This is a genomic window from Paenalicyclobacillus macrosporangiidus (assembly GCF_900116805.1).
Taxonomy (GTDB): Bacteria; Bacillota; Bacilli; order Alicyclobacillales; family Alicyclobacillaceae; genus Alicyclobacillus_H; species Alicyclobacillus_H macrosporangiidus.
On record NZ_FPBV01000006.1, the window covers coordinates 1 to 55342 of the forward strand.

Here is a 55342-nt window from a genome sequence, read left to right on the forward strand (position 1 = left end):
AACACGCGTACCCATCCCGAACACGACCGTTAAGCCCTCCAGCGCCGATGATACTAGGGGCGGGAGCCCCTGGGAAAGCAGGACGCCGCCAGGCGAGAGAGAAGGCCCGGAATGCACGGTAAGGTGCAGACCGGGCCTTCTGCTGTGTGTGGGGGATGGGCAGTCGAGACGGGGTGGCTACGGAGCGGATAACGCACTGAAACCGTCTTATGGCACCTGACTCCCTCACACCGCCGCCTCACGGCACGGCCTCACGGCGTCAGGCGTTGTCCACCGGCGTCCCCGCCAGGAGTCCGCGCAGGAACACGTCCGAGAACACCTGCGCAATTTGTTCCGCAGTCATCTCTCCGGATGTCTTGTACCAACGGTACACCCAGTTACAGGCCCCCAGCAGCGCCAGCGCTGCCAGTTTCGGATGCTGTGTCCGGAATTCGCCCGTCTCCTGTCCTTCACGGATGATATTGGTCCACAGTTCCAGGTAGCGGTCCGTGAGCGACTGAATCACCTTGTGCTGGTCTTCGCCGAGCGAAAAAGCTTCGCGCAGCAGGACCGTCGTCGTCTGCAGGTTGGACACCGACACCGTGATGTGGTTTTCGATAGCACGCACCAGCTTCTCCCGGGCGGACAGGTCGGACGCAATGACCTGTTCCAACTGATGATTAAAATCACTGATGGCCTGATGGGCAATCTGGAGCAAGAGGTCTTCCTTGGAATGAATGTAGTGATACAGGCTCCCTTTCTGGAGTCCCACTTCATCCGCGATGTCCTGCACAGAGGTCGCATGATACCCCTTCTGCTCAAACAGCTTCACAGCCGCACGGGCGATCTCTGCCTGTTTATTGGAAGCCATACCCTTCGACAACCTTTCTCCCTGAAATCTCTCCGAACCTGCCGAGAAGCAGATGTGTATCGTGCGTTCAGGCATCCCGCTGCATGAGAGTTCCGGTATTTCTGTCGGACGAGATCGCTGGCCGTCCGTGCCAAACCGTCCATCGTCTGCAAATGTGGCGACGTCAAGCACTACGGCATACCGTCCGGCACTCATCCGTAACCGGCCACGCCAACCGGAGACTGACGACAGTATACCAGAATCCTCTGCCGACCGGTGAAGGCCCGGAGCCCGGGTGGGGTGAATGTGCACCGCCTGCGCGGGAAAGGCTGAAAGACAGGTGCTTGCACTTTTTCGCCCGTGCGCTATAATTAAGGTCAGAAATGGTCAAAGTCAACATCAGTCAAGGTCAGGTATCCGGTGCGGGATACTGCAGACCGTATGGAGACGGGTGGTGAAGCGGTGCATTGGGGAACAATATTTCTGACATCATCGAACGTTACCTCAAGAGGATTCTGCAGCAAAGCCAATCCGGTGTCATCGAAGTGCAACGGAGTGAATTGGCCGAACTGTTCCAGTGCGTCCCTTCGCAGATCAACTATGTGATCAGCACCCGTTTTTCGGTCGATCACGGTTATGTCGTCGAGTCCAAGCGAGGGGGCGGCGGGTACATTCGGATCCGCCGGATCGATCTCGACGAACACGCGCCGTTGGTCTCACTCGTCCGATCCATGGGCAGCACCATCAGCCAACGGGAAGCGGAGAGCGTGATTGACCGGTTGCGGCGGGAGCAGGTCGTCAGCGAGCGGGAGGCGGCCATGCTGCGTGCGGCCGTCCGGCGCGAGGTCCTGAATGTCGACCTGCCCTATCGCGATGAACTGCGCGCCCGGTTGCTGACCCAAATGCTGCTGGCTCTGTCCGCCGCAGTGCAACGCGCCGAGGACGACGCCAGGCCACAGCGGTGAGGCGCCGAGGGCGACGAGGAGGGTGAAACCTGTGCTGTGTCAACGGTGTCAACAGCGTCCGGCCACCGTCCACTTCACGCAGGTGATTGGCGGTGACAAGACCGAATACCATTTGTGTGACCAGTGCGCCCAGGAGAAAGGCGATCTCTTGAGCAAGGCGGCCCAGGCGTTTTCCTTTAACAGCTGGAATCCGTTTCAATTCAACCAGTTGCTGAGCGGCCTGTTGAACATGGAATCCTCGCCGGGATTCTCGAGTCCGCCGTTGACGCAACTGCGCTGCGACCACTGCGGATTGCCGTACAGCCAATTCACCAAGACCGGACGCTTCGGCTGTCCGCACTGCTACGACAGTTTTGAAGCGAGGCTTGAGCCGATGCTCCGGCGGATCCAGAGCAACACGACGCACACCGGAAAGGTGCCGTTGCGTGCGGGCGGACAAGTCAAGGTGAAGAAAGAGCTGCAGCGGCTGCGGCGGGAATTGCAGCAGGCGGTCAGCCTCGAGCAGTTTGAGCACGCCGCCCGGCTGCGGGATGAGATCCGCAGGTTGGAACAGCAGTTGGAGGAATAAAGGGGGGCTGGGCATGTCACTGGGTGAATTTCTGCAGCGCGCCACGAGTCCCTGGATGCGAGAGGGCGGCCCGCAGGACGACATCGTGCTGACCAGCCGGGTTCGCATTGCCCGCAACCTCGAGGGCGTCCCGTTTCCGCAATTGGAAACGGACAGCCACGCAAACCAGGTGATTGAACGTGTCGCCACGGCGTTGAACAGTCCTGCGATGCGGAAACTGGGAGATTTTGAATTGGTCCGCTGCTCCAATCTGACCCCCCTCGACCGGGCGGTGTTGGTGGAAAAGCACCTCATCAGCCGTGACCTCGCCGAAGAGGCGCGGCACGGTGCGGTGGCGCTGCGGCAGGATGAGGTCATCAGCATCATGGTGAACGAGGAAGACCATCTGCGCATCCAATGCATTCTCCCGGGGATGCGGGTCGACGAGGCGTGGCGTCTGGCCAACACGGTCGACGACGCGCTCGAGTCCGAGTTGACGTGGGCCTTTCACGAGCGGTTGGGGTACTTGACCGCATGCCCGACCAACGTGGGGACTGGAATCCGCGCTTCGGTGATGATGCACCTGCCTGGGTTGGTCATCTCCGGCCAGATCAACCGCTTGTTGTCCGCCGTGTCACAGGTGGGCTTGACCGTCCGCGGTCTGTACGGAGAGGGCAGTGAGGCAGCCGGGAATCTGTTTCAGGTGTCGAACCAGGTGACGCTGGGGGAATCGGAGCAGGAGATCATCCAGAATCTGACCGGGGTGGTGTTGCAGCTTATCGATCACGAACGCGCCGCGCGCAAGGCGCTGCTGCAGGCGAACAGAGAGGCGCTTGAGGATCGCGTATGCAGATCCTTCGGCATCCTGGCCTACGCGCGCCGGATGGATTCCAAGGAGACCCTGCAACGGTTGAGCGATGTCCGGTTGGGCATCGATCTCGGCATCATCAAAGGCGTCTCCTCCCGCATCCTGCAGGAGCTTTTGGTCATGACGCAACCGGCTTTTCTGCAAAAGTATTTCGGACAAGAGCTGTCCCCGGAGGAACGGGACGTCCGTCGGGCGGCCCTCATCCGCGAAAGGCTCAGACTGGACGATATGGAGGTGCGTGGTTGATGTACACTCGGTTCACGGAGCGTGCGCAGAAGGTGTTGGCGCTCGCGCAGGAGGAAGCGACTCGGCTCCATCACCCCGGTGTCGGCACGGAGCACATCCTGCTCGGATTGGTCCGCGAGGGGGAGGGGATTGCCGCCAAGGCCCTGCAGGCTCTGGGTGTCAGCGCCGAAAAGGTGCAGGCCGAGGTGGAGAAGATCATCGGCCCCGGCCAGAGCCCCGTCAGTGCCATGACGTACACGCCGCGCGCGAAGCGCGTGATTGAGCTGTCCATCGACGAAGCCCGCAAGCTCAACCACTCGTATGTCGGCACGGAGCACATCCTGCTCGGCCTCATCCGGGAGGGCGAGGGCGTCGCGGCCAGGGTGCTGGCGAATTTGAATGTGAGCCTCAACAAGGCGCGCCAACAGGTGTTGCAACTGCTCGGCGGGGACGCGGCGGATGCGGCCGCCGACAAGGACACCGGCGCCGGGACTCCGACGCTGGACGCGCTGGCGCGGGATCTCACGCAGATGGCCCGGGACGGCAAGCTCGATCCGGTGATCGGCCGCAGCACCGAGATCGAACGCGTGATCCAGGTGCTCTCCCGCCGGACGAAGAACAACCCAGTGCTGATTGGCGAACCGGGTGTCGGCAAGACGGCGATCGCCGAGGGCTTGGCGCAGCGCATCGTCAACGGCGACATCCCGGAGACGCTGCGTAACAAGCGGGTGATGGTGCTCGACATGGGGACCGTGGTCGCCGGGACGAAGTACCGCGGCGAATTCGAGGACCGGTTGAAGAAGATCACGGAGGAGATCCGGCACGCAGGCAACGTGATTCTCTTCATCGACGAGTTGCACACGTTGATTGGCGCCGGCGGCGCAGAGGGGGCCATCGACGCGTCGAACATCCTGAAGCCGGCGCTCGCACGGGGCGAGCTGCAGTGCATCGGCGCGACGACGCTTGACGAGTACCGCAAGCACATCGAGAAAGATGCGGCACTGGAACGCCGGTTCCAACCCATCATGGTGGACCAGCCGACACCGGAGGAGGCCATCCAGATCCTGCGCGGTCTGCGCGACCGGTACGAGGCACACCACCGGGTGAAGATCACCGACGAGGCGCTGGAAGCCGCCGTGCGGCTGTCCGACCGGTACATCACCGACCGCTTCTTGCCGGACAAGGCGATTGACCTGATTGACGAGGCCGCCTCCCGCGTGCGCCTTCGCACCCACACCGCGCCGCCGAATCTGAAGGAGTTGGAAGCGCGGCTGGAGCGGGTGCGGAACGAGAAGGACGCCGCCGTGCAGAGCCAGGAATTCGAAAAGGCCGCGGCGCTGCGGGACGAGGAGCAGAAACTGAAGAAGGAGCTGGAGGACCGCAAGGCCGAGTGGAAGCGCCGCCAGAGCGATCACGACGTGCAGGTGACGGCCGAGGACATCGCCCACATCGTGTCGGCGTGGACGGGCATCCCGGTCAAGCAGCTCGCCCAGGAGGAGTCCGAGCGGCTGATGAACCTGGAGAAGATCCTGCACGACCGCGTGATTGGCCAGGACGAGGCGGTGACGGCGGTGGCGCGCGCCATCCGGCGGGCGCGGGCGGGGCTCAAGGATCCGAAGCGCCCCATCGGATCGTTCATCTTCCTCGGACCGACGGGCGTCGGCAAGACGGAACTGGCCCGGGCGCTGGCGGAAGCGATGTTCGGCGACGAGGACGCGATGATCCGGATCGACATGTCCGAATTCATGGAGCGCCACTCGACAGCCCGTTTGGTCGGCGCGCCTCCCGGATACGTCGGCTACGAGGAGGGCGGTCAACTGACGGAGAAGGTGCGGCGTAAGCCGTACTCGGTGGTGCTGCTCGATGAGGTGGAGAAGGCGCACCCGGAGGTGTTTAACATCCTCCTGCAGGTGTTGGACGACGGCCGCCTCACCGACGGCAAGGGGCGCACGGTCGACTTCCGCAACACGGTCATCATCATGACGTCCAACGTCGGCGCGGAGACCATCCGCCGCGGCGGATCGCTCGGGTTCAAGCCGGACACCAGCAGCGAGTACACCGACATGAAGACGAAGGTGTTGGATGAACTGAAGCGGACGTTCCGGCCGGAGTTCTTGAACCGCATCGACGAAATCATCGTGTTCCATCCGCTCAGCGAGGAACACATCGCGCAGATTGTCGACCTGATGGTGCGCGACCTGCAGAAGCGGCTGGCGGAGCAGAACATCTCGTTCACCCTGACCGAGGAGGCGAAGAAGTTCCTCGCCAAGGAAGGGTTCGATCCGCAGTACGGCGCCCGTCCGCTCAAGCGCGCCATCCAGCGGCATATCGAGGACCGGCTGTCGGAGGCGCTGCTTACGCAGCAGGTCAAACCAGGGGATTGGGTGGAGTTCGGCACGGATGGGAAGACGTTGGTGATCCAGCAGGTCCGCCCGGCGGAGTCCCCCGTCCCCCAGGCCTGACCGGGGCCAGGAGGCACAGCGCAGGAGACCCGCGGTTTGACCGGACATCGGGCCGCGGGTCTTCCTGTATTTCGGCCGCTTCCGCGCGTCGTGCAGATCTGCCCGGCGCGGGGATCGTGTGCGATGGCGAATGCCAGGACCGCCGGCTTCCGGTATGATGGAGAACAGGCGAGAGCGGAGGTGGCGGGGTGGCCAAGACGAGCACCAAGTATGTCTGTCAATCGTGCGGGTATGAAGCCGTGAAATGGCACGGGCGGTGCCCGGGGTGCGGGGAATGGAACACCATGGAGGAGACGCTGGTGGAAGCGCCGCGCGGCCGGGGCCACCTGCGCGACTTGGTCCCGGGCGCGCCCGAGTCCCGGGCGCAGCGCATGAGCCAGATTCCACCGGCGTCGGAGCAGCGGTTCAGCACCGGCATGAGCGAGTGCGATCGCGTGTTGGGCGGCGGGGTCGTGGCCGGGTCCCTCGTCTTGATCGGCGGGGATCCGGGAATCGGGAAGTCCACGCTGCTCTTGCAGATCGCGCACCATCTGGCGGTCGCGGGCCGGCGCGTGCTGTATGTCTCCGGCGAGGAGTCGGCGGGGCAACTGCGGCTGCGCGCGGAACGGTTGGAGACGATGCACGAGAACGTGTATGTGCTGGCGGAGACGGACCTGGAGGCCGCACTGCGGGCGGCGGACGAATTGCGCCCGGACCTGCTGATTGTGGACTCCATCCAGACGGTGTACCGTCCGGGGATGACGTCCGCGCCCGGGAGTGTGTCCCAGGTGAAGGAATGTACCGGGCTCCTCCTGCGCGTGGCCAAATCTTTCAATCTGGCGACCTTTATCGTCGGGCACGTCACGAAAGAAGGGAATCTGGCAGGACCCCGCATGCTTGAACACATGGTTGACGCGGTACTATACTTTGAAGGAGAACGTCACCATGCGTACCGTGTGCTGCGCGCGGTGAAGAACCGGTTTGGATCGACCAACGAACTGGCCATCTTCGAAATGAGACAGGAAGGTCTGCGGGAAGTCACCAACCCGTCCGAGATGTTTCTGTCGGAGCGTTCGGAGCGGACTCCGGGGTCGGCGGTCGTCGCCGCATTGGAGGGCTCTCGGCCGCTCCTGCTTGAGGTTCAGGCCCTGGTGACGCCGAGCAGTTTCGCCGCTCCGAGGCGCATGGCCACCGGCGCGGACCCCAACCGCACCCACCTGATCATCGCGGTCTTGGAAAAGCGGCTGGGCATCCGCCTGCAGACGTCGGACGCCTATGTGAACCTGGCGGGCGGTGTGCGCGTCGATGAACCCGCTATCGACCTGGGCGTGGCCATGGCGCTGGTCTCCAGCAGCAAGGACGTTCCGCTGCCGTCCGGTGACGTCTTCGTCGGCGAAGTCGGCCTGACCGGAGAAGTCCGATCCGTCACGCGGTTGGAACAGCGGGTGCGCGAGGCTGACAAGCTCGGATTCTCCCGCTGCATCGTCCCCGCCCACAGCCTGCGCGGGTGGCGGCAGAAGGGGAACATTCAAGTGGTCGGTGTTCACACGCTCTGGGACGCGATGCATCTCGCACTGCAGGGGTGAACTATGCGCGAGGATTCCAAGCGGGAAGCTGCAATTAATAAAATTCTGCGGATGGTGGCACCCGGCACCGTGTTGCGCGAGGGCATCGAGAACATCCTGCGAGCCAAGACCGGAGGCCTGATTGTGGTCGGCGCCTCGGACACGGTGCTGAGCTTCATCGACGGCGGATTTCCCATCCAATGCGACCTGACGGCCTCCAACCTGTATGAGTTGGCCAAGATGGATGGCGCCATCATCGTCAGCGACGATCTCAAGAAGATCCTGTACGCGAACACCAACCTCAATCCGGATCACACCATCCACACCACGGAGACGGGCACGCGCCACCGCACCGCGGAGCGGGTGGCGAAACAGACGGGCCAGCTGGTGATCTGCATCTCCCAACGCCGCAACGTGATCACGCTGTACCAGGGAAACTTCAAATATTCCCTGAAGGACATCGGGGTCATCTTGAACAAGGCGAACCAGGCCATCCAGACGCTGGAGAAGTACAAGGCGGTGCTGGACCAGGCGTTGACCAACCTCAGCGCGCTGGAGTTCGAAGAGTTGGTGACACTTCAGGAAGTAACCCTGGTCCTGCAGCGATTTGAGATGGTGTTGCGCATAAAATCGGAGATCAAACGGTACATTACGGAGTTGGGCAGCGAGGGCCGGTTGATCAGCATGCAGCTCGACGAACTGGTGTCGCGGGTCGACGAGGAGGCGTATCTTCTGGTGAAAGACTACGCCTTGTTGGAACCGGACGAGACCCCGCATCAGGTGTTGTCCGCCATCCACGACCTGACGTCGGAGGAGTTGTTGGACGGGCACACGCTGGCGAAGCTGCTGGGCTATCCGAACACCAACAACATCGGGGATGAGCCGGTGTCTTCGCGCGGGTACCGCATCCTGAACAAAATTGCCCGCCTGCCGCAACCGGTGATTGAGAACCTGGTTGAACATTTCAAAGACCTGTCGCACATCTTGGCCGCATCCATCGAAGAACTCGACCAGGTCGAAGGCATCGGTGCGGTACGCGCGCGGGCCATCCGGGACGGACTGAAGCGGATTCAGGAACAGGTGTTCATCGATCGCCACATTTGAGCGGCCGCCGCTGCCGGGCGTACGGCGTCGCAATCCCAAGGAGGATGAGCATGCTTATCAAAATGGTGCCCAGTCTGTTGACCGTCGGCAACCTGGTGCTCGGGATGGTGGCGCTGGTGCTGGCCCTGCAAGGGTTCACCGCGGACGCGGCGCTCCTTGTGGTCATCGGCATGGTGTTGGACGGCATGGACGGCCGTGTCGCCCGCTGGCTGCGGGCGGAGAGCGCCTTTGGCAAGGAACTCGATTCGCTGTCGGACATCGTGACCTTCGGCGTCGCCCCTGCGCTGATCATGTACGAGGTGGTGCTTCAGAACGAGGGCTGGCCGGGGCTCGTGCTGGCGACGCTGTTCCCGGTGTGCGGGGCGTTGCGGCTGGCCCGCTTCAACGTGCAGACGAAGTCCACCCATTACTTCGTCGGGCTGCCCATCACCGCTGCCGGCGGCATCCTGTCCACGATGGCCCTGTACAAAAACGTGCTCTACCCGTCCGACGTGATCCTTCCCTTGGGGATGTTGATCCTGGCCCTGCTGATGATCAGCCAGGTTCGGTACCCCAATTTCAAGAAGGTCGCCTTTCCGCGTTCCGCCATCGTCATGGTCCCTCTGCTCGCCATCTTGGTCTGCGCCGTGTTTCGCTATCAACACAGCGCTGTCAATCGCCTCATCTTCATCCCCTTGGCCGTGTATGCGCTCTATGGCGTCGGGCGCATGATCCGGCGCCGCGGCGGAAAGTTCGAGGAAGCTCCGCGCGATGCCAAACTGTTCAAGGAGACCAAGTGACACGGACGGTTGGCATATCTGTCAACCCTTGTTTTTTGACGGGATCGGCGGTGGGTGTTACACTGGGTGTACCACCCCAAATATTTCTATACGCTCGTACGACTATGAGAAGGGAAGTTTGGTTCGAGTGATCTTTGCCCATACTGGTGACAGGGGGTGACGGACGATGGTGAAGAAGATGGTGCAGTTGTTCTTCGCGGTCATCGGGGTGGTGTTGGGATACGCATTTTCTCCGGACTTATTCAGGATCGTCTTTCATCTGACCTATGCTCCATTTAATTCGAAATGGTTTGGGGCTGCGCTGGGCGGCAGTATCTTCGTGCTGTCGACGGTGTGGCTGGTGAATTACGTGACCGCGCTCATCAAGTGGACGGAGGAACGGCTGCAGAAGGCTCCCCTGGCCGATATCGTCGGCGGGACCATCGGGATGGTGTTCGGGCTGCTGGTGGCGTATCTGTTCGCGCCGGAGCTGCGCGTCATCCCGGTGGTGGGCCTGCCGTTGCAGTTCTTTGTCAGCCTGCTGTTAGCGTATCTGGGCCTGCGCATCGGGTTCACGAAGCGCGAGGACCTGGTGTCGCTGTTCGCGGGCCGGCTGACGCTCAAAGAGCGGGATAAGGACAAGAGGGGCGGCGGTTACCGCCCGGGCGAGGCGAAATTGCTGGATACCAGCGTCATCATCGACGGGCGCATCGCGGACCTGGTTCAGACGGGGTTCCTGGACGGCGTGCTGGTTATCCCGTCGTTTGTCCTCGAGGAGCTGCAGCACATCGCGGACTCTTCTGACGTGCTCAAGCGCAACCGCGGCCGGCGCGGTCTCGACGTGCTCAACCGGATCCAGAAGGAGCAAAAGGTGAAAGTCAAGGTGATGGAGGTCGACTTCGAGGACCTGCAGGAGGTCGACTCGAAGCTGGTCCGGCTTGCCAAGCAGCTGCAGGGGAAGGTCGTGACGAACGACTTCAACTTGAACAAGGTCTGCGAGTTGCAAGGCGTCCCCGTCCTCAACATCAATGACCTGGCCAACGCGCTCAAACCCATCGTGCTCCCCGGTGAGGAATTGACGGTGCAGGTCATCAAGGACGGGAAGGAGTACAATCAAGGCGTCGCCTATCTGGACGACGGCACGATGATTGTCATCGAAGGCGGCCGCGAATACATCGGGGCCAAGGTGGACGTCCTGGTGACCAGTGTGTTGCAGACATCGGCCGGCCGGATGATCTTCGCAAAGCCGAAGCTGTTGGAAAAAGCGCTGTGACGTGTGTCTGGGAGTGAAGACGGGGATGGTCTACGGGATCGTGGTGGCCGGCGGACAAGGGACCCGGCTGGGCAGGAAGAAGCAGTTCCTGGACCTGGCCGGGTCTCCTGTCTGGGTACGGGCGGTACGCGCTCTCCTGGACGCGGGGGTCGCCCCGGTCTGGTTGGTGGTGCCCCGGGAGGACGTGGACAGGCTGTCGGCGGAAGCGGACGAGATGGGGTGGCCGCTGCGGGTCACGGCGGGGGGCGAGACGCGGTTTGATTCCGTGTACAACGGCCTCCGGGAAATCCATGCGTCGTGTCACGGCGCGGATGGGTCTGGCGGGACGGATTTCGCCGGTTCGCCCTCGCCGGGGTCGCCGGCTCTGGTGGCCGTGCACGACGCGGCCCGCCCGTTCGTCTCCTCCGAGGACGTGAAGAGCGTGGTGCGGACGGCCGTCCAGACCGGCGCCGCCATCTTGGCTCGGCCGTGTGCGGAGACGGTGAAGCGGGTGGAGGCGGGGTGCGTCGTGTCGACGGTTCCCCGGGACACGCTGTGGTTGGCGGAGACGCCGCAGGTATTCCGGCTCGACTGGATGTGGAACGCCTATGGCCGGGTGAACAGGCCCGGTGCGGCGACCGACGACGCGTGGGTGATGGAGCAGGCCGGCTACCGGGTGCACGTCGTGCCTTCCACGGCGGAGAACCGGAAGATCACCACGCCCGCGGATTGGGAGTACGCGCGGCTCTGGGCGCAGCAGCGCTGGGGGAGGCAGGATGGTTGATGCGCATCGGACTCGGATTTGACGTGCACCGGTTCGCGCCCGGGCGAAGGCTGGTGCTCGGCGGGGTGGAGATCCCTTCGGACACCGGATTGGAAGGCCATTCGGACGCGGATGTGGTGCTGCACGCCGTGATGGACGCCCTGCTCGGGGCGCTGGCCCTCGGAGACATCGGGCAGCACTTTCCGAATTCGGATCCCGCCTGGGCGGGGGCGGACAGCGCCCGGCTGTTGCGCACCGTGTGGGGATGGGTGCGGGATCGCGGGTACCGCCTCGGCAATCTGGATGTGGTGATCCTGGCGGAGCGCCCGAAGATCTTGCCGCACGCCCCGGCCATGCGGGCGCGCATCGCCGAACTGTGCGAGTGCGATGTGGATCGGGTGAGCATCAAGGCCACCACCATGGAGAAGATGGGATTCGTCGGCCGGGAGGAAGGGATGGCCGCCCAGGTGGTCGTCCTGCTCGAGCCATACGAGGGAGGCGTGACTCGGTGACCGTGCGCGTGCGTTATGCTCCAAGCCCCACCGGACACCTGCACATCGGCGGTGTGCGCACCGCCTTGTTCAACTACCTGTTTGCGCGCCATCACGGCGGGGCGTTCATCCTGCGAATTGAAGACACCGATTTGGAGCGCAACGTCGCCGGCGCCGAGGAAGAGATGTTGGAGGGCTTCCGGTGGCTTGGGCTGACCTGGGACGAAGGGCCTGACGTGGGTGGTCCCCGGGGGCCCTACCGTTGCACCGAGCGGCTGCCCCTGTATCGGGAGGCCTTGGCGCGGCTGGAGGCGGAAGGATGGGTGTACCCGTGCTTCTGCACGCCGGAGCAGTTGGAGGCCGAGCGGCAGGAAGCGCTGCGCGAAGGGCGCGTGCCGCGGTACAGCGGCCGCTGTCGGCACCTCAACGAGGCGGAACGCCGGGAGCGGATGGCAGCGGGTCTTCGGCCCAACTGGCGGTTCGCGGTGCCCGCGGGTCGGACGCTGACGTTTGACGACGGTGTCCGCGGCTCCGTTTCATTTGTCAGTGACGACCTTGGGGATTTCGTCGTCGTGAAGTCCAACGGGATGCCGACGTACAATTTCCAGGTCGTCGTCGATGACGCGGCGATGGCGATCACGCACGTGATCCGCGGCGAGGAGCACCTTTCGAACACGCCCCGCCAGCTTCTGATCTACGAGGCGCTCCACCTCTCGCCGCCGGCGTTCGCGCACCTGCCGCAGGTGCTGAACGCCGACCGCAAGAAACTGAGCAAGCGCGATCCGAACGTGCAGCCGCTCCATGTCTACCGGGATCGCGGGTATGTGCCCGAGGCCTTGGTGAACTTCCTGGCTTTGCTCGGATGGTCTCCGGGAGGGGAAGAGGAGCTTCTGCCCATGTCGGAGTTGGTGGCGCGGTTCGATCTCAATCGCGTCGGCCACAGCGGAGCCATCTTCGACGTGGAAAAGCTGCGGTGGATGGCGGGGGTGTACCTGCGGAAACTCCCGGTCTCTGACCTGACCCGGCTGGTGCAGGACCAACTCCGCCGGCACGGTATGGCGTTGCCGGAGGGGACGGACGCGGGGTGGCTGGAGCGGGTGGTCGCGCTGCATCAGGACCACCTGGCCTGTGCCGCCGACTTCATCGAGGAGGCGGCCGGGTTTTTCACGCCGGAGGTGGATTGGTCCGACGAGGCGCGCGCGGTGTTGGGGGAAACGGGGGCCGCGGACGTCGTCGGCATGTATCTGCAACTGGCGAAGGATGATGAGGACTGGAGCGCGGAGGCCAGCCGCGCCCGGTTCCGGCGCGTTCAGCAGGCGCTGGGCGTGAAGGGCCGGCATCTGTTCATGCCCGTGCGCGCGGCGGTCACGGGGGCCATCCATGGCCCGGATCTGCAACAGACCATCGCGTTGCTGCCCAAATTGTGGGTGCTGGCGCGGTTGGAGGCCGCCCTGCGATTGACAAAGCCGAGTGCGTCGATACAATGAGGCTTATCACTTGGTGCACAAGGTGAACTGGTACGGCGATTGGCGGGAAGAGTAAGCGGGACCGCCGGCCACAGAGAGGAGGCGCCGGGCCGCGAGGCCCGGGTGGGAGCGCCTTCGGCCGGCCCCCGTGGAAGTGCGCCCGCCAGCTCCGGAAGGAACGGCGCCGCCCGCCGGGCGCGCTCAGTAAAATCCGGCGCCTGGGCCCCGTTAACGGCCCGCTGAGGGGGCGCATCCAAGCGCCAATCAGAGTGGAACCGCGGCAATACCGTCTCTGGCGCAGGGACGGTTTTTTTCATGGACGGACAGACTATGCCCAGAAAGGGGTACCTCGCATGGCGATCCGGTTGTACAACACGATGACTGGGCAGAAGGAGGAGCTCCGGACCATCGAACCGGGGAAGGTGCGGTTTTACGCCTGCGGACCGACGGTGTACAACTACTTTCACATCGGCAACGCGCGCATGTTTGTCGTGTTCGACACCGTCCGCCGCTACCTGGAATACCAGGGGTATCAGGTCCGCTACGTGCAGAACTTCACGGACGTGGACGACCGCATCATCCAGCGGGCTCTTGAGACGGGGCAGCACGTCCGGGACGTGGCCGACTTCTATATCCAGGCGTACTTCGAAGACGCGGACGCCCTGGGGATACGCCGGGCCGACGTCCATCCCCGCGTGACGGAGTGCATCCCGGATATCATTCGTTTCATCCAGGACCTGATAGACGGCGGCCACGCCTACGTGCGGGACGGGAACGTGTGGTTTGACACCTCCTCATTCCCCGGGTACGGGAAGCTGTCCCACCAGTCATTGGAAGACATGCAGGCGGGGTTTCGCATCGAGGTGAACGAGAACAAGGACGATCCGACCGATTTCGCGCTCTGGAAAGCCGCGAAACCGGGGGAGGAATTCTGGGACAGCCCGTGGGGGCCGGGGCGCCCAGGATGGCACATCGAGTGCTCGGTGATGAACCTGAAGCACCTCGGTGAAGAGATTGACATTCACGCCGGCGGGCGCGACCTGGTGTTTCCGCACCACGAGAACGAGATTGCGCAGAGCGAAGCCCGTTCGGGGCACACCTTCGCGCGTTACTGGATGCACAACGGCACCCTGAACATCAACGGGGAGAAGATGTCGAAGTCCCTGGGGAATTTCATCCTGACGCGCGACTTGCTGCAGCGGCGTCCGGCGCGGGCCATCCGGTTCTTTCTGTTGAGCGCGCACTACCGCCACCCGCTCAATTACACGGAAGAGGCCATGGACCAGGCGGAACAGGCGTTGGAGCGGGTGGACCGCTGCCTGCGCAATCTGGAGCACCGGTTGGAGGCGCTCACCGGGCTCCCGGCGCCATTCGCCGGACTCCACGACGGAGCGGCGCCGAACGACGCCATCCAATCGGTGCGGGATCAGTTTGTGGCGGCGATGGACGACGACTTCAACACGGCGGATGCCATCGCGGCGTTGTTTGAGGGCGTGCGGCAGGCGAACACCTACCTGGCGGGCTCCGACGTCACGGTGGCGGGCGTGCAGGCGTGGAAAGACCTCTTGGAGGAACTGCTCGGGGTGCTGGGCTTGACCGGGATCGCCGCCGAAGTTCCAAACGCTGCGGCGGGGAGCATCGCCGAGGACGAGGTGGAACAGCGGTTGGCGGAGCGGGCGGAAGCGCGGAAACGCCGGGATTTCGCCCGGGCGGACGCCATCCGCGACGAGCTGGAGCGGCAGGGGATTGTCATTGAAGACACGCCGCAGGGGACGAGATGGTACCGGCGATGAACGGCGCGCAGGATGCCAAGCATGCGCATTTGGATCCGCGCGGCATTCCCACGTTGGCGTTGGCGTTTATCGGCGATGCGGTGTGGGAACTGCGGGTGCGGGAACACGTGCTGCGGAAGGGGGTCCGCCGCCCGCACGAACTGCACCAGGCGACGACGCGCTACGTGCGCGCGCGTTCCCAGGCCCATCTGGCCGCCGTGCTGGGGCCGCTGCTCAGTGAGGAGGAGCGCGGCTTCCTTCGCCGGGGCCGCAATGCCAAGCCAGGCCACACCCGCAAGAGCGCCGATGTCCTCGACTATCGGCACAGCACGGGGTTTGAGACGCTGATAGGGTATCTGTACACGTCGGGTCAGCGGGATCGTCTGGATGAACTGTGCCATCGCGCGCTGGCCGCGATCGATGATTGGGAGGAGGATGCACATGCGCGCGAGCAGGCGGACAAGCAACCCGAGGGAGGCGCGGACGGCGCGCCGTGACCAGCCCGGGCGCCGGGAGCAACCGGCCAGGCGGGCGACACCGGCGACACCGGACTGGGCGGATGCGGCCGATGCGTTGGGCGCGGGCGCCATCGTCGGACGGCATCCGGTGCTGGAGGCCCTGAAGTCGGGGCGCCCCATCAACAAGATCCTGGTCGCCGATTCGGCGGAGGGCGGAAGCCTGACCGAGATCCTCGGCAGAGCCCGCTCGGCCGGGATTGTCGTGCAGTCGGTGCCGCGCCAGTCCCTCTCGCGGATGTTCGGAGACGCACACCAAGGGGTGGCGGCGTACGTGGCGCCGAGGGCGTACGTGGAACTGGACGACGTCATCGCCAGGGACACGGGGCAGCCGCCGCTGGTGTTGTTGTTGGACGAGGTGACGGACCCGGCGAACTTCGGCGCCATCCTGCGCACGGCCGAAGCCACCGCAGTGCAGGGGGTGGTGATCCCCAAGCGGCGGGCGGTCCCTTTGACGGAGGCCGTGGCAAAGGCGGCGGCGGGCGCGGTCGAATACGTGCCGGTGGCGCGCGTGGCCAACCTGGTGCAGGCGATGGAGCGGCTGAAGGAGGCGGGCTACTGGTTGGTGGGCGCCGACGTCGCGGGGGCACACCTCTATACGGAGGTGGACTACCGGGGCGCCATGGCGTTGGTCATCGGCGCCGAGGGCAAGGGGCTCAGCCGGCTGGTCAAGGAGCACTGCGACTACCTGGTCCGGTTGCCGATGCTCGGGCACTTGCAGAGTTTGAACGCGTCGGTGGCGGCGGGGGTCATGCTGTATGAAGTCGTCCGCCAGCGCGCGTAGTCCCCGCCGGGGCGGAAAGTGTCTGATGGTGGACGGGTACAACGTGATTGCCCGGATGAACCACATTTCCCTGCGCGACGTGGAGGACGTGGACGAGCAGCGGGAACGCCTCGTCGCATCCCTGGCGGAATACGCGGCGTACGCCGGGGAAGACGTGATTGTGGTGTTCGACGCGCACCACACGGGAGAACCGGAGCGCGCGTATCACGTCGGCCCGGTGATGGTGGTGTACACGGCGTACGGGGAGACGGCGGACCAGTACATCGAGCGCGAGGTGTACCGCCTGCGCGACATCTACCGCCAGGTGACGGTGGCCACGTCGGATGCAGCGGAACAGCAGGTGGCCTTTGGCGGGGGCGCCCTGCGCATCTCGGCGGACGGGCTGTTGCGGCGGGTGGAGGAGATGCGGGCTGCGGTGCGGGCCATTACGGAGGAGCGGACGCAACCGGCGCCGCCGCGGGTGATGGATCACCTGCAGCGCGAGGTGGCCAGCATCCTGGAGTCGTGGCGCAGGCAACAGGACTAGGAATTGACCGTGATAGATTACATAATGTATAATGGCTTCGATCCTGACAGCCGATTCGGGGTGATTTATTTGACGGTGCAACTAGAGACGTCTTCCGTGAACGCCCTGGAGGAGCGCAGCGACGAAGAACTGGTGGAAGCTGTGCGCAACGGCGACGATCAGGCGCTGGAGTATCTGATCCATAAATACCGAAATTTCGTGCGCGCAAAGGCTCGTTCCTATTTCTTGATCGGCGCGGATCGAGAGGACATCGTCCAAGAAGGCATGATTGGCCTATACAAATCCATTCGCGATTATCGCGAGGACAAGTTGACCTCGTTCAAAGCGTTCGCAGAACTGTGCATCACTCGCCAGATCATCACGGCCATCAAGACGGCGACTCGCCAAAAGCATATCCCGCTGAATTCCTACGTTTCTTTGGACAAGCCCATCTACGACGAAGACTCCGATCGAACGCTCCTGGATGTCATTGGGGCCGCCCGGGTGACGGATCCGGAGGAACTGGTGATCCATCAGGAGGAGTTTGATGACATTGAAGTGAAAATGTCCGAATTATTGAGCGACTTGGAGCGGCAGGTGCTGATGCTGTACCTGGACGGCCGTTCGTACCAGGAGATTGCGGTCGATCTCGATCGCCATGTGAAATCCATCGACAACGCCCTCCAACGGGTCAAGCGGAAGTTGGAGAAATACCTGTCCGGACGAAACATCGGTTCCTGACGGTGAGTGGCGGACTTCCCGCCCGGAATTCCCCGTCCGGCGGGGTATACGCCTGCACGCGGATGTCCATACTGGCATGTTGAACCCCGTGCCCGGCGCCTTCCGGAAGGCTGGGGCGTATTGACACCTCGCGGCCCCTGTGTTACCCTATTTTAGGCCTATCAGGGGGCATGGGATGCCCTTTTTATTATGGCGTGCGCCCTGCCGGGGAGGTGTATCGGAATGCGCGTAATCATTACGCTTGCTTGCACCGAGTGCAAACAACGGAACTATACAACGACGAAGAACAAGAAGAACGACCCGGATCGCCTCGAAATCAAGAAGTTCTGCCGGACCTGCAACTCTCATACGGTGCACCGGGAGACCCGCTGACGTCGTCGGGGCGAAGCGGCGCGGGCGAGTGTCCGTCTGCGCCCGTCGAGTCTGGTCTGAGCTTGAAGAGCGGGGGCGTTCACGATGTCGAAGCCGAAAGATGCGGTCGTCCACCCCAAGCCCCGCCGGACCGGTGTGGTTCGGTTCTTCGTGGAGACGGTACACGAGCTGCGGCGGGTGCGCTGGCCAAAGCGAAGAGAAGTGGTCAATTATACAGTGGCCGCGTTGTTGGTGTGCTTCCTCATGGGCTTGTTGGTGTGGGGCTTCGACCTCGGTGTGGCCAGGCTGTTTGCGCTGGTCAATCTGGTCTGAATACGATGAGCCGCGGGTGAGCCGGGAGCCGGTGCGCCTGCGGCGTTTGGTATGGGGGGTGCGGGGCGGCCGCCCTCAACATGGAGAACCTCGAAAAACAGTGGTACGTCATTCACACGTACTCTGGCTACGAGAACAAAGTCAAGCAAAACCTCGAGAGCCGCGTGCAGACCATGGGCATGGAGGACAAGATCTTCCGTGTCATGGTGCCGACCGAAGAAGAGTGGGAAGTGAAGAACGGCAAGAAACGCCTTGTCCAACGTAAGGTCTTCCCGGGTTATGTCCTGGTGGAGATGATCATGACGGACGACTCCTGGTACGTGGTTCGGAATACGCCGGGGGTCACGGGGTTCGTCGGATCGGCGGGCGGCGGTTCGAAGCCGGTTCCCTTGATGCCTTCTGAGGTTCGCGCCATCCTGCGCCAGTCGGGTTCGGAGGAGATCAAGACCAGAGTCGACTTCACCGTCGGCGAAGTCGTGCGCATTGTGGATGGCCCGTTCGCTGATATGATCGGGAGCGTGGAGGAGATTCACGCCGACCAGCAGAAGCTGCGCGTGCTGGTCTCCATGTTCGGGCGCGAGACGCCCCTCGAGGTGGATTTCACCCAGGTGGAGAAACTCACCTGAGCCGGCACGGGGCCGTCTCGAGGTCCGGCGCCCGTTGAGCCCCGCCACTTCCTTCCCGGCGGCGGGAGGTCCGCTCTTGGATGGATTGGCAGAACATGGGTTCGTCCCGCCGGTGGGCGGATCGGGCGAATCCATTTTCTGTGGCGTTCCCAGGAACGCCGGATATATGGTACTGTGTGATCTCGGGCCGTCCGCTTGGAGGCTGCGTGGATCGCCCAGTGTGGGAGGGCGTGTGCCCGAATACCACATCTTGAGGTAAAGGAGGTGGACGCGTTGCCGAAGAAAATCATCAAGGTCGTCAAACTGCAGATTCCTGCAGGCAAGGCAACTCCGGCGCCCCCGGTGGGTCCTGCGCTCGGCCAGGCCCAGGTTGGCAATATCATGGGCTTCTGCAAGGAGTTTAATGCCCGGACGGCCGACCAAGTCGGTTTGGTCATTCCGGTTGTCATCTATGTGTACGAGGACCGTTCGTACACATTCGACCTGAAGACCCCGCCGGCAGCGGTGCTCCTGAAGAAGGCGGCCGGCATTGAGTCGGGTTCGCCGGAACCCAACAAGAAGAAGGTCGCCACGGTCAAGCGGGCGAAGGTTCGAGAGATCGCCGAACAAAAGATGCCGGACCTGAACGCGGCGTCGGTGGAGGCCGCGATGCGCATGGTCGAGGGCACGGCCCGCAGCATGGGCATCGTGATTGAAGACTGACGCGTCACGCGGGAACACGTGGGAGGCTGTACGGCGGTTCGCTGCCGCAGCCGAGCACCACACGGAGGTGAATGGGGTTGGCAAAGACGTCGAAGCGTTTCGCAGAAGCGCTGAAGCAGGTCGACAAGACGAAGCTGTATGAGCCGGTGGAGGCGTTCCAGCTGGTCAAGCAGTTGGCGTCCGCCAAGTTCGACGAGTCGGTCGACGTGGCGTTCCGCCTGGGGGTGGACCCCCGGAAGCAGGATCAGCAGGTGCGCGGTGCCGTGGTGTTGCCGCACGGGACCGGCAAGACGGCGCGTGTCCTGGTGTTCGCGAAGGGCGAGAAGGCCAAGGAAGCGGAAGCGGCCGGCGCCGATTACGTCGGCGATGAGGATTACATCCAGAAGATCACCCAGGGTTGGCTCGACTTCGATGTCGCGGTCGCCACGCCCGACATGATGGGCGCGGTCGGCCGGTTGGGGCGCATCCTCGGTCCGAAGGGCTTGATGCCCAACCCGAAGACCGGCACGGTCACGTTCGACGTGGCCCGCGCCGTGCAGGAGATCAAGGCCGGTAAGATTGAGTACCGGCTGGACAAGGCGGGCATCGTCCACGCGCCCATTGGCAAGGCGTCGTTCACCGTGGAACAGTTGGTGGACAACTTCAACACCCTCTTTGACGCGCTGGCCAAGGCGCGCCCGGCGGCCGCAAAGGGCCAGTACTTCCGCAGCGTCACGGTGTCGTCCACCATGGGCCCGGGCATCCGGGTCAACCCGCTGCGTGTCGCGCGCGCTGCGGAGTGACCTTCGTCCGCCCGGCCGGCGGCATGTTCGCACCGCGGCGTGCGGCCGGAGGGCTTGACGGCCTGGGGCGCGTGGCTTACGATATACCACGTGGAATCGAATACCGGATGGACCGTAGACAGTAGGTCTCCAGCTCTCCTGGAGAGAATGGGCTCGTCCCGCCTACCGAGGTTCGCGGCTGATGGAAGCGGAGTCGCGCCTTCGTGTCTGCGGAGGCGCGTTTTCATATGCCGGAACGGGTTCATCCAGAACCAATCGGCGGGAGGTGTGAGGAATCCGATGGGAGTCCGCGAGGAAAAGGAGCAGCTGGTCGCGGAAATCGCGGATCGGCTGTCGCGCAGCAAGGCGACCATTATCACGGATTACCGCGGCCTGAATGTGGCCGAGGTGACCGAACTGCGCAAGCAATTGCGGGAAGCCGGCGTGGAGTACCGGGTGTTGAAGAACACGTTGACCCGCCGGGCGGCGGCGCAGGCACAGGTCGCCGGCATCGAGGAGTACCTGACCGGACCGTCCGCCATCGCGTTCGGTTTTGAAGATCCGGTGGCTCCGGCGAAGGTGTTGTTCGACTTCGCCAAGAAGCACAAGGCCCTCGAACTGAAGGGCGGCGTCGTGGAAGGCCGGGTGGTCAGCGCGAAGGAAGTCGAGGCGTTGGCGAACCTGCCGTCGCGTGAAGGACTGTTGTCCATGTTGCTCAGCGTGCTGCAGGCACCCGTGCGCAACTTCGCATACGCCGTCAAGCAGGTAGCGGAAAAGCAGGAAGCCCCGGCGGCCGAGTGAGACGGCGCGCATCGGGCCTCCGGTGCAGCGTTTGGTTTAGGAAGGAGATGTACCCCGGCTTGGCCGGGGGAGATGGATAAGCATAAGGAGGAGATCCCGTGGCGAGCGAAACCATCACCAGCATTCTCGAAACCATCAAAGGGATGACGGTCCTTGAACTGAACGAGTTGGTCAAGGCCATCGAAGAAGAGTTCGGCGTGACGGCCGCGGCACCGGTGGCGGTCGTCGGCGGCGCGGCGGCTGGCGGCGGCGAGGAAGCGGCCGAGCAGACGGAGTTCGACGTCATTTTGGCGAACGCCGGCGCCTCGAAGATCAACGTCATCAAGGTCGTGCGCGAAATCACGGGCCTTGGCCTGAAGGAAGCGAAGGACTTGGTGGATGGCGCGCCGAAGCCGGTGAAGGAGAAGGTCTCCAAGGAAGAGGCCGAAGCCATCAAGGCAAAACTGACCGAGGCGGGTGCGACGGTCGAGATCAAGTGAGACCGTCCGCATATCCGGAGGCACCCGCGCTGCCAGACGGGGCAGCGCGAGTGCCTCTCTGTATATGGGGACCGTTGCGGTTCGCGCCAGGCACACGGTGCGTGATGCGAGGAGGGAGCCGGCGTGTCGGGAAACAGTCACTATTTCACCGCGTCCCCGGAGGCGGAGAGCCGTCCCCGTTCTGTACACCTCAAGGTGCGCGGCGTGGAGCTGGAGATCCTGACGGACTCCGGCGTCTTCGCCAAGCGCGGTCTGGACTTCGGCACGCGCGTCTTGCTGGAGACGGTGACGCTGCCACCGCAGGCGGTGGTGGTCGATCTCGGTTGCGGTTACGGTGTGGTGGCGGCGGTTTTGGGGCGGGTGTACCCCGAGTCGCGGTGGACCCTGTTGGACGTGAACGAGAGGGCCGTCGCCTTGGCGCAGCGGAATGTGCGTCTGGGGGACCGGGCCCGCGTGCTGGTCAGCGACGGGTTCGCGGCGGTTCCTGACCTGCGTGCGGACGCCGTGCTGCTCAACCCGCCCATCCGCGCGGGCAAAGCGGTCGTGTACCGGTTGTTCGCCGAGTCGGCCGAACATCTGCGGCCCGACGGGGCATTGTGGGTCGTCATCCACAAGAAGCACGGTGCGCTGAGCGCCCGCGAGCGATTGGCCGCGTGGTTCGGCGACGTGGCGTTGGCCGAACGGGAGAGCGGGTACCACGTGTTCTGCTGCCGCCATCCGAGGGCGGAGAGAACGAATTCGGATGTGTTGACATAGATCTTTGAACGTGGTAAACTCAATCAATGCAAACTGATACGGGGATCCGTATGCCCTGATCAAAGTCGGGAAGGCGGAGATGATTAAAATCTGTTCCGCTTGGAGATAGGTAAATATTGCATGCCCTTGTGAAAAATGTGGTTCCACGCGACCTCATTTCTTTTTTGTCTGATCGCATAGGGCGTGGCTTTGCTGTTGTCATCGCCCGGTGTGATGCGAAAACCGCATGAGGGGTGACGTTCTTGCAGGGACACGTGGTGAAGTACGGATGGCGCGACCGGCGTTCGTACGCCCGCATCCAGGAAGTCTTGGATCTGCCGAATCTGATTGAGATTCAGCAGAAGTCGTACGAGTGGTTCCTGCGCGAGGGGCTGCGCGAGATGTTCGAGGACATCTCCCCGATCACCGACTTTACAGGCAATCTGGTGCTGGAGTTCATCGACTACAGCCTGGGTGAGCCGAAGTACGATGTCGAGGAGTCGAAGGAGCGCGACGTCACCTATGCCGCCCCACTGCGCGTGAAGGTGAGGCTGCTCAACAAGGAGACCGGCGAGGTGAAGGAGCAAGAGGTCTTCATGGGGGATTTTCCGCTCATGACCGAGACCGGCACCTTCATCATCAACGGCGCGGAGCGCGTCATCGTCAGCCAGCTGGTCCGTTCCCCGAGCGTCTATTTCAACAGCAAGATCGACAAAAACGGCAAGCGCACGTATGCGGCCACCGTGATCCCCAACCGGGGCGCCTGGCTCGAATTCGAGACGGACACGAAGGACGTGGTGTACGTCCGGATTGACCGCACCCGCAAACTGCCCATCACGGTCCTTCTGCGCGCGCTGGGGCTCGGGACGGACGCGGAGATCATCAACCTGCTCGGTGAGGACGAGTATCTGCGCAACACCTTGGACAAGGATACCACAGATTCCACTGAGAGGGCACTGGTAGAGATTTACGAACGCCTGCGCCCGGGCGAACCGCCGACAATGGAAAACGCAAGGGCGTTGCTGACCTCCCGTTTCTTCGATCCGAAACGGTATGACCTGGCCAACGTCGGGCGGTACAAGATCAACAAAAAGCTGCACCTGAAAAACCGCCTGTTGAACCAACGCCTGGCGGAGACCCTGGTCGACATGGACACCGGCGAGATCATCGCCGAGGCGGGCCAGGTGATTGACCGCCGGCTGCTCGACAAGATCATCCCTGCACTCGAGGGCAATGTGGGGCGCATCTCCCTGCGCGGCACACCGGAGCTGGCTCCGGACGACACCATCTCCCTGCAGATGGTCAAGATCTTCAGTCCGGTCGAGGACGGTAAGGTCCTGCACGTCATCGGCAACGGGTCCATTCCGCAGCACGTGAAACACATTATGCCGGCCGACATCATCGCGGCCATCAGCTATTTCTTCAATCTGCTGCACGGCGTGGGTTCCACGGACGACATCGACCACCTGGGCAACCGCCGCCTGCGTTCCGTCGGCGAGCTGTTGCAAAACCAATTCCGAATCGGTCTGTCGCGGATGGAGCGGGTCGTCCGGGAACGGATGTCGATTCAGGACGCCAGCGCCATCACGCCGCAGGCGTTGATCAACATCCGGCCGGTGATTGCGGCCATCAAAGAGTTCTTCGGTTCCAGCCAGCTTTCTCAGTTCATGGACCAGACCAATCCGCTGGCGGAGCTGACGCACAAGCGGCGTCTCTCGGCTCTGGGGCCGGGCGGTCTGACCCGGGAGCGGGCCGGATTCGAGGTGCGCGACGTGCACTATTCTCACTACGGTCGTATGTGTCCGATTGAGACGCCGGAAGGTCCGAACATCGGGCTCATCAACTCGTTGTCTTCGTACGCGCGCGTCAACGAGTACGGGTTTATTGAGACGCCCTATCGGAAAGTGGACCCGGACACTGGGGTGGTCACCGACCACGTCGACTACCTCACGGCCGATGAAGAAGAGAACTACATCGTCGCGCAGGCCAACGCGGAACTGACGGAGGACGGCCGTCTGGCGGATACCGAGGTCGTCGCCCGCTACCGGGGCGATATCATCGCGGTGCCGCGCGAGCGGGTCGACTACATGGACGTGTCGCCGAAGCAGGTTGTATCGGTGGCGACGGCCTTGATCCCGTTCTTGGAGAACGACGACGCGAACCGCGCGCTGATGGGATCGAACATGCAGCGTCAGGCGGTGCCGCTGTTGGTGACGGAGGCGCCGTTGGTCGGAACGGGCATGGAGCACAAGGCGGCGAAGGACTCGGGGGTCTGCGTGGTCGCGCGGCGGGACGGCGTCGTGGAACGGGTGACAGCGCGCGAGATCTGGGTGCGGGTCAAGCGGGAGATCGACGGCCGCACCGTGTACGGGGACCTCGACAAGTACCGGCTGCAGAAGTTTGTGCGCTCCAACCAAAACACATGCATCAACCAGCGGCCCATCGTGCGCGAGGGCCAGGAGGTCCGGGCGGGCGACATCATCGCCGACGGACCCGCCACGGACATGGGCGAACTGGCGCTCGGCCGCAACGTCCTCGTCGCCTTCATGACGTGGGAAGGGTACAACTACGAGGACGCCATCCTGCTGTCGGAGAAAGTCGTCAAGGAGGACATCTACACCTCCATTCACATTGAGGAGTATGAGCTGGAGGCGCGCGACACCAAGCTGGGGCCGGAGGAGATCACGCGCGACATCCCGAACGTCGGCGAGGACGCGCTGAAGAACCTCGACGAGCGGGGCATCATCCGCATCGGGGCCGAGATTCGTGCGGGCGACATCCTGGTCGGCAAGGTCACTCCGAAGGGCGTGACGGAGCTGACGGCGGAGGAGCGGTTGCTCCACGCCATCTTCGGCGAAAAGGCGCGGGAGGTGCGCGACACCTCGCTTCGCGTGCCGCACGGCGGCGCCGGGATTGTGGTCGACGTGAAGGTGTTCACGCGGGAGAACGGCGACGAGCTTCCGGCGGGCGTCAACCAGTTGGTCCGGGTCTACATCGCGCAGAAGCGCAAGATCTCGGAAGGCGACAAGATGGCTGGGCGCCACGGGAACAAGGGTGTGGTGGCACGCATCCTTCCGGAGGAAGACATGCCGTTCTTGGAAGACGGAACGCCTGTGGAAATTGTCCTGAATCCGCTGGGCGTGCCGTCCCGCATGAACATCGGCCAGGTGTTGGAGACCCACCTGGGGATGGCGGCGAAAGCCCTCGGCATCCACATCGCGACGCCGGTATTCGACGGCGCGAAGGCCGAGGACGTGTTCGCCACCCTCGAGGAAGCCGGCTTCCCGGCCGACGGCAAGCAGGTGTTGTATGACGGGCGCACCGGCGAGCCGTTCGACAACCGCGTCACGGTCGGGTACGTGTACATGATGAAACTGGCGCACCTGGTGGACGACAAGATCCACGCCCGTTCGACGGGGCCGTATTCTTTGGTCACCCAGCAGCCGCTGGGCGGCAAGGCGCAATTCGGCGGCCAACGCTTCGGCGAGATGGAGGTCTGGGCGCTGGAGGCGTACGGCGCGGCGTACACGCTGCAGGAGATCCTCACGGTCAAATCGGACGATGTGGTCGGACGCGTGAAGACGTACGAGGCCATCGTGAAGGGCGAGAACGTGCCAGAACCGGGTGTGCCCGAGTCGTTCAAGGTGTTGGTGAAAGAGCTCCAGAGCCTCGGGATGGACGTCAAGATCCTGAGCGAGGACGAGCAGGAGATCGTCATGCGGGAGAGCGACGACGACGAGGACGCCGGGGAGAAGTTGAACCTCAGCCTGGAGACGCACAGCATCGGCGAGTGACGGAGCGGGCTTCAGCACGTGCACCACGACAGGGCCTGGTCCCCGGGGAACGGTCCGCTGGACGGTTCCCCTGTACAGGCCCGTGAAGCGAAGGAGGAATACTCCTTGTTGGATGTCAACAACTTCGAGTTCATGAAGATCGGTCTGGCATCGCCCGAAAAGATCCGGTCCTGGTCCCACGGTGAGGTGAAGAAGCCCGAGACCATCAACTACCGGACGCTGCGCCCGGAAAAGGATGGTCTGTTCTGTGAGCGCATCTTCGGACCTCAGCGGGACTGGGAGTGCCACTGCGGCAAGTACAAGCGCGTGCGGTACAAGGGCGTCGTGTGCGACCGCTGCGGCGTCGAGGTGACGCGCTCGAAGGTGCGCCGTGAGCGCATGGGGCACATCGAACTTGCGGCCCCCGTCTCGCACATCTGGTACTTCAAGGGCATCCCGAGCCGGATGGGCCTGGTGCTCGACATGACGCCGCGGGCGCTGGAGGAGGTCATCTACTTCGCGTCCTACGTGGTCACCGACCCGGGCGACACGCCGCTGGAGAAGAAGCAGTTGCTCAGCGAGCGCGAGTACCGTTCGTACCGCGAGAAGTACGGCTACGCCTTCGAGGCCGGGATGGGCGCCGAAGCCATCAAGAAGCTGTTGGTGGAGATCGATCTCGATCGCGAAGTCGAACAACTCAAGGAGGAACTGCGCACCGCCCAGGGCCAGCGGCGCAACCGGGCCATCAAGCGGCTGGAGGTCCTGGAGGCGTTCCGGGCGTCCGGCAACCGGCCGGAGTGGATGATCCTCGAGGCGTTGCCGGTCATCCCGCCGGACCTGCGCCCGATGGTGCAGTTGGACGGCGGACGATTCGCCACCTCCGACCTGAATGATCTGTACCGGCGCGTCATCAACCGGAACAACCGCCTGAAGCGGCTGCTCGACCTCGGCGCACCGGACATCATCGTCCAGAACGAGAAGCGGATGCTGCAGGAAGCGGTCGACGCCCTGATTGACAACGGCCGTCGCGGCCGCCCGGTGACCGGGCCGGGGAACCGCCCGCTCAAGTCGCTGTCGCACATGCTCAAGGGCAAGCAGGGCCGCTTCCGCCAGAACCTGCTTGGGAAGCGCGTCGACTACTCCGGCCGTTCCGTCATCGTGGTCGGTCCGGAGCTGCGGATGTACCAGTGCGGCCTGCCGAAGGAGATGGCGCTGGAGCTGTTCAAGCCGTTCGTCATGAAGGAACTGGTCGCGCGCGGCCTGGCGCACAACATCAAGAGCGCGAAGCGCAAGGTTGAGCGCGTCTCGCCGGAGGTGTGGGACGTCGTCGAGGACGTCATCAAGGAGCACCCGGTGCTGCTCAACCGTGCTCCGACACTGCACCGCCTCGGCATCCAGGCGTTCGAGCCCATCCTGGTGGAAGGTCGGGCCATCAAGCTGCACCCGCTGGTGTGCACGGCGTACAACGCGGACTTCGACGGCGACCAAATGGCGGTCCACGTCCCGCTGTCTGCGGAAGCGCAGGCGGAAGCACGGCTGTTGATGTTGGCGGCGCACAACATCCTCAACCCGAAGGATGGCAAGCCCGTGGTCACGCCGACCCAGGACATGGTGCTCGGGCCGTACTACCTGACCATCGAGCTGGCCGGGGCGCCGGGTGAAGGGCGGCTATTCGCGGATCCCGACGAGGTGATGATGGCGTACCAGGAGCGGCAGATCACGGTGCACACGCGCGTCGCGCTGCCGGCGCGATCGCTCGGGAAGACGTCGTTCACGCCGGAGCAGCAGAACGCCCTGCTGGTGACGACGCCCGGGAAGCTGATCTTCAACGAGATCTTCCCGAAGGATTTCCCGTACCTGCACAGCGGGGCGCGGCAGAACCTGCTGGTCGGTACGCCGGACGAGACGTTCATCTTCGAGAAGGGCGTCGACATCGCGGAACGCGTTCGGAACCGGCCCATCCCGAAGGCCATCATCAAGAAGGACCTGGGGAACATCCTGCACGAGTGCTTCCGCCGGTATGGCACGACGACCACGTCGGAGATCCTGGACAAGGTCAAGAAGCTCGGCTTCCATTATTCGGCGCAGGCCGGCATCACCATCTCGGTGGCCGACATCATCGTGCCGAAGGAGAAGGCGCCCATCATCGCCGAGGCGGAGCAAAAGGACCGCAAGCTTGAACAGCAGTACCGCCGCGGCCTGATCACGGGTGAGGAGAAGTACGTCTCGTTCAGCCAGATCTGGAGCGAGGCGAAGGAAAAGCTGTCCCAGACGCTGATGCAGAGCATGGATGAGCTGAACCCGATCTACATGATGGCCACCTCGGGCGCCCGCGGCAGCCAGTCGCAGATCACCCAGCTGGCCGGCATGCGCGGCCTGATGGCCAACCCGTCGGGGCACATCATCCAGCTGCCCATCAAGTCGAACTTCCGTGAGGGCCTGTCGGTGTTGGAGTACTTCATCTCCACGCACGGCGCCCGCAAGGGCTTGGCCGACACGGCGCTGCGGACGGCGGACTCCGGTTACCTCACCCGCCGTCTGGTGGACGTGGCGCAGGACACCATCGTCCGCCAGGTGGAGTGCGGCACCGACAAGGGGCTGCGGGTGACGGAGATCCGCGACGGGCGCGAGGTCATCGAGGACCTGTACGACCGCATCGAAGGACGGGTGGCCTTCCAGGACGTCTACCATCCGGAGACCGGCGAGAAGCTGGTGTCGAAGAACCAGTTGATTGACGCGGACATCGCGGCGCGGATCGTGGCGGCAGGCATCAAGGAGGTCGTCATTCGCTCCGTGCTCACCTGCCGGACGCAACACGGGGTGTGTGTGCACTGCTACGGCAAGAACCTGGCGACCGGCAAGATGGTGGAGATCGGCGAGGCGGTCGGCATCATCGCCGCGCAGTCCATCGGCGAGCCGGGCACCCAGCTGACGATGCGCACGTTCCACACGGGCGGCGTCGCCGGCGACGACATCACCCAAGGTCTCCCGCGCATCCAGGAGCTGTTCGAGGCGCGCAACCCGAAGGGGCAGGCGGTGATCACCGAGATCGACGGCGTCGTCTCGGCCATCCGCGAGGGCAAGGACAAGCGCGAGATCGAGGTCACCGGCGAGGGCGAGACGAAGGTGTACAGCATCCCGTACGGCTCCCGCATCCGCGTCACCCAGGACCAGCGCGTGGAGGCGGGCGACGAGTTGACGGAGGGCTCGGTCGATCCGAAGGAGATGCTGCGGGTCAAAGGGCTGCAGGGCGTCCAGAACTACCTGCTGCGCGAGGTGCAACGCGTCTACCGCCTGCAGGGCGTGGACATCAACGACAAGCACATCGAGGTCATGATCCGGCAGATGCTGCGCAAGGTTCGCGTCCTCGACGCGGGCGACACCGACCTTTTGCCCGGTACCTACGTCGACCTGTTCGAGTACGAAGAGGCGAACCGCAAGGTGCTGTGGGAAGGCAAAGAGCCTGCGGTCGCCCGCCCGGCCCTGCTCGGCATCACGAAGGCGTCCCTGGAGACGGACTCGTTCCTCTCCGCCGCGTCGTTCCAGGAGACCACGCGCGTGCTGACGGACGCCGCCATCAAGGGCAAGGTGGACCGGCTGCTCGGCCTGAAGGAGAACGTGATCATCGGCAAACTGATCCCGGCTGGCACGGGGATGACCCGCTACCGGCATCTGGAGATCGAGAGCGACGACGACCCGGTGGCCGAGCCGGCCCGGGAAGGCACCGAGGAGGCCGTCGGGGCCGGCGAGTCCTGACCGCCCCGCAGGCTTCCGGCAGCTCCCCCGGGGAGCCCGTCCGGCCAGTGCTGGCGCGGCTTCCCGGGGGATTTGCAATATCAGGGTGCAAGTTGACAGCCTGCTCAGCGGGGTGATAGAATCTCTGAGTGTGCCTAGAGCACGGGTGTAGATGTGGGGGGGCTTTGCGATGTCGTTGGATCGCATTCGCCTTGCGCGCAAGCGGACAATCGGCACCAACCAGACGACCAAAGCACTTCAGCAGTCCCTCGCCAAACAGGTATACGTCGCCCGGGACGCGGACACACGGGTGATCCAACCGGTGCTGTCGCTCGCGCAAGAGCGCGGAGTACCGGTCCTGTGGGTGGACACGATGAAACAGCTGGGCAAGGCTTGCGGCATCGAGGTTGGCGCGGCCACCGCAGCGATTCTGGAAGAGTGACTCAGGTCTGTCCGGTGTCGCCCGCGCGAGGGCGGCAATCGGCAACTGGCTTTTTCTTTTGCCCATCCACGAACCGCCAGGCTCTGTGGACATGAAGCACCCGTGAAGCGAATCTCGGAAGGAGGTGCAGCCATGCCGACCATGAACCAATTGGTCCGCAAAGGCCGTAAGCCGATAGAGAAGAAATCGAAGTCTCCGGCGCTGCAGAAGGGATACAACAGCTTCGAAAAGAAGGAGTTCGAGCTGCCGTCTCCGCAGAAGCGCGGCGTGTGCACGCGCGTGGGCACGATGACCCCGAAGAAGCCGAACTCTGCGCTGCGGAAGTACGCGCGTGTGCGTTTGACCAACCAGGTCGAGGTCACCGCGTACATCCCGGGGATCGGCCACAACCTGCAGGAACACTCCGTGGTGCTCGTGCGCGGCGGACGTGTCAAGGACCTGCCGGGTGTGCGTTATCATATCGTCCGCGGCGCACTGGACACGGCGGGTGTCAAGGACCGCATGCAGGGGCGCTCCAAGTACGGCGCCAAGCGTCCGAAGCAGAAGTCGTAACCCATCGCTGCCGCTGCGGCGTTGCAGCGTGAAAGCGTCCGGCCGTTTTGCCTGGACCGGCGGTGAACGGGCGGGCAAGGCCGCGGGCTTGTAAACGGAACAGCATGAAAGGAGGCGGACATCCGTGCCGAGAAAAGGCCCCGTCCCGCGCAGGGACGTGATGCCGGACCCGATCTACGGGAACAAGATGGTGACCCGTCTGATCAACAAGGTGATGCGCGACGGCAAGAAGGGCGTCGCACAGCGGATTGTGTATGCGGCGTTCGACGAGATCCGCCAGCGGACCAACAAGGATCCGATGGAGGTATTGGAAGAGGCGATGCGCAACGTCATGCCGGTGCTGGAGGTCAAGGCCCGCCGCGTGGGCGGTTCCAACTACCAGGTGCCGGTGGAGGTCCGTCCGGACCGGCGCATCACGCTGGGCCTGCGCTGGCTGGTGCAGTACGCGCGCCTGCGCGGTGAGAAGACCATGGTGCACAAGCTCGCCAGCGAATTGATTGATGCCGCGAACGGCACCGGCGGCGCGGTCAAGAAGAAAGAGGACACGCACCGCATGGCTGAGGCCAACAAGGCGTTCGCCCACTACCGGTGGTAAAGCGGCGCGCGATGCTGACGGAAAGGAGGTCGCTTCTTGCCACGTCAATTCCCTCTTGAGAAAACCCGCAACATCGGCATCATCGCCCACATCGACGCGGGGAAGACGACGACGACCGAGCGCATTCTGTTCTACACCGGCCGCGTCCACAAGATCGGCGAGGTGCACGAAGGCGCTGCGACGATGGACTGGATGGTGCAGGAGCAGGAGCGAGGCATCACCATCACGTCCGCGGCGACCACCGCGCAGTGGAAGGGCCACCGCATCAACATCATTGACACGCCCGGTCACGTGGACTTCACGGTCGAGGTGGAGCGGTCGCTGCGTGTGCTGGACGGCGCCGTCGGCGTGTTTGACGCCAAGGGCGGGGTCGAGCCGCAGTCCGAGACGGTGTGGCGGCAGGCGGACAAATACGGCGTGCCGCGCATCGCTTACGTGAACAAGATGGATATCATCGGCGCGGACTTTCTCGGCTGCGTGCAGCAGATGCGCGATCGCCTGGGCGCGAAGGCGGTGCCGATCCAACTGCCGATCGGCGCGGAGGACACGTTCGTCGGCATGGTCGACCTGGTCGAGATGGCGGCCATCATCTACACGGACGACCTGGGGACGCGGTCGGAGAAGACCGAGATCCCAGCCGACATGAAGGAACTCGTCGAGAAGTACCGCACCGAGCTGATTGAGGCCGCGGCGGAGGTCGACGAGGAACTCATGATGAAGTACCTCGAGGGCGAGGAGATCACGACCGAGGAGCTGAAGGCCGCCATCCGCAAGGGCACCTGCACCGTGCAGTTGTTCCCGGTGCTGTGCGGGTCGTCCTACCGGAACAAGGGCGTGCAGCCGATGCTCGACGCGGTGGTGGACTACCTGCCGTCGCCGATTGACGTGCCGCCCATCAAGGGGTGGACGCCCGACGGCGAGGAGGTCGAGCGCCGTTCTTCGGACGACGAGCCGTTCGCGGCGCTGGCGTTCAAGATCATGTCCGATCCGTTTGTCGGCAAGCTGTCGTACTTCCGGGTCTACTCGGGAACGCTCGCCAGCGGATCGTACGTGCTGAACTCGACGAAGGGCAAACGCGAGCGCATCGGCCGCATCGTTCAGATGCACGCGAACCACCGCGAGGAAATCGACATGGTGTACGCCGGGGACATCGCGGCGGCGGTCGGCCTGAAGGACACGACCACAGGCGATACGCTCTGCGACGAGAAGCACGTCGTGGTGCTGGAGTCGATGGAGTTCCCGGATCCGGTGATCAACATCTCTGTCGAGCCGAAGTCGAAGGCGGACCAGGATAAGCTGGCCCTCGCGCTGAGCAAGCTGGCGGAAGAGGACCCGACGTTCCGGACCTGGACGGATCAGGAGACGGGGCAGACCATCATCGCCGGCATGGGCGAGCTGCACCTGGAGATCGTAGTCGACCGCCTGCGGCGTGAGTTCAAGGTCGAGTGCAACACCGGCAAGCCTCAGGTGGCGTACAAGGAGACCATCACGCAGCGGGTGGAGCAGGAAGGCAAGTTCATCCGCCAATCGGGCGGACGCGGTCAGTACGGCCACGTCAAGATTATCCTGGAGCCCCTCGAGCGGGGTGCTGGGTACCAGTTCGAGAACAAAATCGTGGGCGGCGTCGTCCCGAAGGAATACATTCCGGCGGTGGACGAAGGCATCCGCGAAGCCATGCTCAGCGGCGTGCTGGCGGGCTATCCGATGATCGACGTCAAGGCGACGTTGTTCGACGGTTCGTACCACGAGGTCGACTCGTCGGAGATGGCCTTCAAGATCGCGGGTTCGATGGCGCTCAAACAGGGTGCGGCGAAAGCGGGCCCCGTCCTGCTGGAGCCCATCATGAAGGTCGAGGTCACGGTGCCCGAAGAGTTCATGGGCGACGTGATGGGGGACATCAACTCTCGCCGCGGGCGCATCGAAGGCATGGACCAACGGGCGAACGCGCGCGTGATCCGCGGATACGTTCCGCTGGCTGAGATGTTTGGTTACTCTACGAGTCTGCGCTCCCGCACCCAGGGCCGCGGGACGTTCTCGATGGAGTTCCATTCATATGAAGAGGTGCCGAAGAACATCGCTCAGGAGATCATCGCCAAAAACAAAGGCGAATAAGGACAAGGAGTGATTGAGCATGGCAAAGGCAAAATTCGAGCGCACAAAGCCGCACGTCAACGTGGGCACCATCGGCCACGTCGACCACGGCAAGACGACCCTGACTGCGGCCATCACGTCCATCCAGGCCCAGAAGGGTAAGGCTCAGGCGCAGAAGTACGAGGACATCGACAAGGCGCCGGAGGAGCGCGAGCGCGGCATCACCATCAACACGGCGCACGTGGAGTACGAGACGGACAATCGTCACTACGCGCACGTGGACTGCCCTGGCCACGCCGACTACGTGAAGAACATGATCACCGGCGCGGCGCAGATGGACGGCGCCATCCTGGTCGTCTCCGCCGCGGACGGTCCGATGCCGCAGACCCGGGAGCACATCCTGCTGGCCCGCCAGGTCGGCGTGCCGTACATCGTCGTGTTCCTGAACAAGTGCGACATGGTGGACGACGAGGAGCTGCTCGAGCTCGTCGAGATGGAAGTCCGCGAGCTGCTGAACGAGTATGAGTTCCCGGGAGACGAGGTGCCGGTCATCCGCGGCTCCGCTCTGAAGGCGCTGGAGGGCGATCCGCAGTGGGTGTCCAAGATCGATGAGCTGATGAACGCCATCGACACCTACATCCCGACGCCGGAGCGCGACACGGACAAGCCGTTCCTGATGCCGGTCGAGGACGTGTTCACCATCACCGGCCGCGGTACCGTGGCAACGGGCCGCGTCGAGCGCGGTACGCTGAAGGTCGGCGACGAAGTGGAGATCGTCGGCTTGGCGGACGAGACGCGCAAGACGGTCGTCACGGGCGTGGAGATGTTCCGCAAGCTGCTCGACCAGGCGGTGGCCGGCGACAACATCGGCGCGCTGCTCCGTGGCGTGGATCGCAAGGATGTGGAGCGCGGACAGGTGCTTGTGAAGCCTGGCTCCATCAAACCGCACACCGCGTTCAAGGCGGAGGTGTACGTCTTGACGAAGGAAGAAGGCGGCCGCCACACGCCGTTCTTCAACGGCTATCGCCCGCAGTTCTACTTCCGGACGACGGACGTCACCGGCGTCGTGAAGCTGCCGGAGGGCACGGAGATGGTGATGCCTGGCGACAACGTGACGATGGATGTCGAGCTCATCTCGCCCATCGCGTTGGAAGAGGGCACGCGTTTCGCGATTCGCGAGGGTGGCCGTACGGTCGGCGCAGGTGTGGTCACCGCCATCACGAAGTAAGTCGCAGCCGGCCGGATCTCCGGGGTTGGGACTTGCGGCAAAACGGAAAACAAAACGTTCGAGGGGCTGCCGGGTTTCCGGCAGCCTTTCTTTGAGGTGGGGGTGTTGCGCGGAGCGGCTCGTCGGAGTGCCGAAGCGGAGCGCAACGCCCCCTCCTACTGAACTTTCGCCTTGTGTTTTCCCGCTGTCTCTAGTACAATATCGGCTGTTGGTCTCTGACAGCGATGAGGCAGAAGGTTGCTCATGTGCCCTCGGCCATATGGGGCACCACTGAGGAGAATTTCTGCGGAGTATGTCCAAACAATGGGCGAAGAAGGAGGGAAACATATGGCGAAGCAGAAAATCCGCATCCGGCTGAAGGCGTTCGACCACAAGATTCTCGACCAGTCGGCGGAGAAGATCGTGGAGACGGCGAAACGGTCGGGTGCCCAGGTGCACGGCCCTGTGCCGCTGCCGACCGACAAGCAGGTGATCACCATCCTGCGGGCCCCGCACAAGTACAAGGATTCGCGGGAGCAGTTCGAGATGCGGACGCACAAGCGCCTGATTGACATCGTCAATCCGACACCGCAGACCGTGGATTCGTTGATGCGCCTCGATCTGCCTTCCGGTGTGGATATCGAGATCAAGCTGTGACTTTTGCGAACGAAAATGACATGCGTGGGTACGTTGACTTGAACCCGCGATGGATAGAGGACGGCTCCGAGGAGGTGCGGCCATGAAAGGCATCCTGGGGCGCAAGCTGGGCATGACCCAGGTGTTCGACGAAGACGGTGCCGTGATTCCGGTCACCGTGATCGAAGCAGGCCCCTGCGTGGTATTGCAAAAGAAGCAGGTGTCCACGGATGGCTACGATGCCATTCAGTTGGGCTTTGCGGACAAAAAGCCGAACCGGGCGACGAAACCCGAACAGGGTCACGCCAAGAAGGCGAACACGGCGCCGAAGCGCTATGTGCGCGAGCTGCGCGGTGTGAATGTGGATGAGTATGAAGTCGGGCAGCAGTTGGGTCCGGATGTGTTTGCCCCTGGCGAGTTCGTCGACGTCATCGGCACGTCGAAGGGCAAGGGGTACGCAGGCCCCATCAAACGCCACAACCAGGCGCGCGGCCCGATGTCGCACGGCTCGAAGTATCACCGCGGTGTGGGGTCGCTGGGTTCCATCGCGCCGAACCGCGTCTTCAAGGGTCAGACGATGGCGGGCCGCATGGGCGGCGAGCGGTGCACGGTCCAGAACCTGCAGGTCGTCCGCGTGGACACGGAGCGGAACCTGCTGCTCATCAAGGGATCGGTTCCCGGGCCGCGCAACTCGTTTGTGACGGTGCGGGCCGCGAAGAAACGGACGAAGTGACCGAGACGGTTGGAAAGGAGGCAGACGGATGCCGAAAGTAGCGGTTTACAACATGGACGGAGCGCAGGTCGGCGAGATTGAGCTGGATGAACGGCTGTTCGCGGCGCCGGTCCGTCCGGACCTGATGCATCAGGTGGTGTTGTCGTACCTGGCGAACCAGCGCCGCGGCACGCACAAGGTCAAGGGCCGGTCGGAGGTCCGGGGCGGCGGGCGCAAGCCGTGGCGCCAGAAGGGCACCGGCCGTGCGCGGCAGGGCAGCATTCGCGCGCCGCAGTGGAAGGGTGGCGGTGTCGTGTTTGGCCCGAAACCGCGCAGCTACGGGTTCCGCGTACCCAAGAAGGTGCGGCGTCAGGCGTTGTACAGTGCACTGACCTCGAAGGTGGACGGCGGCAAGCTGATTGTGCTGGATGAGCTGCGGGTCCCCGAGATCAAGACGAAGCCGATGGCGGCGATGCTGCGCCGTTTGAATCTGGAGAAGGCGCTCATTGTGGATGCCGAGAAGCAGCAGAACGCCGAGCTTTCGTTGCGCAACATTCCGGGCGTGACGTACGTCCCGGCCAACGCCGTGAACGTCTACGAAATCCTCCGGCATGACCACCTGGTCCTCACGCGCGATGCGGTGGCCAAGGTACAGGAGGTGTTCGCGTAATGGATCCGCGCGATCTCATCAAGCGTCCCATCATCACGGAGCGTTCGACCGAGCTCATGGAAGAACGTAAGTACGTGTTCGAGGTGGACCGCAGGGCCAACAAGACGGAGATCCGGCAGGCGATTGAGAAGCTGTTCGGCGTCAAGGTGGAGCAGGTCAACACCATGCGCGTGCCGGGCAAGCAGAAGCGGGTCGGACGGTTTGTCGGCCGCACGCCGGAACGCAAGAAGGCCATCGTGAAGTTGACGGAGGACTCCAAGCCGATCGAGCTGTTCAACAGCTGATCCTGTACGGTCATCGCAGCAAAAGGAGGTTATCCCGGTGAGCATCAAAAAATACCGCCCGACCTCCCCGGGGCGCCGGTTCATGTCGGTCTCCACGTTCGAGGAGATCACGACGGACGAACCGGAGAAGTCGCTGCTTGAACCGCTGCCGAAGCGGGCGGGCCGCAACCATCAGGGGAAGATCACGGTCCGCCACCGGGGCGGCGGACACAAGCGGATGTACCGCATCATCGATTTCAAGCGCAACAAAGACGGCGTGCCGGCCAAGGTCGCGACCATTGAATACGACCCGAACCGCTCGGCGCGCATCGCGCTGCTGTTCTACGCGGACGGGGAGAAGCGCTACATCATCGCGCCGCTCGGTCTGAAGGTCGGCGACGTGGTGATGTCCGGTCCGGACGCCGACATCCGCCCGGGCAACGCGTTGCCCTTGGCGAACATCCCGGTCGGTACGGTGATCCACAACATCGAGCTGAAGCCGGGCAAGGGCGGCCAGCTGGCCCGTGCGGCGGGCGCCGCCGCGCAGGTCATGGCGAAGGAAGGCGACTACGCGACCATCCGGCTCGGTTCCGGAGAGATGCGGTTGGTGCGCCTGGAGTGCCGCGCCACCGTGGGCCAGGTGGGCAACCTGGATCACGAGAACATCAACCTCGGCAAGGCGGGACGATCCCGCTGGCTCGGCCGTCGCCCGACGGTTCGCGGTGTCGTCATGAACCCGGTGGACCACCCGCACGGCGGTGGCGAAGGTCGCGCACCGGTCGGCCGCAAGTCGCCGATGTCGCCGTGGGGCAAGCCGACGTTGGGCAAGAAGACGCGCAAACGGAATCACCCCACCGACAAGTACATCGTCCGCCGGCGCAAGAAGTGACACGCCGGGCGAGGACGCGCGATACCGGTGTCTGCCCCGCTCGGGCGGGTGGGCCCGGGCGGCGGCGGGCCATGGCACTGGGGGCAACACGATTGGGGAAGGAGGTTTTCTGAATGGGCCGTTCCTTGAAGAAAGGGCCGTTTTGCGACAGCTACCTGTTGAAAAAGGTGGAGGCCTTGAACAAGACGGGCGAGAAGCGGGTCATCAAGACCTGGTCCCGCCGTTCGACGATTTTCCCACAGTTCGTCGGTCACACGTTCGCCGTGCACGACGGGCGCAAGCACGTTCCGGTGTATGTGACGGAAGACATGGTCGGTCACAAGCTGGGTGAGTTCGCCCCGACGCGGACGTTCAAGGGCCACGCCGGAGACGAGAAGGCGTCCCGGGCTCGCTGATGGAGTCAGCTAGGAAGGAGGGGTTCCGATGGCAGCGACGGAGACACGCGCACGCGCCAAGTACATCCGCATCGCGCCGCGCAAGGTGCGCTTGGTGGTGGACCTGATCCGCGGCAAGCGGATTCAGGAGGCGTTCGCGATTCTGAAGATGACCCCGCGCGGAGCGTCCCCGGTGGTGGACAAGGTGCTTCGATCCGCGGTGGCCAACGCCCAGAACAACCACAACATGGACGTCAATCGCCTGTACGTGAAGGAGATCTGGGTGGATCCGGGTCCGACCTTGAAACGCTACCATCCCCGTGCACAGGGGCGCGCGTACAGCATCATGAAACGGACGAGCCACATCACCGTCGTCGTGGCGGAAAAGTAAGGAGGGATGAAGCCGCATGGGTCAAAAGGTCAATCCGGTCGGTCTTCGGATCGGCATCATCCGCGATTGGGAATCCCGTTGGTATGCGGACAAGAAGAACTATCAGGACCTGCTGCATGAGGACCTGCGCATCCGCGATTTCATCTTCAAACGGCTGAAGGATGCGGCGGTGGCGTCGGTCGACATCGAACGGGCGGCCAACCGCATCCACATCATCATCAATACCGCGAAGCCGGGCATGGTGATTGGCAAGGGCGGCCAGGAGGTCGACGCGCTGCGCAACCAGTTGAGCGCTTTGACCGGCAAGCGGGTGCACATCTCCATCTCGGAGATCAAGCAGCCCGATCTGTCCGCGCAGTTGGTGGCAGAGAACATCGCAAGCCAGTTGGAGCGCCGTGTGTCGTTCCGCCGCGCGATGAAGCAGGCGATTCAGCGCACGATGCGTGCGGGCGCCAAGGGGATCCGCGTGAAGGTGTCCGGGCGTCTCGGTGGTGCGGAAATCGCGCGTACGGAAGGGTATGCAGAGGGGACGGTGCCGCTGCACACGCTGCGAGCGGACGTGGATTACGCCCTGGCGGAGGCGCACACGACCTACGGGCGCATCGGCGTGAAGGTGTGGATCTACCGCGGCGAGGTGCTGCCGCAGCGGTCTCGGAAGGGCGCTGAGGAAGGAGGTAAATAAACCATGTTGATGCCGAAGCGGGTCAAGCATCGCAAGGAGCACCGGGGACGGATGAAGGGGATGTCCAAAGGTGGCAACGAGATCACCTTTGGCGAATACGGTTTGCAGGCCCTGGAACCCGCATGGGTGACGAACCGCCAGATTGAGGCGGCGCGTATCGCGATGACGCGTTACATCCGCCGCGGCGGCAAGGTGTGGATCAAGATCTTCCCGAGCAAACCTGTGACCCAGAAGCCGGCCGAGACGCGCATGGGCAGCGGCAAGGGCTCTCCGGAGAAGTGGGTCGCCGTGGTCAAGCCGGGCCGGATCCTGTTCGAGTTGGCGGGCGTGTCGGAGGAAGTCGCGCGCGAGGCGATGCGGCTGGCCGCGCACAAGCTGCCGATCAAGACGAAGTTCGTACGTCGGGATGAAGTGGGTGGTGAGGCTGATGAAAGCTAACGAACTGCGCAGCCTGACGACCGAGGAGATCCAGAACCGCATCGAGCAGCTGAAGGATGAGCTGTTCAACCTCCGGTTCCAGTTGGCGACCGGGCAGTTGGAGAACCCGATGCGGATCCGCCAAGTGCGCAAGGACATCGCGCGCGCGAAGACGATTCTCAAGCAGCGCGAGCTCGGAATCGGCTGAGAGGGGGGTTGCGAAGGTGGAACGGAACGAACGCAAGGTGCTCGTCGGCAAGGTCGTCAGCGACAAGATGGACAAAACCATCGTCGTGGCGGTTGAGGAGCACGTCAAGCACCGGCTGTACGGGAAGACCATGCGCCGGACGAAGAAGTTCAAGGCTCACGACGAGCGCAACGAGGCGAAGGTCGGAGACGTCGTGCGCATCATGGAGACGCGCCCGCTGAGCAAGGAGAAGCGTTGGCGTCTGGTCGAGATCATCGAGAAGGCGGTCGTGGTCTGACCTGGCGGAGATCGGACGTGTAGAGAAAGGAGGCCACTCCCGTGATTCAACCGCAAACAAGGCTGGTCGTCGCCGACAACACGGGCGCGAAGGAGATCATGTGCTTCCGCGTGTTGGGCGGTTCCAACCGCAAGACGGCCAACATCGGAGACATCATCGTCGCTTCCGTCAAAAGTGCAACACCCGGCGGCGTTGTCAAAAAGGGCGATGTGGTGAAGGCGGTGATCGTGCGCAGTAAGCGGGGTCTGCGCCGGCCGGACGGGTCGTACATCCGGTTTGACGAGAACGCGGCCGTCATCATCCGCGAGGACAAGAGCCCGCGCGGCACGCGCATTTTCGGCCCCGTGGCGCGCGAGTTGCGCGACCGGGACTTCATGAAGATCATTTCGCTCGCCCCCGAGGTACTCTGATCCGGAGGCGGCACTGCGAGGAGGTGTCGGAGCGTGCCCAAGCTGCACATCAAGAAAGGCGATAAGGTCGTTGTCATCGCCGGCAAGGACAAGAAGAAGACCGGCACGGTGCTGGCCGTGTTCCCGAAGGAGCAGCGCGCACTGGTGCAGGGTGTCAATATTGTCAAGCGGCACACGAAGCCAAATCCGGCCAACCCGGAGGGCGGCATCATCGAGAAGGAGGCGCCGATTCACGTCTCCAACTTGATGCTGGCCGATCCGAAGACGGGGGAGCCGACCCGGATTGGATACAAGTTCTTGGAGGACGGGACGAAGGTCCGTTACGCGAAAAAGTCTGGCGAAGTGATTGACTAGTAGCCAGGTGAAAGGAGGAAAGGCTGTGTCCCGTTTGGCTGAGCGGTACCGCAATCAGGTTGTACCCGAGCTGATGAAGAAGTTCAATTACAAGTCCGTGATGCAGGTCCCTCGGATTGAGAAGGTCGTCGTCAACATGGGCCTCGGCGAGGCGGTGCAGAATCCGAAGGCCATCGACGCGGCGGTGGCGGACCTGACAGCCATCACCGGCCAGAAGCCGGTGGTGACGCGGGCGAAGAAATCCATCGCGCAGTTCCGGGTGCGCCAGGGCATGCCGATTGGCGTCAAGGTGACCCTGCGCGGGGAGCGGATGTTCCACTTCCTCGACAAGTTGATGAACATCGCCCTGCCGCGGGTGCGCGACTTCCGCGGGGTTTCGCCGAAGGCGTTTGACGGCCGCGGAAACTACACCCTGGGCCTGCGCGAGCAGTTGATTTTCCCGGAGATCGACTACGACAAGGTCGACAAGATCCGCGGGATGGAAGTGGTCGTCGTCACCACGGCGGACACGGACGAAGAGGCGCGTGAGCTGTTGACCTTGATGGGAATGCCGTTCCGGCACGCGTAAGCGAGCCACTCGTTGGACGAGGGGGGATAAGCGTGGCCAAGAAGTCGTTGATCGTCAAGGCGTCTCGGAAGCCGAAGTTCAGCACCCGCGCGTATACGCGCTGCCGCATCTGCGGGCGGCCCCATTCCGTGCTGCGCAAGTTCGGCATCTGCCGCATCTGCTTCCGCAACCTGGCGTACAAGGGCCAGTTGCCGGGCGTGAAAAAGGCGAGTTGGTAATTCAGGTTTCGGACGGAAGGAGGTTTCTGACACATGACCATGACAGACCCGATTGCTGACATGCTGACCCGGATCCGCAACGCCAACCTGGTGGGTCACGACAAGGTCGAGATCCCTGGGTCGAAGATGAAGCGGGCCATCGCGGAGATCCTGAAGCGCGAAGGGTTCATCCGGGACGCGGAGTTCATCCCCGACGACAAGCAGGGGATCATCCGCGTGTTCCTGAAGTACGGCAAGGGTCAGGAGCGCGTGATCACCGGGCTGAAGCGGATCAGCAAGCCGGGCCTGCGGGTGTATGTCGATCACGAGAACATCCCGCGGGTGCTCGGCGGTCTGGGAATCGCCATCCTATCGACGTCGAAGGGCGTCATGACGGATAAGGAAGCGCGTAAGCTGGGCGTGGGCGGAGAGGTCATCTGCTACGTCTGGTAACAGGCGGGTTCGAATGGAGGTGTGCGCATGTCCCGCATTGGTAAGAAGCCGATCCCGATCCCGGCCGGGGTGGAGGTCCGCCAGGAAGGCAACGTGCTGACGGTCAAAGGGCCGAAAGGCACACTCACGCGGACGCTGCACCCGGATATGAAGGTGACTGTCGACGGGCAGCAGATCGTGGTGGAGCGCCCGAGTGACGAGAAGCTGCACCGCAGCCTTCACGGCACGACCCGCAGCGTGATCGCGAACATGGTGGAGGGCGTTACGAACGGATTCAGCAAGAGCTTGGAGCTCGTCGGCGTGGGGTACCGCGCGACGAAGTCCGGTAACACGGTGACGCTGTCCCTCGGGTTTTCGCATCCGGTGGTGCTGACGCCGGACGAGGGCATTGAGATTGAGGTCCCGGCGGCGAACCGCCTGGTGATCAAGGGCATCGACAAAGAAAAGGTCGGCATCTACGCAGCCAAGGTTCGCGCCATCCGCAAGCCGGAGCCGTACAAGGGCAAGGGCATCCGGTACGTGGACGAGGTCGTGCGGCGCAAGGTCGGCAAGACCGGCAAGAAGTAATCTGGCAGCGTGAGAAGGGAGTGACCCGGGATGATCAACAAGGAAGACCGCAACCTGGCCCGGAAGCGCCGGCACCTGCGCGTGCGCAAGCGCATCGAGGGCACCCCGGCGCGCCCGCGGTTGAACGTGTACCGTTCGAACAAGCACATCTACGCGCAGGTGATTGACGACGAGCACGGACACACCTTGGTCAGCGCTTCGACGCTCGACAAGGAGCTGCGCGGCGAGGTGGAGAACGGGGCCACGGTGGAGGCCGCGCGCAAGGTGGGCGAACTGGTGGCGAAGCGGGCGCTGGAGAAAGGCGTGAAGACGGTCGTCTTTGACCGCGGCGGCTATCTGTACCACGGGCGCGTGCGGGCGTTGGCAGACGCGGCGCGCGAAGCCGGACTTGAATTCTGAACGGAAAGGATGGTGTCTCTGTGCGCATTGATCCGAACCAACTGGAGCTGTCGGAGAAAGTCGTCTCCGTGAACCGCGTTGCGAAGGTCGTGCAGGGAGGGCGGCGGTTCTCCTTCTCCGCGCTGGTGGTCGTCGGCGACGGCAACGGCTACGTCGGGGCGGGCCTCGGCAAGGCGGCGGAGGTTCCGGACGCGATTCGCAAGGGCATCGAGGACGCGAAGAAGCATCTGATTCACGTACCGATGAAACGGACCACGATTCCGCATGAAGTGCTCGGCCACTTCGGCGCAGGCAAGGTCCTTCTGAAGCCGGCGCCGGCAGGTTCCGGCGTCATTGCGGGCGGCCCGGTCCGCGCGGTGCTCGAACTGGCGGGCATCAAGGACATCGCGACCAAGTCGCTCGGTTCCAACAATCCCATCAACATGGTGCACGCGACCATCGACGCGCTGAAGCAGCTCAAGCGCGCGGAGGAAGTGGCGCGTTTGCGCGGCAAGACCGTTGAGGAACTGCTCGGTTAGGAGGGCTGACGATGGCGCAGAAGTTGGCGATCACGCTGGTGCACAGTCCCGTCGGACGCCCGGAGAAGCAGCGCAGGACCGCGGTGGCGCTCGGCTTGCGCAAGATGCATCAGACGGTGGTGCATGAAGATACCCCGGTGATCCGCGGGATGGTCAACCGGATCAAGCACTTGGTCGACGTCAAGGTCGTCGACGGGGAGTAATTCAGAGGGGGTGTCGAGTGTGCAGATTCACGAGCTGAAGTCTCCGGAAGGCGCTCGCCGCGGACGCAAACGCGTCGGCCGTGGCACGAGCTCAGGTCACGGAAAGACGTCCACCCGCGGCCAGAAGGGCCAGTGGGCGCGCTCGGGCGGCGGTGTGCGGCCCGGATTCGAAGGCGGTCAGACGCCGTTGTTCCGCCGCATTCCGAAGCGCGGATTCAGCAATGCCCGGTTCACCAAGGAGTATGCGATTGTCAACGTCGAACAGCTCAACGACTTTCCGGAGGGCACGGTGGTCACGCCGGAACTGCTGCTCGAGCGCCGGCTGGTCCGGGAGTTGCTGGACGGCGTGAAGGTGCTCGGCAATGGCGACCTCAACGTCAAGTTGACGGTGCGTGCGCACGCGTACTCCGGTTCGGCGAAGGAGAAGATCGAGGCGGCCGGCGGCACCGCCGAGGTGATCTAAGTGCTCACGACCATTGCCAATCTATGGCGCCTGAAGCACTTGCGCAAACGGATCCTGTTCACCTTGATGGTGATTGCCGTCTACCGCATCGGGACGTATATCCCGGTGCCCGGGATCAACGTGCAGGCGCTGATGGCCGGCCAGGGCAGCAACGCGCTGTTCGACCTGTTGAACATGTTTTCCGGCGGCGCGTTTTACCGCTTTTCCATCTTTGCGATGAGTGTGATGCCGTACATCACGGCATCCATCATCGTACAACTCTTGCAAGCCGGGGTGATTCCCCGGTTTGAGGAATGGCAGAAGGAAGGCGAATCGGGCCGGCGCAAGCTGACCCAGGTGACCCGCTATCTGACGGTGGCCTTCGGGCTGATTCAGGCGGCGGGGTTCACGTATCAGTTTTCCCGTACGGGTGTGTTGTACAGTAACGACTGGTGGTCGTATGCGTTAATCGTGATCTCCTTGACCGCCGGCGATACGCTGTTGATGTGGTTCGGTGAGATGATCACGGAGAAAGGGGTCGGCAACGGCATCTCCGTGCTCATCTTCATCAGCATTATCGCGCGCATCGGGCAGCTCGGGCAGGAAGTGTACCGGAATTGGTTCTACACGCATCCGGATGAGCTGTTCCTCAACGTCATCAAGGTGGTCCTGCTGATTGCGGGCATCGTCCTGCTGTTTGCGGTGATTGTGTTCGTGCAGCAGGCGGAACGGCGGATCCCGATTCAGTACGCGAAGCGCGTCGTGGGCCGCACGGTGTACAGCGGACAGCAGACGCACATCCCGCTGAAGGTCAACGCCGCCGGCGTGATCCCGGTGATCTTCGCGAGCTCGCTGCTGTTGCTTCCCTACACCGTCGCGACGTATTTCACGACGCACGCCTGGGCGCAGGTCGTGTTGCGGTTCTTGTCACCTAACTCCCTGTACTACATCGGGGCAGAAGTGGTGCTGATCATCCTGTTCACGTTCTTCTACACGCACGTGCAGATCAATCCGCAGCAGTTGGCCGAGCAGCTGCAGAAGCACGCAGGATACATTCCGGGTGTACGCCCCGGGCTGGATACCGAGCGGTACATCATCCGCGTGGTCAACCGCATCACGGTGTTTGGCTCGGTATTCCTCGGCATCATCTCGGTGCTGCCGTACCTGCTGTTGTCCGGCGCTGACCTGACTTCGGTGTACTTCGGCGGGACGTCGCTGTTGATCATCGTCGGGGTCGCGCTGCAGACCCTGCAGCAGATGGAAGGGCAGTTGCTGCAGCGGCACTACAGAGGGTTCATCAGGTAACCGCCGCACGTGGAGGGATGCGTAATGCGGTTGATGCTTTTGGGTCTCCCGGGCGCAGGGAAAGGCACGCAGGCGGAACGGATCACGGCGGACTACCAGATCCCGCACATCTCAACGGGAAACATGTTCCGCGAGGCCATCGCGGCAGGCACGCCGTTGGGAATGGAGGTCAAGTCGTACCTGGACAGCGGACGCCTGGTTCCGGACGCATTGACCGTGCGGGTCGTACGCGACCGCCTGAGCCAGCCGGACACCCAAAACGGGTTTTTGCTCGACGGGTTTCCGCGCACCCTGCCCCAGGCGGAGGCGCTCGACGCGATGCTGTCGGAGGTCGGCCGGCCGCTCCACTGTGTGCTGTACATCCACGTGCCGCAGGAAGTGTTGCTCGCCCGCCTGACCGGTCGACGGGTCTGCCGGTCGTGCGGGGCCACGTATCACGTCGTGTTCCAGCCTCCTCGGCAGGAGGGGATCTGTGACAAGTGCCGCGGAGAACTGTACCAGCGTCCGGACGACACCGAAGAGGCCGTGGCGACGCGCCTGGAGCAGTATGAGCAGACGGCTCCTCTGGTCGATTTCTATCGCGAGCGAGGCTTGCTGCGGCAGGTGGATGGACTGCAGTCCATTGACCAGGTGTACGCCGACATCAAGCGGATCCTGCTCGAACTGCGCGGCTGAAATTGAGGTGGGGGCATGTCGAGGTCTTTACCTGAGATAGGGCGTGTCGTGGAGGTCACACGAGGCCGTGACGCCGGTCTGCTGTGCGTCGTCATCGGTCACGTCCCGGATCGGTTCGTGATTGTGGCTGATGGGGATAAACGCAAGGTCGACAAGGCGAAAAAGAAGAATGTGGCACACGTGCGCACCACGCCGTACATCGCACTCGAAGTGGTGGAAGAATTGCGGGAACAGGGTAAAGTCACCAATGCACGTCTGCGGCATGCTTTGCGCCGTTACCAGGAGCAGATCGCCGAAGCCGGTGAAGCGGTGAAGGAAGGGGGCCAGCCAGGTGGCGAAGGACGACGTGATTGAAGTGGAAGGCACGGTCATCGAACCGTTGCCGAATGCCATGTTTCGGGTCGAACTCGACAACGGGCATAAGGTGTTGGCGCACGTGTCGGGCAAGATCCGGATGCACTACATCAAAATTCTGCCGGGCGACCGGGTGACGGTGGAATTGTCACCGTACGACCTGACCCGTGGTAGAATTACGTACCGGTACAAGTAAGTGAAACTGGCTTGCACCGGGACAATCCGTTATGATAGCGGAATGAGGAGGTATCGGCATACCGTGCCGGCCTCCGCATGCGAGGAGGGTTTGCCGTGAAAGTGCGGCCTTCGGTGAAGCCGATGTGCGAGAAGTGCAAGGTCATCCGCCGGAAGGGGACCGTGATGATCATCTGTGAAAACCCGAAGCACAAGCAGCGCCAGGGGTGAGGTGGAGGCGCCCGTCTCCGCCAGCCCTGCGTGCTGCCTGCCGGCACACGTGTGCGATCACGGTTCAGCAGCGGCTGCCTTTGGGTCTGAACCGTGTTTTCGATAGATGTGATGAACCTCTCGGAGGTGGAGTGAAGACATGGCTCGTATCGCTGGCGTTGACCTGCCGCGTGATAAACGGGTGGAGATCGGCCTGACCTACATCTTTGGCATCGGCCGGACCACCGCGAACAAGATCCTGGCGGCGACCGGGATCAACCCGGACACCCGGGTGCGCGACCTGTCGGAGGACGAGGTCGTGCGTCTGCGCGATTACATTGACAAGAACGTCAAGGTGGAAGGCGATCTCCGCCGTGAGATTGCATTGAACATCAAGCGGCTGATGGAGATCGGCTGCTACCGGGGCATTCGCCACCGCCGCGGCCTGCCGGTGCGCGGCCAGCGCACAAAGACCAACGCGCGCACGCGCAAGGGCCCGCGCCGTACGGTGGCTGGCAAGAAGAAGTAAAGCTGCGCGAGCGGCATCGGGATACGGTTCAGGTTTGAACGAGGAGGATGGATGAATGGCGAAGGCACAACGCAAGGGCCAGGCCGGCACGGTCACGCGGACGCGCCGGCGGGATCGCAAAAACGTCGAGGCGGGTATCGCCCACATCAAGTCTACATTCAACAACACCATCGTCAGCATCACGGACCCGGCGGGCAACGTGATTGCCTGGTCGTCCGCAGGGAACGTCGGCTTCAAGGGATCCCGCAAGAGCACGCCGTTCGCGGCCCAGATGGCGGCCGAAGCGGCGGCACGGACGGCGATGGAACACGGCATGAAGACGGTCGAGGTCCAGGTCAAGGGGCCGGGCGCGGGCCGGGAAGCCGCCATTCGTTCGCTGCAGGCGGCGGGGCTCGAGGTCAGTGGCATCCGCGACGTGACGCCGATTCCGCACAACGGCTGCCGGCCGCCGAAGCGCCGCCGCGTCTGACGGGGATGCCTGCGCAGAGCACGAGTGGAACGGATCAGTATGCCCTGATTTCCGCGTTTTACGCGGAACGGGGGTATAGATGAAACTGGAGGTGTCAACACTAGAATGGCAAGATATACCGGACCGGTTTGCCGCCTTTGCCGGCGCGAAGGCGTCAAACTGTACCTCAAAGGTGAGCGCTGCTTCAGCGATAAGTGCGCCATTGATCGGCGGCCTTTCCCGCCCGGGCAGCACGGCCAGGGCCGCAAACGGACGTCCGAGTACGGTTTGCAGCTGCGCGAGAAGCAGAAGGCCCGCCGCTACTACGGCGTATTGGAGAAGCAGTTTGAAGCGTATTACGACGAAGCGGCCCGGCGCCAGGGCGTGACGGGTGAAAATCTGCTGCAGATCCTGGAGAGCCGCTTGGACAACGTGGTGTACCGTCTGGGCTTCGCCGCGTCACGGGCCGAGGCGCGCCAGTTGGTCCGCCATGGCCACTTCCTGGTCAACGGGCGGCGTGTCGACATCCCGTCCTATCTGACCAAGCCGGGCGACGTCATCCAGATCCGCGAAAAGAGCCAGCAGTTGGAGCGCATCAAGGTTCTGCTCGAGAGTGCGGAGTCGCGGACCATTCCGGCCTGGCTGGAGTTGGATCTGGCGAACAAGCAGGGGCGCGTGGTCCGCTTGCCGGCGCGTGACGAGATTGACACGCCGGTCGCGGAGCAGTTGATTGTTGAACACTACTCGCGTTAACGCCGGCGCGAGGCGGGGAGCCTGAGGCCGGTTGAGCCGCACAGCATGGACCTGGTGTCCATCGGCGCCCGGTGTGCGCCGCATCACCGCTCGGCCGCGGCCGGAGGCTTCCTCCGCAGAGCGGCGTCCGGACCGCCGTACAGGTCCGCGTAGCGAGGAGGGTTACGGATGATCGAAATTGAGAAGCCGAGGATTGAGGTCGTGGACGCCGGCCCGACGTTCGGGCGGTTCGTCGTCGAACCGCTGGAGCGCGGGTATGGCACGACGCTCGGGAATTCGCTCAGGCGCATCCTGCTGTCGTCCATCCCGGGTGCGGCGGTGCGGTCGGTCAAAATCGAGGGCGTGCTGCACGAGTTCTCGACCATCCCCGGGGTGGTCGAGGACACCACGGAAATCATCCTCAATCTCAAGCGGCTCTCGCTCAAGATTCATTCCGATGAAGAAAAGGTGCTGGTCATCGACGCGGAGGGCCGGGGCGAGGTCAAAGCGGGAGACATCCGCGCAGATTCGGACGTCGACATCGTCAATCCGGACCTGCACATCGCCACGCTGACCGAAGGAGGGCGCCTGTACGCGGAGCTGAGGGCAGGCCGAGGCCGTGGCTATGTGTCGGCGGATCGGAACAAGGACCCGGATCAGGAGATCGGCGTCATTCCGATTGACTCCATCTACTCTCCAATCACGCGCGTGAACTTCCAGGTCGAGAACACCCGCGTCGGCCAGGTCACCGACTACGACAAACTGACCCTCGAGGTTTGGACCGACGGGAGCATCGCGCCGGAGGAAGCCGTGAGCATCGCAGCCCGGATCCTGGCCGAACACCTTCAACTGTTCGTCGGCCTGACGGATCAGGGCAAAGAGACGGACATCATGGTGGAGAAAGAGGACGCGGCCGCGGACAAGACGCTCGACATGCCGATTGAGGAGCTCGATCTGTCGGTGCGGTCCTACAACTGCCTGAAGCGTGCGGGCATCAACACCGTCGGCGAACTGTGTTCGCGGACGGAGGAAGAGATGATGAAGGTCCGCAACCTCGGCCGCAAGTCCTTGGAAGAGGTCGTGGAGAAACTCTCCGCGTTGGGATTGTCGCTCCGGCAGGAAGAATAGACAGGCCGGCGGATGGGGGGCGGTGCGCTTCCCTGGGTCGGCCCGGTGATGTGTTGCAGAGGAGGGGAATGCAGTGCCGTACCGAAAGTTGGGGCGTCCGACAGGGGCGCGGAAGGCGTTGTTCCGCAGCCTCGTGACGGATCTGTTGCTGTACGAGCGCATTGAGACCACCGAGGCGAAAGCCAAGGAGTTGCGCAAGATCGCGGACAAGATGATCACGTTGGCGAAGCGCGGCGATCTGCACGCACGGCGCCAGGTGGCGGCCTTTGTCCGCAAAGAGATGGTGGACGACGAGGGCACCAAGAACGTCATTCAAAAGCTGTTTGACGATTTGGCCCCGCGGTTCAAGGACCGCAACGGAGGCTACACGCGCATCATCAAGGTCGGTCCGCGCCGCGGAGACGCTGCGCCGATGGTGATCATCGAGCTGGTCTGAGCGGCGTTCCGCTCACCGGGATGGGGTCGGCGATGCCCAAGATCCGGATGACAATTGCGTACGACGGGACGGATTTTCACGGCTTCGCGCGGCAGCGGGGCCTGCGGACGGTCCAGGGGACCTTGGAGGACGCGTTGGCCCGCGCGCTCGGACACCCGGTGGAAGTCGAGGGGTCCGGACGAACCGACGCCGGGGTGCATGCGCGCGCTCAGGTGGTGCATTGGGAGCAGGATCACGGTCCCGCTCCCGAACGGTACCCCTACGTGCTCGGCCGGATGTTGCCCGGGGACCTGATTCCGATTCACGCGGAGCTGGCGCCGGACGACTTCCACGCCCGTTTCTCGGCCAAGCGCAAGACGTACCGCTACACCATCCAGCGGGCGAGGGTGCCGGACGTGTTCACGCATCGCTACGCGTGGCACGAACCTTCGGCCCTGGACCTGGCGCGCATGCGCGACGCGGCGCAGCAGTTGGTGGGGGAGCACGATTTCACCAGCTTCTGCGCCGCCGCCACGCCGGTGGAGGACAAGCGGCGGGTGATCTACGACCTGCGGTTGGAAGAGCGCGGCACCTATCTGGATATCTACTGTACGGGAAACGGTTTTCTCCAGTACATGGTCCGCATCATCGTGGGAACGCTCGTCGACATCGGGCTCGGGCGCCTGAACCGTCCCGTGACGGAGATCCTCGCGGCCCGCGATCGGAGATGCGCCGGCCGGACGGCGCCCGCGAAGGGGCTGACGCTGTGGGACGTGGCGTATGAAACGTCGCCTTGACCACGCAGCCGGGTGTGTTATAAGATATATTTTAGTGTTTTTTACCCACTGCCCCGTTACACCGAATATGCAACGACAGGCTGGATAGACGATATTCAGGAGGGACACCCATGCGGACGACGTATATGGCGAAGCCAAACGCCGTGGAACGCAAGTGGTACGTGATTGACGCGTCCGGCAAACGCGTCGGGCGTTTGGCGTCCGAGATCGCGTCCATTCTCCGCGGCAAGCATAAACCGGAGTTCACTCCGCACGTGGACACCGGCGATTTTGTGGTCGTCGTGAACGCCGACAAGGTGGTGTTCAGCGGCAACAAGCTCCATAAGAAGATCTATCGCCGCCACTCCGGGTACCCGGGCGGGTTGAAGGAGATCCGGGCCGTCGACCTCTTGAAGACGCACCCGGAGCGTGTGTTGTTCAACGCCGTACGCGGCATGCTGCCGCACAACTCGTTGGGCCGCAAGCAGTTGACGAAATTGAAGGTGTACGCCGGACCGAATCACCCGCATCAGGCCCAGCAGCCGATTCCTTGGGAATCTGCGAGCAACTAACGGAGGAGGGACTCTGCCATGGCACAGCTCCAGTATCTTGGCACGGGCCGCCGCAAGCATTCCGTTGCTCGCGTGCGCCTGTTGCCTGGTGACGGCAAGATTGTGGTGAACCGGCGTGACATCAACGATTACTTCGGGTTGGAGACGCTGCGGCTGATTGTGAAGCAACCGCTTCTCCTGACGGATACGCTCGGCCGGTATGACGTGTACGTCAACGTGTACGGGGGCGGCATTTCCGGGCAGGCCGGCGCCATCCGCCACGGGATTGCGCGCGCGCTGCTCAAGGTCGATCCGAACCTGCGCCCGGTCCTGAAGAAGGCCGGATTGCTGACGCGCGACGCCCGGATGAAGGAACGCAAGAAGTACGGCCTCAAGGCGGCTCGCCGTGCACCCCAGTTCTCGAAGCGCTGAGCAGGCGGATCGCACGGAACACAAGACAAACGAGCGGCACGGAGTGCTGGTATGGCACCTCGTGCCGCTTTTTTGCGCACATGAGGCGTCCGGGGCTTGCGTAGACTGTATGGGGACAACACGAGCGAGCGAGGTGTTGACCCTTGGGGGAAAGACGGACGGGCCTTCGTGCAAAGTCCCGCTTGGCAGCCGCCATGTGCGCGTTCGCCATGTGGGCGCTGCCCTGCGGAAGCGGGGGGACGGTGCATGCGGCGGAGCCGGGGTTGGTTGGGCGGACCATCGTGATCGACGCCGGGCACGGAGGACCGGACGGCGGAGCCGAGGGGGTCAACGGGCAACTGGAGAAGACTGTGACGCTGGCGGTCGCGCTGAAGGTGGCCGAATTCCTGCGTGAAGCGGGGGCCGACGTGCACTTGACGCGGACGAACGACGACGATTTCGCTTCCGATGAAGACACGGCCCGGCGGAGGCGCCACCAGTCGGATCTCCGCAACCGCACCCGCTTTGTCCAATCCCACGACCCGGACGCCTTCGTCAGCATCCACTGCAACAGCGCACCGTCTCCAGCCTGGCGCGGGGCACAGACCATCTACATGGAGGGCAATGAGGAAGGGGAGCGGCTGGCCGAGATCATGCAGGACCATTTTCGGCAACAGTTGCTGCCCACCCGGCGGGAGGCGGAGGACATGAGCACACTGTACCTCCTGAAACGCATCGAAGGGCCTGCGGTGCTCGCGGAGATTGGATTTCTGTCGAATCCGGAAGAGGCCGCCCACTTGGTGCAGAGCGCCTACCAAGAGGCGGTGGCGCTGGCCATCTACACGGCCCTGCTGGAATACTTCGGCACGCCGGCGGACCAACCGTCATGAGGCGACGGCGCGGCCGTTTTGTCGCGCGTCCGCGGCGGCGTTCGTCCCCGGCGGCAGGGGCTCTGGTCGGCATCGGGGCCGTGCTGTGCACCGCCATCGTGGCTTGGGGACTGTACGGCCTGTTTAACAAGTCCCCCGCGGGGCAGGAGGTCAGCCCCGCGGCGGACGCGCACACGCCACCGCCTCGACTGACGCTGCAGCGCACGAATTGGGTTTGGAACAATCATCCTGTCTATCGGCTGACGAACGCGTCCTCGTCCACCCTGTCCAATGTGCATGTCTACAGTTGGAGCAGGGAGAAACTCCCGGTGCTTGCCATCGGCCGCCAGCCTCCGGCCGGTGCCTCCTCGGCGCAACCACTTCAACACCCGCCCTTCCATCTCGCGCCGGGAGATTCCGTGTGGGTCGCCGGACCCGCAGCAACCGATGCGAAACCCTTCACGGTCACGTGGGAGGACTCCGGACGTGTCGCGTATGCCATCCTGCGCGAGACCGCCGAGGCCGCGCAGCGGCCCCCTGTTAGGTAGCCATGGTCTCGGTTTGGCAAGGGTTCACTCCATGATGTACACTGAGAGGGAATGTCAGGCTGCAAAGGGGGCGAGGGTCACATGGTCACCAAGGAGCAGATTCTGGACGCGCTCCGGGACGTCGAAGACCCTGAAGTGCATAGAAATATCGTCGATTTGGATATGGTGAAGCGGATTGAGGTAGACGGGGATCGCGTCGAAGTGGAAGTGCTGTTGACGGTCACCGGCTGTCCGCTGCGGACGACCATCGAGCACTCGGTGCGGGAGCGCCTCTTGGCCGTGGAGGGCGTGCGGGAGGTCGATGTGGTCATCGGGACCATGAGCGACGAACAACGTGCGCAGTTCGCAGCGAAACTGCGGGGAGGCAAGGAACCCCAGACCCTCCCGCCGTTGCTTCAGCCCGACAGCGGCGTCACCTTCCTGGCGGTGGCCTCCGGCAAAGGGGGCGTCGGGAAATCGACCGTGACCGCCAATTTGGCTCGTGCGCTGGCACGGGAAGGCCTCCGGGTCGGGTTGGTGGACGCGGATATCTACGGGTTCAGCATCCCGAGCATCTTCGGGATTGCGGAGCGCAAACCGACGGTCATCAACGACCTCATCCTGCCGATTGAAGTCAACGGCGTCAAATTGATGTCCATGCATTTCTTCGTACCGGAGAATCAACCGGTGGTGTGGCGCGGACCAATGCTCGGCAAAATGCTCCGGAACTTCTTCGGAGAGGTCCACTGGGGCGACCTGGACGTGATGTTGCTGGATCTCCCGCCCGGCACTGGCGACGTCGCGCTCGACGTGCATCAACTCCTTCCGAAGAGCAAGGAGCTGATTGTGACGACACCGCAGGCCAACGCGGCGGAGGTCGCGGTGCGCGCCGGCGTGATGGGCTTGCGGACCAACCATGAGATCATCGGCGTGGTCGAGAATCTCTCCTACTTCGCCTGCCCGTGCTGCGGAGAGAAGACGTATTTGTTCGGCCGGGATGGCGGCCGGCACGTGGCCGAGGCGCTGCGGACCGAGCTGTTGGCCGAGATCCCCGTCGCCGATTTGTCCGACGGCGGCCGGGCGCTCTTTGCGGACGACACGCCACAGGGAGAGGCGTATCGCCAGTTGGCTCGCCGGGTCATTGACCGCGCGGGGCTAGCGACCGCCGTGGCGTCCCGTTGAACCCCCGATCCGACATTCAACCACGTCCGCCTTCACGGAGGCGGACGTTTTTCATCTGCCTCCCTGGCCTCCGCCCTGGCTTCCGCCTGTACCGCCTTGATTCTGGCCCTGACCGCTTTTGCCACTCATCTGCTGGATGGAGTCGGCGACCGCACGTTTGAGGGCGTCCTCAAACTGCGTCCGGAAAGACGGCGTCTGAAGGGCGTCCGTCATCACCTTCATGATTTGGCCACGAAATTCGGGTGTCTGCATCAACCCCTGAAGGTGCTGGCTGAACTCGGGCGATTTGAGCAGAACCAACATGTCCTTCTGGTACTGCGGGTCCTTCAACAACTGCTTCTGCATTTGCATCAGTTCGGGTTGAATCGACTTCGCCAGCGTGGCCGCGAACTGCGGGTCCTTGACCTGCTGCGCCAGGAACGATTGGTTCTTCTGGCTTTGCAGCTGTTTTTCCAGGGCCTGCGCCACATCCATTTCGGACAGGGCGAGCTTCTGTTTGGTCGACGGATCCCGAAGGGCTTCGGCGATGGCGCCTCTCCCCTCCGCCGAATGGAGGATGTCGACCACCATCTGTTTGGTCGTGCCGTAGTCCTGTTGGCCTGCGGCGCTGACGTCCGCACCCATGCCACCGCCGCAACCCGCGGCGAGCAGC

Annotated in this window: 70 protein-coding genes and 1 rRNA gene (1 of these 71 cut by a window edge); 69 read left to right on the top strand and 2 right to left on the bottom strand. The window is 63.5% G+C overall.

Translation table 11 applies throughout. The features are described 5' to 3' along the window. A 5S ribosomal RNA gene (rrf, locus tag BM357_RS06460) occupies positions 1-94 on the top strand; the annotation flags it as partial. A 165-nt stretch (positions 95-259) separates the two neighbouring features. Here the strand turns inward: rrf and BM357_RS06465 are convergent. Continuing rightward, positions 260-850, bottom strand: coding sequence for a TetR/AcrR family transcriptional regulator (locus tag BM357_RS06465; protein ID WP_074950832.1), 591 nt, complete (start codon positions 848-850; stop codon positions 260-262). A gap of 446 nt (positions 851-1296) precedes the next feature. Between BM357_RS06465 and BM357_RS06470 the strand changes: the two genes are divergently transcribed. The 68 genes from BM357_RS06470 (at position 1297) to BM357_RS06805 (ending at position 54690) form a co-directional block, all read left to right on the top strand. Then, a complete protein-coding gene (locus BM357_RS06470; RefSeq protein WP_074950834.1) occupies positions 1297-1794 on the top strand; it encodes a CtsR family transcriptional regulator in 498 nt (165 codons plus the stop codon). 31 nt (positions 1795-1825) lie between these two features. Continuing rightward, positions 1826-2362 (top strand): UvrB/UvrC motif-containing protein, encoded by a 537-nt coding sequence (locus BM357_RS06475; RefSeq protein ID WP_074950836.1) that lies wholly within the window; start codon positions 1826-1828, stop codon positions 2360-2362. 13 nt (positions 2363-2375) lie between these two features. Then, positions 2376-3455 (top strand): protein arginine kinase, encoded by a 1080-nt coding sequence (gene mcsB, locus BM357_RS06480; protein WP_074950837.1) that lies wholly within the window; start codon positions 2376-2378, stop codon positions 3453-3455. Further along, positions 3452-5896 carry an ATP-dependent Clp protease ATP-binding subunit gene (locus BM357_RS06485; protein WP_074950839.1) on the top strand — a complete coding sequence of 815 codons (2445 nt, stop codon included), beginning with the start codon at positions 3452-3454 and terminating at the stop codon, positions 5894-5896. The genes mcsB and BM357_RS06485 overlap by 4 nt, the downstream gene beginning before the upstream one ends. A gap of 188 nt (positions 5897-6084) precedes the next feature. Further along, the gene (gene radA, locus BM357_RS06490; RefSeq protein WP_074950841.1) at positions 6085-7461 is read left to right on the top strand and encodes a DNA repair protein RadA; all 1377 of its coding nucleotides are present in this window, start codon (positions 6085-6087) and stop codon (positions 7459-7461) included. Between the two features lie 3 nt (positions 7462-7464). Continuing rightward, positions 7465-8544, top strand: a complete 1080-nt coding sequence (gene disA, locus BM357_RS06495; protein ID WP_074950843.1) for a DNA integrity scanning diadenylate cyclase DisA — start codon at positions 7465-7467, stop codon at positions 8542-8544. Between the two features lie 50 nt (positions 8545-8594). Next, complete coding sequence (pssA, locus tag BM357_RS06500) at positions 8595-9323, top strand: CDP-diacylglycerol--serine O-phosphatidyltransferase (RefSeq protein WP_074950845.1); 729 nt, start codon at positions 8595-8597, stop codon at positions 9321-9323. 166 nt (positions 9324-9489) lie between these two features. Continuing rightward, positions 9490-10575: a PIN/TRAM domain-containing protein gene (locus tag BM357_RS06505; protein ID WP_074950847.1), complete on the top strand. Its 1086-nt coding sequence runs from the start codon at positions 9490-9492 to the stop codon at positions 10573-10575. A gap of 25 nt (positions 10576-10600) precedes the next feature. Further along, entirely contained in the window at positions 10601-11338 is a 738-nt protein-coding gene (locus BM357_RS06510; protein ID WP_074950849.1) for an IspD/TarI family cytidylyltransferase, read from the top strand. Next, entirely contained in the window at positions 11335-11829 is a 495-nt protein-coding gene (gene ispF / locus BM357_RS06515; RefSeq protein ID WP_074950851.1) for a 2-C-methyl-D-erythritol 2,4-cyclodiphosphate synthase, read from the top strand. The genes BM357_RS06510 and ispF overlap by 4 nt, the downstream gene beginning before the upstream one ends. After that, positions 11826-13295: a glutamate--tRNA ligase gene (gene gltX / locus BM357_RS06520; RefSeq protein ID WP_074950853.1), complete on the top strand. Its 1470-nt coding sequence runs from the start codon at positions 11826-11828 to the stop codon at positions 13293-13295. Before ispF ends, gltX begins: the two co-directional genes overlap by 4 nt. Positions 13296-13627: 332 nt before the next feature. Continuing rightward, positions 13628-15067 (top strand): cysteine--tRNA ligase, encoded by a 1440-nt coding sequence (gene cysS / locus BM357_RS06525; protein ID WP_074950855.1) that lies wholly within the window; start codon positions 13628-13630, stop codon positions 15065-15067. Then, on the top strand, positions 15064-15543 hold the full coding sequence (locus BM357_RS06530; protein ID WP_074950857.1) for a Mini-ribonuclease 3: 480 nt from the start codon (positions 15064-15066) through the stop codon (positions 15541-15543). Before cysS ends, BM357_RS06530 begins: the two co-directional genes overlap by 4 nt. Beyond that, positions 15488-16345 (top strand): 23S rRNA (guanosine(2251)-2'-O)-methyltransferase RlmB, encoded by an 858-nt coding sequence (rlmB, locus tag BM357_RS06535; RefSeq protein ID WP_083430262.1) that lies wholly within the window; start codon positions 15488-15490, stop codon positions 16343-16345. Before BM357_RS06530 ends, rlmB begins: the two co-directional genes overlap by 56 nt. After that, a complete protein-coding gene (locus BM357_RS06540; protein WP_074950859.1) occupies positions 16320-16871 on the top strand; it encodes an NYN domain-containing protein in 552 nt (183 codons plus the stop codon). Before rlmB ends, BM357_RS06540 begins: the two co-directional genes overlap by 26 nt. A gap of 69 nt (positions 16872-16940) precedes the next feature. After that, the gene (sigH, locus tag BM357_RS06545) at positions 16941-17591 is read left to right on the top strand and encodes an RNA polymerase sporulation sigma factor SigH (protein WP_074951230.1); all 651 of its coding nucleotides are present in this window, start codon (positions 16941-16943) and stop codon (positions 17589-17591) included. Positions 17592-17813: 222 nt separating this feature from the next. Continuing rightward, complete coding sequence (gene rpmG / locus BM357_RS06550; protein ID WP_074950860.1) at positions 17814-17963, top strand: 50S ribosomal protein L33; 150 nt, start codon at positions 17814-17816, stop codon at positions 17961-17963. 84 nt (positions 17964-18047) lie between these two features. Then, positions 18048-18275, top strand: a complete 228-nt coding sequence (gene secE / locus BM357_RS06555; protein WP_074950862.1) for a preprotein translocase subunit SecE — start codon at positions 18048-18050, stop codon at positions 18273-18275. Positions 18276-18355: 80 nt separating this feature from the next. Next, positions 18356-18901: a transcription termination/antitermination protein NusG gene (nusG, locus tag BM357_RS06560; protein WP_074950863.1), complete on the top strand. Its 546-nt coding sequence runs from the start codon at positions 18356-18358 to the stop codon at positions 18899-18901. A gap of 273 nt (positions 18902-19174) precedes the next feature. Beyond that, positions 19175-19603 (top strand): 50S ribosomal protein L11, encoded by a 429-nt coding sequence (rplK, locus tag BM357_RS06565; RefSeq protein WP_139234600.1) that lies wholly within the window; start codon positions 19175-19177, stop codon positions 19601-19603. Between the two features lie 71 nt (positions 19604-19674). Then, positions 19675-20385 carry a 50S ribosomal protein L1 gene (rplA, locus tag BM357_RS06570; protein ID WP_425426523.1) on the top strand — a complete coding sequence of 237 codons (711 nt, stop codon included), beginning with the start codon at positions 19675-19677 and terminating at the stop codon, positions 20383-20385. A 279-nt stretch (positions 20386-20664) separates the two neighbouring features. Next, positions 20665-21165, top strand: a complete 501-nt coding sequence (gene rplJ / locus BM357_RS06575; RefSeq protein ID WP_074950865.1) for a 50S ribosomal protein L10 — start codon at positions 20665-20667, stop codon at positions 21163-21165. A gap of 98 nt (positions 21166-21263) precedes the next feature. After that, positions 21264-21644: a 50S ribosomal protein L7/L12 gene (gene rplL, locus BM357_RS06580; RefSeq protein ID WP_074950867.1), complete on the top strand. Its 381-nt coding sequence runs from the start codon at positions 21264-21266 to the stop codon at positions 21642-21644. A 123-nt stretch (positions 21645-21767) separates the two neighbouring features. Further along, on the top strand, positions 21768-22400 hold the full coding sequence (locus tag BM357_RS06585) for a class I SAM-dependent methyltransferase (protein ID WP_074950869.1): 633 nt from the start codon (positions 21768-21770) through the stop codon (positions 22398-22400). Between the two features lie 242 nt (positions 22401-22642). After that, positions 22643-26173 carry a DNA-directed RNA polymerase subunit beta gene (gene rpoB / locus BM357_RS06590; protein WP_074951235.1) on the top strand — a complete coding sequence of 1177 codons (3531 nt, stop codon included), beginning with the start codon at positions 22643-22645 and terminating at the stop codon, positions 26171-26173. Positions 26174-26278: 105 nt separating this feature from the next. Further along, positions 26279-29908, top strand: coding sequence for a DNA-directed RNA polymerase subunit beta' (rpoC, locus tag BM357_RS06595; protein WP_074950871.1), 3630 nt, complete (start codon positions 26279-26281; stop codon positions 29906-29908). Between the two features lie 169 nt (positions 29909-30077). After that, a complete protein-coding gene (locus BM357_RS06600) occupies positions 30078-30329 on the top strand; it encodes a ribosomal L7Ae/L30e/S12e/Gadd45 family protein (RefSeq protein ID WP_074950873.1) in 252 nt (83 codons plus the stop codon). 132 nt (positions 30330-30461) lie between these two features. Next, entirely contained in the window at positions 30462-30881 is a 420-nt protein-coding gene (rpsL, locus tag BM357_RS06605) for a 30S ribosomal protein S12 (RefSeq protein ID WP_029421885.1), read from the top strand. Between the two features lie 124 nt (positions 30882-31005). Beyond that, entirely contained in the window at positions 31006-31476 is a 471-nt protein-coding gene (rpsG, locus tag BM357_RS06610; RefSeq protein ID WP_029421884.1) for a 30S ribosomal protein S7, read from the top strand. Positions 31477-31512: 36 nt separating this feature from the next. Then, a complete protein-coding gene (gene fusA / locus BM357_RS06615) occupies positions 31513-33588 on the top strand; it encodes an elongation factor G (protein WP_074950875.1) in 2076 nt (691 codons plus the stop codon). A 19-nt stretch (positions 33589-33607) separates the two neighbouring features. Further along, complete coding sequence (gene tuf, locus BM357_RS06620) at positions 33608-34795, top strand: elongation factor Tu (RefSeq protein WP_074950877.1); 1188 nt, start codon at positions 33608-33610, stop codon at positions 34793-34795. Between the two features lie 327 nt (positions 34796-35122). Next, positions 35123-35431 carry a 30S ribosomal protein S10 gene (gene rpsJ, locus BM357_RS06625; RefSeq protein ID WP_029421881.1) on the top strand — a complete coding sequence of 103 codons (309 nt, stop codon included), beginning with the start codon at positions 35123-35125 and terminating at the stop codon, positions 35429-35431. 82 nt (positions 35432-35513) lie between these two features. Further along, positions 35514-36143, top strand: a complete 630-nt coding sequence (rplC, locus tag BM357_RS06630) for a 50S ribosomal protein L3 (RefSeq protein WP_074950881.1) — start codon at positions 35514-35516, stop codon at positions 36141-36143. Between the two features lie 28 nt (positions 36144-36171). Then, entirely contained in the window at positions 36172-36792 is a 621-nt protein-coding gene (gene rplD, locus BM357_RS06635; RefSeq protein WP_074950883.1) for a 50S ribosomal protein L4, read from the top strand. After that, on the top strand, positions 36792-37076 hold the full coding sequence (gene rplW, locus BM357_RS06640; RefSeq protein ID WP_074950885.1) for a 50S ribosomal protein L23: 285 nt from the start codon (positions 36792-36794) through the stop codon (positions 37074-37076). Before rplD ends, rplW begins: the two co-directional genes overlap by 1 nt. A gap of 37 nt (positions 37077-37113) precedes the next feature. Continuing rightward, positions 37114-37944: a 50S ribosomal protein L2 gene (gene rplB, locus BM357_RS06645; protein WP_074950887.1), complete on the top strand. Its 831-nt coding sequence runs from the start codon at positions 37114-37116 to the stop codon at positions 37942-37944. Between the two features lie 113 nt (positions 37945-38057). Further along, on the top strand, positions 38058-38339 hold the full coding sequence (rpsS, locus tag BM357_RS06650; protein ID WP_074950889.1) for a 30S ribosomal protein S19: 282 nt from the start codon (positions 38058-38060) through the stop codon (positions 38337-38339). 28 nt (positions 38340-38367) lie between these two features. Next, positions 38368-38709 (top strand): 50S ribosomal protein L22, encoded by a 342-nt coding sequence (gene rplV / locus BM357_RS06655; protein ID WP_029421875.1) that lies wholly within the window; start codon positions 38368-38370, stop codon positions 38707-38709. 16 nt (positions 38710-38725) lie between these two features. Next, positions 38726-39391 carry a 30S ribosomal protein S3 gene (gene rpsC, locus BM357_RS06660; protein WP_029421874.1) on the top strand — a complete coding sequence of 222 codons (666 nt, stop codon included), beginning with the start codon at positions 38726-38728 and terminating at the stop codon, positions 39389-39391. Positions 39392-39394: 3 nt separating this feature from the next. Next, positions 39395-39829 carry a 50S ribosomal protein L16 gene (gene rplP, locus BM357_RS06665; RefSeq protein WP_074950891.1) on the top strand — a complete coding sequence of 145 codons (435 nt, stop codon included), beginning with the start codon at positions 39395-39397 and terminating at the stop codon, positions 39827-39829. Then, positions 39819-40016: a 50S ribosomal protein L29 gene (gene rpmC / locus BM357_RS06670; protein ID WP_029421872.1), complete on the top strand. Its 198-nt coding sequence runs from the start codon at positions 39819-39821 to the stop codon at positions 40014-40016. Before rplP ends, rpmC begins: the two co-directional genes overlap by 11 nt. Positions 40017-40032: 16 nt before the next feature. Beyond that, positions 40033-40293, top strand: coding sequence for a 30S ribosomal protein S17 (gene rpsQ, locus BM357_RS06675; protein WP_029421871.1), 261 nt, complete (start codon positions 40033-40035; stop codon positions 40291-40293). A gap of 41 nt (positions 40294-40334) precedes the next feature. After that, on the top strand, positions 40335-40703 hold the full coding sequence (rplN, locus tag BM357_RS06680; protein ID WP_029421870.1) for a 50S ribosomal protein L14: 369 nt from the start codon (positions 40335-40337) through the stop codon (positions 40701-40703). A 42-nt stretch (positions 40704-40745) separates the two neighbouring features. Continuing rightward, entirely contained in the window at positions 40746-41057 is a 312-nt protein-coding gene (gene rplX, locus BM357_RS06685) for a 50S ribosomal protein L24 (protein ID WP_029421869.1), read from the top strand. A 25-nt stretch (positions 41058-41082) separates the two neighbouring features. Next, the gene (gene rplE / locus BM357_RS06690; protein ID WP_074950893.1) at positions 41083-41625 is read left to right on the top strand and encodes a 50S ribosomal protein L5; all 543 of its coding nucleotides are present in this window, start codon (positions 41083-41085) and stop codon (positions 41623-41625) included. A gap of 32 nt (positions 41626-41657) precedes the next feature. Then, positions 41658-41843: a type Z 30S ribosomal protein S14 gene (locus tag BM357_RS06695; protein ID WP_074950895.1), complete on the top strand. Its 186-nt coding sequence runs from the start codon at positions 41658-41660 to the stop codon at positions 41841-41843. Between the two features lie 33 nt (positions 41844-41876). After that, positions 41877-42275, top strand: a complete 399-nt coding sequence (gene rpsH / locus BM357_RS06700) for a 30S ribosomal protein S8 (RefSeq protein ID WP_029421866.1) — start codon at positions 41877-41879, stop codon at positions 42273-42275. Positions 42276-42302: 27 nt separating this feature from the next. Continuing rightward, on the top strand, positions 42303-42842 hold the full coding sequence (rplF, locus tag BM357_RS06705) for a 50S ribosomal protein L6 (protein WP_029421865.1): 540 nt from the start codon (positions 42303-42305) through the stop codon (positions 42840-42842). 30 nt (positions 42843-42872) lie between these two features. Further along, positions 42873-43241 carry a 50S ribosomal protein L18 gene (rplR, locus tag BM357_RS06710; RefSeq protein WP_074950897.1) on the top strand — a complete coding sequence of 123 codons (369 nt, stop codon included), beginning with the start codon at positions 42873-42875 and terminating at the stop codon, positions 43239-43241. A 20-nt stretch (positions 43242-43261) separates the two neighbouring features. Continuing rightward, entirely contained in the window at positions 43262-43759 is a 498-nt protein-coding gene (rpsE, locus tag BM357_RS06715) for a 30S ribosomal protein S5 (protein WP_074950899.1), read from the top strand. Between the two features lie 11 nt (positions 43760-43770). Then, complete coding sequence (gene rpmD / locus BM357_RS06720) at positions 43771-43962, top strand: 50S ribosomal protein L30 (protein ID WP_074950901.1); 192 nt, start codon at positions 43771-43773, stop codon at positions 43960-43962. Between the two features lie 19 nt (positions 43963-43981). Beyond that, positions 43982-44425, top strand: a complete 444-nt coding sequence (gene rplO, locus BM357_RS06725) for a 50S ribosomal protein L15 (protein ID WP_074950903.1) — start codon at positions 43982-43984, stop codon at positions 44423-44425. Further along, the gene (gene secY / locus BM357_RS06730; RefSeq protein WP_074950905.1) at positions 44426-45709 is read left to right on the top strand and encodes a preprotein translocase subunit SecY; all 1284 of its coding nucleotides are present in this window, start codon (positions 44426-44428) and stop codon (positions 45707-45709) included. A 24-nt stretch (positions 45710-45733) separates the two neighbouring features. Further along, on the top strand, positions 45734-46384 hold the full coding sequence (locus BM357_RS06735) for an adenylate kinase (protein WP_074950907.1): 651 nt from the start codon (positions 45734-45736) through the stop codon (positions 46382-46384). Positions 46385-46432: 48 nt separating this feature from the next. After that, entirely contained in the window at positions 46433-46738 is a 306-nt protein-coding gene (locus BM357_RS06740; protein ID WP_231493458.1) for a KOW domain-containing RNA-binding protein, read from the top strand. Then, positions 46716-46934, top strand: a complete 219-nt coding sequence (gene infA / locus BM357_RS06745) for a translation initiation factor IF-1 (RefSeq protein WP_029421857.1) — start codon at positions 46716-46718, stop codon at positions 46932-46934. The genes BM357_RS06740 and infA overlap by 23 nt, the downstream gene beginning before the upstream one ends. Before the next feature lie 95 nt (positions 46935-47029). Continuing rightward, the gene (gene rpmJ / locus BM357_RS06750; RefSeq protein ID WP_029421856.1) at positions 47030-47143 is read left to right on the top strand and encodes a 50S ribosomal protein L36; all 114 of its coding nucleotides are present in this window, start codon (positions 47030-47032) and stop codon (positions 47141-47143) included. A 139-nt stretch (positions 47144-47282) separates the two neighbouring features. Next, positions 47283-47651: a 30S ribosomal protein S13 gene (gene rpsM, locus BM357_RS06755; protein ID WP_029421855.1), complete on the top strand. Its 369-nt coding sequence runs from the start codon at positions 47283-47285 to the stop codon at positions 47649-47651. 55 nt (positions 47652-47706) lie between these two features. Further along, complete coding sequence (rpsK, locus tag BM357_RS06760; protein WP_074950909.1) at positions 47707-48120, top strand: 30S ribosomal protein S11; 414 nt, start codon at positions 47707-47709, stop codon at positions 48118-48120. Between the two features lie 105 nt (positions 48121-48225). Then, entirely contained in the window at positions 48226-48852 is a 627-nt protein-coding gene (gene rpsD / locus BM357_RS06765; RefSeq protein WP_074950911.1) for a 30S ribosomal protein S4, read from the top strand. 168 nt (positions 48853-49020) lie between these two features. Further along, positions 49021-49959 carry a DNA-directed RNA polymerase subunit alpha gene (locus tag BM357_RS06770; RefSeq protein ID WP_074950913.1) on the top strand — a complete coding sequence of 313 codons (939 nt, stop codon included), beginning with the start codon at positions 49021-49023 and terminating at the stop codon, positions 49957-49959. A 73-nt stretch (positions 49960-50032) separates the two neighbouring features. After that, the gene (gene rplQ, locus BM357_RS06775; RefSeq protein WP_074950915.1) at positions 50033-50395 is read left to right on the top strand and encodes a 50S ribosomal protein L17; all 363 of its coding nucleotides are present in this window, start codon (positions 50033-50035) and stop codon (positions 50393-50395) included. A 32-nt stretch (positions 50396-50427) separates the two neighbouring features. Then, complete coding sequence (truA, locus tag BM357_RS06780; protein ID WP_074950917.1) at positions 50428-51171, top strand: tRNA pseudouridine(38-40) synthase TruA; 744 nt, start codon at positions 50428-50430, stop codon at positions 51169-51171. Between the two features lie 110 nt (positions 51172-51281). Further along, positions 51282-51722 carry a 50S ribosomal protein L13 gene (gene rplM, locus BM357_RS06785; RefSeq protein ID WP_074950919.1) on the top strand — a complete coding sequence of 147 codons (441 nt, stop codon included), beginning with the start codon at positions 51282-51284 and terminating at the stop codon, positions 51720-51722. Positions 51723-51740: 18 nt separating this feature from the next. Beyond that, positions 51741-52133, top strand: a complete 393-nt coding sequence (gene rpsI, locus BM357_RS06790) for a 30S ribosomal protein S9 (RefSeq protein WP_074950921.1) — start codon at positions 51741-51743, stop codon at positions 52131-52133. A gap of 143 nt (positions 52134-52276) precedes the next feature. Further along, the gene (locus BM357_RS06795; protein ID WP_139234601.1) at positions 52277-53002 is read left to right on the top strand and encodes an N-acetylmuramoyl-L-alanine amidase; all 726 of its coding nucleotides are present in this window, start codon (positions 52277-52279) and stop codon (positions 53000-53002) included. Beyond that, the gene (locus tag BM357_RS06800; protein ID WP_074950925.1) at positions 52999-53529 is read left to right on the top strand and encodes a hypothetical protein; all 531 of its coding nucleotides are present in this window, start codon (positions 52999-53001) and stop codon (positions 53527-53529) included. The genes BM357_RS06795 and BM357_RS06800 overlap by 4 nt, the downstream gene beginning before the upstream one ends. A gap of 81 nt (positions 53530-53610) precedes the next feature. Then, positions 53611-54690, top strand: coding sequence for an Mrp/NBP35 family ATP-binding protein (locus tag BM357_RS06805; protein WP_074950927.1), 1080 nt, complete (start codon positions 53611-53613; stop codon positions 54688-54690). 51 nt (positions 54691-54741) lie between these two features. Here BM357_RS06805 and gerD read toward each other — a convergent pair whose 3' ends face one another. After that, positions 54742-55342, bottom strand: partial view of a spore germination lipoprotein GerD gene (gene gerD / locus BM357_RS06810; RefSeq protein WP_074950929.1) — the 3' portion only. 44 nt of this gene lie beyond the right edge of the window; the window shows 601 of its 645 coding nt (coding positions 45-645); its start codon lies beyond the right edge, outside the window — the gene reads right to left on this strand; the stop codon is at positions 54742-54744.

What these genes read in the sequence shown, in the direction of transcription:
- rpmC (WP_029421872.1), top strand. Translation starts at nt 39,819, where the DNA reads ATGAAAGCTAACGAACTGCGCAGCCTGACGACCGAGGAGATCCAGAAC.
- rplJ (WP_074950865.1), top strand. Translation starts at nt 20,665, where the DNA reads ATGGGAGTCCGCGAGGAAAAGGAGCAGCTGGTCGCGGAAATCGCGGAT.
- pssA (WP_074950845.1), top strand. Translation starts at nt 8,595, where the DNA reads ATGCTTATCAAAATGGTGCCCAGTCTGTTGACCGTCGGCAACCTGGTG.
- rplM (WP_074950919.1), top strand. Translation starts at nt 51,282, where the DNA reads ATGCGGACGACGTATATGGCGAAGCCAAACGCCGTGGAACGCAAGTGG.
- rplC (WP_074950881.1), top strand. Translation starts at nt 35,514, where the DNA reads ATGAAAGGCATCCTGGGGCGCAAGCTGGGCATGACCCAGGTGTTCGAC.
- rplD (WP_074950883.1), top strand. Translation starts at nt 36,172, where the DNA reads ATGCCGAAAGTAGCGGTTTACAACATGGACGGAGCGCAGGTCGGCGAG.
- rpsS (WP_074950889.1), top strand. Translation starts at nt 38,058, where the DNA reads ATGGGCCGTTCCTTGAAGAAAGGGCCGTTTTGCGACAGCTACCTGTTG.
- truA (WP_074950917.1), top strand. Translation starts at nt 50,428, where the DNA reads ATGCCCAAGATCCGGATGACAATTGCGTACGACGGGACGGATTTTCAC.
- rpsL (WP_029421885.1), top strand. Translation starts at nt 30,462, where the DNA reads ATGCCGACCATGAACCAATTGGTCCGCAAAGGCCGTAAGCCGATAGAG.
- rplW (WP_074950885.1), top strand. Translation starts at nt 36,792, where the DNA reads ATGGATCCGCGCGATCTCATCAAGCGTCCCATCATCACGGAGCGTTCG.
- rpsD (WP_074950911.1), top strand. Translation starts at nt 48,226, where the DNA reads ATGGCAAGATATACCGGACCGGTTTGCCGCCTTTGCCGGCGCGAAGGC.
- rplF (WP_029421865.1), top strand. Translation starts at nt 42,303, where the DNA reads ATGTCCCGCATTGGTAAGAAGCCGATCCCGATCCCGGCCGGGGTGGAG.
- BM357_RS06770 (WP_074950913.1), top strand. Translation starts at nt 49,021, where the DNA reads ATGATCGAAATTGAGAAGCCGAGGATTGAGGTCGTGGACGCCGGCCCG.
- BM357_RS06505 (WP_074950847.1), top strand. Translation starts at nt 9,490, where the DNA reads ATGGTGAAGAAGATGGTGCAGTTGTTCTTCGCGGTCATCGGGGTGGTG.
- rplA (WP_425426523.1), top strand. Translation starts at nt 19,675, where the DNA reads ATGGGGTTGGCAAAGACGTCGAAGCGTTTCGCAGAAGCGCTGAAGCAG.
- rplR (WP_074950897.1), top strand. Translation starts at nt 42,873, where the DNA reads ATGATCAACAAGGAAGACCGCAACCTGGCCCGGAAGCGCCGGCACCTG.
- nusG (WP_074950863.1), top strand. Translation starts at nt 18,356, where the DNA reads ATGGAGAACCTCGAAAAACAGTGGTACGTCATTCACACGTACTCTGGC.
- rpmD (WP_074950901.1), top strand. Translation starts at nt 43,771, where the DNA reads ATGGCGCAGAAGTTGGCGATCACGCTGGTGCACAGTCCCGTCGGACGC.
- rplP (WP_074950891.1), top strand. Translation starts at nt 39,395, where the DNA reads ATGTTGATGCCGAAGCGGGTCAAGCATCGCAAGGAGCACCGGGGACGG.
- cysS (WP_074950855.1), top strand. Translation starts at nt 13,628, where the DNA reads ATGGCGATCCGGTTGTACAACACGATGACTGGGCAGAAGGAGGAGCTC.
- BM357_RS06805 (WP_074950927.1), top strand. Translation starts at nt 53,611, where the DNA reads ATGGTCACCAAGGAGCAGATTCTGGACGCGCTCCGGGACGTCGAAGAC.
- BM357_RS06465 (WP_074950832.1), bottom strand. Translation starts at nt 850, where the DNA reads ATGGCTTCCAATAAACAGGCAGAGATCGCCCGTGCGGCTGTGAAGCTG.
- rpsJ (WP_029421881.1), top strand. Translation starts at nt 35,123, where the DNA reads ATGGCGAAGCAGAAAATCCGCATCCGGCTGAAGGCGTTCGACCACAAG.
- disA (WP_074950843.1), top strand. Translation starts at nt 7,465, where the DNA reads ATGCGCGAGGATTCCAAGCGGGAAGCTGCAATTAATAAAATTCTGCGG.
- rpsC (WP_029421874.1), top strand. Translation starts at nt 38,726, where the DNA reads ATGGGTCAAAAGGTCAATCCGGTCGGTCTTCGGATCGGCATCATCCGC.
- BM357_RS06540 (WP_074950859.1), top strand. Translation starts at nt 16,320, where the DNA reads ATGAAGTCGTCCGCCAGCGCGCGTAGTCCCCGCCGGGGCGGAAAGTGT.
- rpsK (WP_074950909.1), top strand. Translation starts at nt 47,707, where the DNA reads ATGGCGAAGGCACAACGCAAGGGCCAGGCCGGCACGGTCACGCGGACG.
- rpmG (WP_074950860.1), top strand. Translation starts at nt 17,814, where the DNA reads ATGCGCGTAATCATTACGCTTGCTTGCACCGAGTGCAAACAACGGAAC.
- rlmB (WP_083430262.1), top strand. Translation starts at nt 15,488, where the DNA reads ATGCGCGCGAGCAGGCGGACAAGCAACCCGAGGGAGGCGCGGACGGCG.
- tuf (WP_074950877.1), top strand. Translation starts at nt 33,608, where the DNA reads ATGGCAAAGGCAAAATTCGAGCGCACAAAGCCGCACGTCAACGTGGGC.
- mcsB (WP_074950837.1), top strand. Translation starts at nt 2,376, where the DNA reads ATGTCACTGGGTGAATTTCTGCAGCGCGCCACGAGTCCCTGGATGCGA.
- BM357_RS06800 (WP_074950925.1), top strand. Translation starts at nt 52,999, where the DNA reads ATGAGGCGACGGCGCGGCCGTTTTGTCGCGCGTCCGCGGCGGCGTTCG.
- secE (WP_074950862.1), top strand. Translation starts at nt 18,048, where the DNA reads ATGTCGAAGCCGAAAGATGCGGTCGTCCACCCCAAGCCCCGCCGGACC.
- BM357_RS06510 (WP_074950849.1), top strand. Translation starts at nt 10,601, where the DNA reads ATGGTCTACGGGATCGTGGTGGCCGGCGGACAAGGGACCCGGCTGGGC.
- BM357_RS06530 (WP_074950857.1), top strand. Translation starts at nt 15,064, where the DNA reads ATGAACGGCGCGCAGGATGCCAAGCATGCGCATTTGGATCCGCGCGGC.
- BM357_RS06735 (WP_074950907.1), top strand. Translation starts at nt 45,734, where the DNA reads ATGCGGTTGATGCTTTTGGGTCTCCCGGGCGCAGGGAAAGGCACGCAG.
- BM357_RS06600 (WP_074950873.1), top strand. Translation starts at nt 30,078, where the DNA reads ATGTCGTTGGATCGCATTCGCCTTGCGCGCAAGCGGACAATCGGCACC.
- rplV (WP_029421875.1), top strand. Translation starts at nt 38,368, where the DNA reads ATGGCAGCGACGGAGACACGCGCACGCGCCAAGTACATCCGCATCGCG.
- rpsI (WP_074950921.1), top strand. Translation starts at nt 51,741, where the DNA reads ATGGCACAGCTCCAGTATCTTGGCACGGGCCGCCGCAAGCATTCCGTT.
- rpsM (WP_029421855.1), top strand. Translation starts at nt 47,283, where the DNA reads ATGGCTCGTATCGCTGGCGTTGACCTGCCGCGTGATAAACGGGTGGAG.
- rpsH (WP_029421866.1), top strand. Translation starts at nt 41,877, where the DNA reads ATGACCATGACAGACCCGATTGCTGACATGCTGACCCGGATCCGCAAC.